This window comes from Kribbella sp. NPDC003557 (genome assembly GCF_040610805.1).
GTDB lineage: Bacteria > Actinomycetota > Actinomycetes > Propionibacteriales > Kribbellaceae > Kribbella.
Map to the genome: position 1 here is coordinate 357230 of NZ_JBEXMY010000002.1, position 57671 is coordinate 414900.

Annotated in this window: 41 protein-coding genes, 1 pseudogene and 1 riboswitch (2 of these 43 running past the window's edge); of the genes and pseudogenes, 12 read left to right on the plus strand and 30 right to left on the minus strand. The window is 70.3% G+C overall.

What is annotated here, in order from left to right:
- Positions 1-1248, plus strand: partial view of a cation acetate symporter gene (locus ABZW60_RS07655; protein ID WP_355475849.1) — the 3' portion only. The gene continues 384 nt to the left of window position 1, outside the view; the window shows 1248 of its 1632 coding nt (coding positions 385-1632); its start codon lies beyond the left edge, outside the window; it ends in the stop codon at positions 1246-1248.
- Positions 1249-1368: 120 nt separating this feature from the next.
- Here the strand turns inward: ABZW60_RS07655 and ABZW60_RS07660 are convergent, their stop codons facing one another.
- The 3 genes from ABZW60_RS07660 to ABZW60_RS07670 are packed head-to-tail and all read right to left on the minus strand — an operon-like array spanning position 1369 to position 3823.
- Positions 1369-2865: a CYTH and CHAD domain-containing protein gene (locus ABZW60_RS07660; protein WP_355474939.1), complete on the minus strand. Its 1497-nt coding sequence runs from the start codon at positions 2863-2865 to the stop codon at positions 1369-1371.
- 20 nt (positions 2866-2885) lie between these two features.
- A complete protein-coding gene (locus ABZW60_RS07665; protein WP_355474940.1) occupies positions 2886-3026 on the minus strand; it encodes a hypothetical protein in 141 nt (46 codons plus the stop codon).
- Entirely contained in the window at positions 3023-3823 is an 801-nt protein-coding gene (locus ABZW60_RS07670; protein ID WP_355474941.1) for a methyltransferase, read from the minus strand. Before ABZW60_RS07670 ends, ABZW60_RS07665 begins: the two co-directional genes overlap by 4 nt.
- A 28-nt stretch (positions 3824-3851) precedes the next feature.
- Between ABZW60_RS07670 and ABZW60_RS07675 the strand changes: the two genes are divergently transcribed.
- Positions 3852-5384, plus strand: a complete 1533-nt coding sequence (locus tag ABZW60_RS07675) for a PLP-dependent aminotransferase family protein (protein WP_355474942.1) — start codon at positions 3852-3854, stop codon at positions 5382-5384.
- On the opposite strand, the gene ABZW60_RS07680 is transcribed toward ABZW60_RS07675, so the two are convergent.
- The 6 genes from ABZW60_RS07680 to ABZW60_RS07705 all read right to left on the minus strand — a co-directional run bounded on the left by ABZW60_RS07680 (position 5362) and on the right by ABZW60_RS07705 (position 11252).
- A complete protein-coding gene (locus tag ABZW60_RS07680; protein WP_355474943.1) occupies positions 5362-6324 on the minus strand; it encodes an iron chelate uptake ABC transporter family permease subunit in 963 nt (320 codons plus the stop codon). The two genes, ABZW60_RS07675 and ABZW60_RS07680, sit on opposite strands and share 23 nt — an antisense overlap.
- Positions 6321-7283, minus strand: coding sequence for an iron ABC transporter permease (locus tag ABZW60_RS07685; protein ID WP_355474944.1), 963 nt, complete (start codon positions 7281-7283; stop codon positions 6321-6323). The genes ABZW60_RS07680 and ABZW60_RS07685 overlap by 4 nt, the downstream gene beginning before the upstream one ends.
- The gene (locus tag ABZW60_RS07690) at positions 7280-8296 is read right to left on the minus strand and encodes an ABC transporter substrate-binding protein (RefSeq protein ID WP_355474945.1); all 1017 of its coding nucleotides are present in this window, start codon (positions 8294-8296) and stop codon (positions 7280-7282) included. Before ABZW60_RS07690 ends, ABZW60_RS07685 begins: the two co-directional genes overlap by 4 nt.
- Before the next feature lie 26 nt (positions 8297-8322).
- A riboswitch (cobalamin riboswitch) is annotated at positions 8323-8507 on the minus strand.
- Between the two features lie 30 nt (positions 8508-8537).
- Positions 8538-9509 carry a hypothetical protein gene (locus ABZW60_RS07695; protein ID WP_355474946.1) on the minus strand — a complete coding sequence of 324 codons (972 nt, stop codon included), beginning with the start codon at positions 9507-9509 and terminating at the stop codon, positions 8538-8540.
- Between the two features lie 13 nt (positions 9510-9522).
- Positions 9523-10809, minus strand: a complete 1287-nt coding sequence (locus ABZW60_RS07700; protein WP_355474947.1) for an MFS transporter — start codon at positions 10807-10809, stop codon at positions 9523-9525.
- A 74-nt stretch (positions 10810-10883) separates the two neighbouring features.
- Positions 10884-11252, minus strand: coding sequence for a sterol carrier family protein (locus ABZW60_RS07705; RefSeq protein WP_355474948.1), 369 nt, complete (start codon positions 11250-11252; stop codon positions 10884-10886).
- An 89-nt stretch (positions 11253-11341) separates the two neighbouring features.
- Between ABZW60_RS07705 and ABZW60_RS07710 the strand changes: the two genes are divergently transcribed.
- Entirely contained in the window at positions 11342-11971 is a 630-nt protein-coding gene (locus tag ABZW60_RS07710) for a hypothetical protein (RefSeq protein WP_355474949.1), read from the plus strand.
- Positions 11972-12132: 161 nt separating this feature from the next.
- Here ABZW60_RS07710 and ABZW60_RS07715 read toward each other — a convergent pair whose 3' ends face one another.
- The 7 genes from ABZW60_RS07715 to ABZW60_RS07745 form a co-directional block, all read right to left on the minus strand.
- Positions 12133-13671 (minus strand): alpha/beta hydrolase, encoded by a 1539-nt coding sequence (locus ABZW60_RS07715; RefSeq protein WP_355474950.1) that lies wholly within the window; start codon positions 13669-13671, stop codon positions 12133-12135.
- Positions 13668-14840: a regulatory iron-sulfur-containing complex subunit RicT gene (gene ricT / locus ABZW60_RS07720; RefSeq protein WP_355475851.1), complete on the minus strand. Its 1173-nt coding sequence runs from the start codon at positions 14838-14840 to the stop codon at positions 13668-13670. Before ricT ends, ABZW60_RS07715 begins: the two co-directional genes overlap by 4 nt.
- Positions 14841-16026: 1186 nt before the next feature.
- Positions 16027-17334, minus strand: coding sequence for a DUF4190 domain-containing protein (locus ABZW60_RS07725; protein ID WP_355474951.1), 1308 nt, complete (start codon positions 17332-17334; stop codon positions 16027-16029).
- Between the two features lie 244 nt (positions 17335-17578).
- Positions 17579-18244, minus strand: coding sequence for a DUF4190 domain-containing protein (locus tag ABZW60_RS07730; RefSeq protein WP_355474952.1), 666 nt, complete (start codon positions 18242-18244; stop codon positions 17579-17581).
- 122 nt (positions 18245-18366) lie between these two features.
- Entirely contained in the window at positions 18367-19575 is a 1209-nt protein-coding gene (locus tag ABZW60_RS07735; protein WP_355474953.1) for a DNA polymerase III subunit delta', read from the minus strand.
- Positions 19572-21557 carry a dTMP kinase gene (tmk, locus tag ABZW60_RS07740; protein ID WP_355474954.1) on the minus strand — a complete coding sequence of 662 codons (1986 nt, stop codon included), beginning with the start codon at positions 21555-21557 and terminating at the stop codon, positions 19572-19574. Before tmk ends, ABZW60_RS07735 begins: the two co-directional genes overlap by 4 nt.
- Before the next feature lie 43 nt (positions 21558-21600).
- Positions 21601-22701, minus strand: coding sequence for a pyridoxal phosphate-dependent aminotransferase (locus ABZW60_RS07745; protein ID WP_355474955.1), 1101 nt, complete (start codon positions 22699-22701; stop codon positions 21601-21603).
- Between the two features lie 63 nt (positions 22702-22764).
- On the opposite strand from ABZW60_RS07745, the gene ABZW60_RS07750 reads away from it, so the two are divergent.
- A complete protein-coding gene (locus tag ABZW60_RS07750; RefSeq protein ID WP_355474956.1) occupies positions 22765-24177 on the plus strand; it encodes a PLP-dependent aminotransferase family protein in 1413 nt (470 codons plus the stop codon).
- Between the two features lie 97 nt (positions 24178-24274).
- On the opposite strand, the gene ABZW60_RS07755 is transcribed toward ABZW60_RS07750, so the two are convergent.
- The 4 genes from ABZW60_RS07755 to ABZW60_RS07770 all read right to left on the minus strand — a co-directional run bounded on the left by ABZW60_RS07755 (position 24275) and on the right by ABZW60_RS07770 (position 32133).
- On the minus strand, positions 24275-27091 hold the full coding sequence (locus ABZW60_RS07755) for a glycoside hydrolase family 2 TIM barrel-domain containing protein (protein ID WP_355474957.1): 2817 nt from the start codon (positions 27089-27091) through the stop codon (positions 24275-24277).
- An 84-nt stretch (positions 27092-27175) separates the two neighbouring features.
- Complete coding sequence (locus ABZW60_RS07760; protein ID WP_355474958.1) at positions 27176-27604, minus strand: Fur family transcriptional regulator; 429 nt, start codon at positions 27602-27604, stop codon at positions 27176-27178.
- Between the two features lie 13 nt (positions 27605-27617).
- A complete protein-coding gene (gene topA / locus ABZW60_RS07765; RefSeq protein ID WP_355474959.1) occupies positions 27618-30398 on the minus strand; it encodes a type I DNA topoisomerase in 2781 nt (926 codons plus the stop codon).
- Positions 30399-30687: 289 nt separating this feature from the next.
- Positions 30688-32133: a hypothetical protein gene (locus ABZW60_RS07770; protein WP_355474960.1), complete on the minus strand. Its 1446-nt coding sequence runs from the start codon at positions 32131-32133 to the stop codon at positions 30688-30690.
- Positions 32134-32310: 177 nt separating this feature from the next.
- On the opposite strand from ABZW60_RS07770, the gene ABZW60_RS07775 reads away from it, so the two are divergent.
- Positions 32311-35925 carry an NPCBM/NEW2 domain-containing protein gene (locus ABZW60_RS07775; RefSeq protein WP_355474961.1) on the plus strand — a complete coding sequence of 1205 codons (3615 nt, stop codon included), beginning with the start codon at positions 32311-32313 and terminating at the stop codon, positions 35923-35925.
- Positions 35926-36010: 85 nt separating this feature from the next.
- Positions 36011-37453: a class I SAM-dependent methyltransferase gene (locus tag ABZW60_RS07780; protein WP_355474962.1), complete on the plus strand. Its 1443-nt coding sequence runs from the start codon at positions 36011-36013 to the stop codon at positions 37451-37453.
- On the opposite strand, the gene ABZW60_RS07785 is transcribed toward ABZW60_RS07780, so the two are convergent.
- Both ABZW60_RS07785 and ABZW60_RS07790 read right to left on the minus strand, forming a co-directional pair.
- Positions 37447-39036, minus strand: a complete 1590-nt coding sequence (locus ABZW60_RS07785; protein WP_355474963.1) for a GGDEF domain-containing protein — start codon at positions 39034-39036, stop codon at positions 37447-37449. The genes ABZW60_RS07780 and ABZW60_RS07785 overlap by 7 nt on opposite strands.
- Positions 39037-39055: 19 nt before the next feature.
- On the minus strand, positions 39056-40657 hold the full coding sequence (locus ABZW60_RS07790) for a GGDEF domain-containing protein (protein WP_355474964.1): 1602 nt from the start codon (positions 40655-40657) through the stop codon (positions 39056-39058).
- Positions 40658-41251: 594 nt separating this feature from the next.
- Here ABZW60_RS07790 and ABZW60_RS07795 point away from each other — a divergent pair.
- The 5 genes from ABZW60_RS07795 to ABZW60_RS07815 all read left to right on the plus strand — a co-directional run bounded on the left by ABZW60_RS07795 (position 41252) and on the right by ABZW60_RS07815 (position 47284).
- Positions 41252-42055 (plus strand): TIGR03619 family F420-dependent LLM class oxidoreductase, encoded by an 804-nt coding sequence (locus ABZW60_RS07795; RefSeq protein WP_355474965.1) that lies wholly within the window; start codon positions 41252-41254, stop codon positions 42053-42055.
- A 78-nt stretch (positions 42056-42133) separates the two neighbouring features.
- Complete coding sequence (locus ABZW60_RS07800) at positions 42134-43453, plus strand: CHAT domain-containing protein (protein WP_355474966.1); 1320 nt, start codon at positions 42134-42136, stop codon at positions 43451-43453.
- Positions 43454-43476: 23 nt separating this feature from the next.
- Entirely contained in the window at positions 43477-43869 is a 393-nt protein-coding gene (locus ABZW60_RS07805; protein ID WP_355474967.1) for a hypothetical protein, read from the plus strand.
- Positions 43866-44489, plus strand: coding sequence for a hypothetical protein (locus tag ABZW60_RS07810; RefSeq protein ID WP_355474968.1), 624 nt, complete (start codon positions 43866-43868; stop codon positions 44487-44489). The genes ABZW60_RS07805 and ABZW60_RS07810 overlap by 4 nt, the downstream gene beginning before the upstream one ends.
- Positions 44474-47284: a hypothetical protein gene (locus tag ABZW60_RS07815; RefSeq protein WP_355474969.1), complete on the plus strand. Its 2811-nt coding sequence runs from the start codon at positions 44474-44476 to the stop codon at positions 47282-47284. Before ABZW60_RS07810 ends, ABZW60_RS07815 begins: the two co-directional genes overlap by 16 nt.
- On the opposite strand, the pseudogene ABZW60_RS07820 reads toward ABZW60_RS07815, so the two are convergent.
- From ABZW60_RS07820 to ABZW60_RS07855, 8 genes and pseudogenes are all read right to left on the minus strand, one after another.
- Positions 47281-47730: pseudogene (locus ABZW60_RS07820) on the minus strand (NUDIX hydrolase); the annotation flags it as partial. The gene ABZW60_RS07815 and the pseudogene ABZW60_RS07820 overlap by 4 nt on opposite strands.
- Before the next feature lie 22 nt (positions 47731-47752).
- On the minus strand, positions 47753-49057 hold the full coding sequence (locus tag ABZW60_RS07825) for a cytochrome P450 (protein ID WP_355474970.1): 1305 nt from the start codon (positions 49055-49057) through the stop codon (positions 47753-47755).
- A 295-nt stretch (positions 49058-49352) separates the two neighbouring features.
- Positions 49353-50147 (minus strand): DUF2785 domain-containing protein, encoded by a 795-nt coding sequence (locus ABZW60_RS07830; protein WP_355474971.1) that lies wholly within the window; start codon positions 50145-50147, stop codon positions 49353-49355.
- A 187-nt stretch (positions 50148-50334) separates the two neighbouring features.
- Positions 50335-51099: a hypothetical protein gene (locus ABZW60_RS07835; RefSeq protein ID WP_355474972.1), complete on the minus strand. Its 765-nt coding sequence runs from the start codon at positions 51097-51099 to the stop codon at positions 50335-50337.
- Between the two features lies 1 nt (position 51100).
- Positions 51101-52093, minus strand: a complete 993-nt coding sequence (locus ABZW60_RS07840) for an ABC transporter ATP-binding protein (protein ID WP_355474973.1) — start codon at positions 52091-52093, stop codon at positions 51101-51103.
- A gap of 282 nt (positions 52094-52375) precedes the next feature.
- Positions 52376-53584 (minus strand): DUF4142 domain-containing protein, encoded by a 1209-nt coding sequence (locus ABZW60_RS07845; protein ID WP_355474974.1) that lies wholly within the window; start codon positions 53582-53584, stop codon positions 52376-52378.
- Positions 53585-53677: 93 nt separating this feature from the next.
- Positions 53678-55981: a sodium-translocating pyrophosphatase gene (locus tag ABZW60_RS07850; protein WP_355474975.1), complete on the minus strand. Its 2304-nt coding sequence runs from the start codon at positions 55979-55981 to the stop codon at positions 53678-53680.
- A gap of 237 nt (positions 55982-56218) precedes the next feature.
- Complete coding sequence (locus ABZW60_RS07855; protein WP_355475853.1) at positions 56219-56548, minus strand: STAS domain-containing protein; 330 nt, start codon at positions 56546-56548, stop codon at positions 56219-56221.
- Positions 56549-56743: 195 nt separating this feature from the next.
- Here ABZW60_RS07855 and ABZW60_RS07860 point away from each other — a divergent pair, with 195 nt between their 5' ends.
- Positions 56744-57671 carry the 5' end (the start) of a DEAD/DEAH box helicase gene (locus tag ABZW60_RS07860; protein WP_355474976.1) on the plus strand. The gene runs 1382 nt beyond the window's last position, so the window shows 928 of its 2310 coding nt (coding positions 1-928); the start codon lies at positions 56744-56746; the stop codon falls past the right edge of the window.

Genomic DNA, 57671 nt, shown 5'->3' on the forward strand with positions numbered 1-57671 from the left:
GCCGCGATCTCGACCCTCGGCGTCTGCTTCTTCTACCTGCTGGCGCAGATGGCCGGCGCCGGGGGTCTGGTCGCCCTGCTGCTCGGAGTCTCCGGGCGGACCGGGCAGAGCATCGTGATCGCGGTGGTCGGCATCCTGATGATCACCTACGTGCTCGTCGGCGGCATGAAGGGCACCACCTGGGTCCAGATCGTCAAGGCGGTCCTGCTCGTCATCGGCGCCGGGATCATGACGATCTGGGTGCTGGCGAAGTACACCTTCAACCTGTCGAGCCTGCTCGGCGCGGCCGTCGACAACAGCCCGGCGGCAGGCGAGAAGCTGCTCAGCCCGGGTCTGCAGTACGGCGCCACGGGCATCACCAAGCTGGACTTCGTCTCGCTCGCGCTCGCCCTCGTCCTCGGCACCGCCGGCCTGCCGCACGTCCTGATGCGGTTCTACACCGTGCCGGACTCCAAGGAGGCGCGGCGCAGCGTCAGCTGGGCGATCTGGATCATCGGCATCTTCTACCTGTTCACCCTGGTCCTCGGGTACGGCGCCGCCGCGATCGTCGGACCGGACGCGATCAAGGCCGCACCCGGCAAGGCGAACTCGGCCGCGCCGCTGCTCGCCTTCGAGCTCGGCGGCGAGGTGCTGCTCGGCGTCATCTCGGCGGTGGCGTTCGCCACCATCCTGGCCGTGGTCGCCGGTCTGACGATCACCGCCAGCACGTCGTTCGCGCACGACATCTACGGCCAGATCATCAAGAAGGGCCAGATCAGCGGCGACGGCGAGGTCCGGGTCGCGCGGTACACCGCGGTCGTGATCGGCATCGTGGCGATCATCGGCGGCATCTTCGCGAACGGCCAGAACATCGCGTTCCTGGTCGCGCTCGCCTTCGCGGTCGCGGCCAGCGCGAACCTGCCGACGATCCTGTACTCGCTGTTCTGGCGGCGCTTCAACACCCGCGGCGCCCTGTGGAGCATCTACGGCGGTCTGGCCTCGACGATCATCCTGATCGTCTTCAGCCCGGTCGTCTCCGGCAAGGTGGACGCGAAGACCGGCAAGAGCCTGTCGATGATCACCGACACCAGCATCGACTTCCACTGGTTCCCGCTGGACAACCCCGGCATCGTGTCGATCCCGCTGGCGTTCCTGCTCGGCTGGCTGGGCACCGTGACCAGCAAGGAGCAGGTCGACGTCGACCGCTTCGCCGAGATGGAGGTCCGCTCTCTGACCGGCGCCGGCGCCGAGAAGGCGGTCCAGCACTAGAGACCTGTCAGGCAGGCCCTGCTGATTCGACGCGGACCTGCCTGACAGCCCCAACCTCTCCCGAACCGCGGGCGGCCAGGTAGGCGAGCACCTGACCGCCCGCACACATGTCCGGGCGCGTCAGAGTTTGAACTTGAGGGTCGGCCAGAGCTCGTAGAAGGTTTCGCGGGAAGTGTTGCCGCGGGCCTCTTCCGTGGCGTGGAGGCGGCCGTAGGTGAAGGTGTTGCCGCCTTCGGCGTAGACCATGAGGGCCAGGTGGTGGAGGAGCTCCCGGGAGACCACCGAGTCCTGGTGTGCGCCGAGGATCTCCTGGACCTCTTCGGCCCGCGCGGCCAGGCCCCCGGCGTCGTCGCCGAGAACGGGTACGGCGGACTCCGCGGCGTACCGCAGTCGCTTGGCGGCCTTGCGGACCTCGTGCAGCTCGTGGTCCTGCTCGGCGACATCCGGCGCGGCCTTCGACCGGCGTACCGCCTTGCGCATCCGCCGGTAGTCGTGCGAGAGCACGTCCCCGATCTGCTTGCTCGCCTTGCGGTCGTCGTCGCCGATCACCGGCGGCTTCGCGACCAGCTCGTCCAGAGCGTCGAGCAGCCGGAAGTACCGCGGACTCTCCAACGCGGCCAGCGCCCCGGCGCGACCGTCCTTGTACACCTGACGCAGGTGGTCGTCGATCCGCCCCGCGACCCGCCCGATCACCAGCTCGACGGGCTGCTCGGCGACCTCGGCCGCGAAGTGCTCGCGCTGCACCTCCGCGTCCCGGGCGGTCCCGAGCTCACTGGCCAGCCACTTCAGCTCGACCCGCAGTGCGTCACCGGCCTCGCGATCGATCACCGGACGGTACGTCGCCAGCGCCGACCGCAGCCGCCGCGTCGCGACCCGGAACTTGTGGATCGAGTCCGGGACGTCCCGCCGTACCTCGGGATCCCGCTCGCGGATCGCCTGCACCTGTGCCCCGGCGTAGGCCCGGAACAGGTCCGACGTGCGCGGCTTCTTCGGCAGGGTCCAGTCGTCGTACGCCGGGACGCGATCGCCGAGCGCCCGCGCGAGCTTGCTCGGACCGCTCGCCGGCCGGGCGCCCGCGGCGGTCAGCAGCTCACCGGCCTCCTCGAGCAGGGCGCTGTCCCCGCCGACGAGCTCGACCTCCCACTCACGCCAGCTCTCCGGCTCGCTGCCCTCGACCGTCGCGGTCACGTTGTCGTCGGCGAGCTCCGCGAGGACCGCGCCGTCGGCGTCGAGCAGCCGATGGACGATGCGGTGGGTCCGCAACGTCACGACCGGGGTCAACGACCGGTCGCGGACATGCACGCGAACCGTCCGGACCACCGCGATCGGCACGGCCCGCGTGGACCGGCCGAGCGGATGCCGCACCTCGAGCCGCTCGCCGGACGACACCGGGAACTTCACATGCCAGCCGTCGTCCTCGCCGCCGGTGCGCCGGCGCAACGTCACCTTGTGCGCGGCGAGGTCGAGGTCGGCGGTGTCGTAGTAGATCGCCTCCAGGTCGAGTCCGACCGGTTGCGCGACGCTCGCCACCCCGGGCAGCTCGTGCAACGCCGGCAGAATCACAGTCGCGGCGACGTCGTACTTGGTTTCGATCTCGAGCTGCTCGGTCGGGCCCATACCTCTTGTTTACCAGGCGTTCATGAACGCGTCCGCAATTCGGCAATCAGCCGTTCGAGATCGCGGTCGGTGACGCCGCCGACCGTGGGCCGCAATTGCCTGCGCTGGTTGCGATTCAGGCCCCAGCAGACGAGTGCGATCAGAACGAGTAAAGCGATCATGTCCGGCCCACTCCTTTGAAGAACGTGTAGTGGAAGGTGCCGCCGGGTCCGGCGGACTTCTCGAGATCGCGGACGCCCGCGACCCACTCGGCCTCCGTGCACAGACCGGCGGCGAGCGCGCGGCCGCGGACGGACTCGACCATCGCGATGAAGGTCCTGCGGGTGAAGCCGTCGACCAGGTGCGGGAGCGTCTGGTCGGCGTACACGGTGCGCGGCCCGACCTGGACGTCGTCGTACCCGGCCTGTTCGAGCAGCGGCTGCAGCCGACGGCCGATGAGGGAGTCGCCACCCGCCGCGGCCTGGAGGTCGACGAGGCAGTCGATGACGGCCTGGGCGCGCGGGCTGCGCGGGTGAAAGAAGGCGGACTGGTGGTCGCCCTCGATCACGGTGATGGTGCCGCCGGGATTCAGCAGGCCGCGAAGCCGGACCAGGGCGGCGGCAGGGTCGGCGAGGTGCTCGAGGACGAAGCAGACGAAGACGTGGTCGAACTTCTCGCCGCGCAGGTCGTGCAGATCCGCGTGCCGCCACTCGACGGTCGCGCCGGGCGCGTGCTCGGCGACCCGGGCCTTGGCCTGGGCGAGCGACGCCTCGGAGATGTCGATCGAGACCAGGTCGATGCCAGGGCTGCGCGTCACGAGCTGCACGGTCTGCGCGCCAACACCGCAGCCGGCCTCGAGGACGCGGCTGCCCGGCGGATAGCTGGTGCCACCGTGCAGCAGGTCGGCGAGCGTGCCGGCCTGGTCGGTCAGCCGGCGCGTCTCCGCCGGGGTGTAGCCGTGGACGTAGTCGGTTCCCATAACTCCACGGTCGCGCCACAATGGTCCTGTGACCAGGTCCAATCCGGCAGTAAGTGGCAGGTCCAAAGGCGGAGCGGACTTCCTCCAGCTCGACCCGGGCGAAGCGCCGCCCGGCGGTCTCGCGGACTGGCTCACCGACCGTCTCCGGACCGCGATCTCCACTGGCCACCTGCCGGTCGGGACCCGCCTCCCGGCGACCCGCACCCTCGCGACCGACTTGGGCATCTCCCGCGGCGTGGTGACCGAGACCTACCAGCGCCTCACCGAGGACGGCCACGTCGCCGGCCGCGGCCGCTCCGGGACGGTCGTCGTCGCCGCGCCCAGCGTGGACCGCTCGACAGTACGTACTCGTCTACGTACACGCGCCCGCCCGCCTGCCGTGCCGCGCGCAGAGGCCTCGGCAGCCGACACCTCCTGTCCTCCTGCACCGAACCTGCGCGACGCCGGGCTCGCCATCTTCGACAACCTGCGGGAGGCGCCGTCGCGGATCGACCTGACGCCAGGTGTTCCCGACCTGGCCGCGTTCCCGCGCAGCGCCTGGCTCCGGGCGGAGCGAGCAGTGCTGGCCGACCTCGCCTCGACGGAGTTCGGGTACGGCGACCCGGCCGGGACGCCGACGTTGCGGCGGGCGGTCGCCGCGTGGCTGGCGCAGTACCGCGGGATCGCGGCGGACCCGGAGGACCTGATCGTCGTGGCCGGCGTCGCGCAGGCGATCGGCCTCGTGGCGCAACTCCTCGAACAGCACGATGTCGACGCGATCGCGGTCGAGGACCCGGGCTCGCTCGGTTCCCGGCAGCACCTGCAGAACTGGGGCATGCGGACCCCGCCGATCCCGGTCGACGACCGCGGGCTGCGGGTCGATGTACTGCGGGAGTCCGGCGCGCGGGTGGTGATGGCGACACCGGCGCACCACTTCCCGACCGGCGTCGTCCTGGACGGCGAGCGCCGGCGGGAGCTGATCCAGTGGGCGACCGACGGCGGACTGATCATCGAGGACGACTACGACGCCGAGCACCGGTACGACCGTCCGCCGGTTCCGGCGCTCCACGCGATGCTGCCCGACCACGTGATCTACACCGGCAGCGTCTCCAAGCTCCTCGCCCCGGCGCTACGGATCGGGTGGATGCTCGCGCCCCCGCGGTACAAGGACGAACTGATCGCCCGCAAGCGGATGGCGGACCTCGGCAACGCGAGCCTGCCGCAGCTCACCCTCGCGCAGCTGATGGAGTCCGGCGAGCTCGAACGCCAGCTCCGCTTCCTCCGCCGCCGGCACCGCGTCCGCCGCGACGCGATGGTCACGGCCATCCGCGACCATTTGCCTACCGCAACCATTCACGGCGCGGCCGCCGGCCTGCATCTCACCATCACCTTCGAGACCGGCGACGACACCGCCCTGGCCGCGGCCGCCCTGGAAGCCGGCGTCAAGACCCACCCGCTGTCATGGCACTGCCAACTCCCGCACGCCCCCGGGCTCGTCCTCGGGTATGCGGCCCGCACCCCCACCGAGATCACCGAAGCCGTCGCCACGATCGCGAAGGTCAGATCCGCCGCGCGCGAGTGAGCAGAAACAGCAGGTACGGCGCTCCGAGGAACGCCGTCACCAGCCCGACCGGCAGAGCGACCGGAGCGACGACCGTCCTGGCGATCAGGTCGGACGCGACCACGAGCAACGCGCCGATCGCCGCCGGCACGAGCAGTCCGGGCTGCGGGACCAGGCGGCGGGCCAGTTGTGGCGCTACCAGCGCGACGAAACCGATCGGCCCGGCGGCCGCGGTCGCCAGCGCCGCCAGCCCGACGGCGAGCGCGATCAACACCCCGCGAGCCAGCTCGACCCGTCCGCCCAGCGCCCGCGCCAGGTCGTCACCGAGCTCCAGCAACCGCAATGATCGCGTGCAGGCGACCGCCGCCGGCAACCCGACCACGACCGTCGCTGCGACCAGGACGACGTGCGTCCACGACCGGCCGGCCAGGCTCCCAGCGAGCCACATCGACGCGCTCTTCGCCGTGTAGATGTCCGCCAGCGTGAGCAGGTACGCCGTGAGCGAGCCGATGATCGCGGTCACGCCGATCCCTACCAGCACCAGCCGATGCCCGGAAACCCCGTTGCGATAAGCCAGCACGTAGACAGCGAGTGCTGACAGCAACGATCCGGTCAGCGCCCCGAGCGCGATCCAGGCGCTGCCGAGCACGGTGATCATCAGGACGGCGGCCAGCGCGGCGCCGGCGTTGATCCCGATCAGGTCCGGGCTGACCAGCGGGTTCCGCGCGAGGCGCTGGAAGATCGCGCCGGACACCGCGAACGCCGTACCGACGCCGATGCCGACCAGCACGCGGGGCAGCCGGTTGCCGACCACCACGTCGTACGTGATCAGCGTGCCGTGCCCGGACAGGGCCCGGAGGACCTCGGCGAGCGGCAACGCGTAGTCGCCTTGGGTGAGCGCGAAGGCTCCGATCGCCGCCGTGAGCAGCCACGCGAGCGTCGAGACCACCAGGCCTCTCACAGCGCGGCCAGTCGCCGGCGACGGACCAGGGCGATGAACAGCGGCGCACCGATCAGCGCGGTGACGATCCCGACCTGCAGCTCCGCCGGCCGTACGACGATCCGCCCGAGGACGTCGGCCAGCAGCAGGACGATCGGCGCGATCACCATCGACCAGGGCAGCAGGCGGCGGTAGTCCTGCCCGGCCAGGCGGCGCGCGACGTGGGGTACGGCGAGGCCGATGAATCCGATCGGCCCGGCGATCGCGGTCGCCGTACCGGCCAGGATCACGACGGCGAAGCCGGCCAGCACGCGGACCAGGTACATCCGGGTGCCCAACGCCAGCGCCAGGTCGTCGCCGAGCGCGAGCTGGTTGAGGGACCGCCCGAGGACCAGCGCCAGGACGGCGCCGACGGCAACGAACGGCACGGCCTGCGCGACGATCGAACCGCTAGCCAGGGACAGGGAGCCGACCACCCAGAAGCGGTACTCGTTCAGCGTCGAGAGGTCCATCAGCGTCGCCGCCGAGGTGACCGAACCGAGCAACGCGGAAATCGCCGCTCCGGCCAGCGCGAGCTTCACCGGGCCTACGCCGCCGATCAGGTACACGACGACGGTCGCCACCAGGGCTCCGCCCATCGCGAACCACACGTAGCCGGTCAGGCTGTGCACCCCCAGCAGCCCGATCGCACCGACCACGGCCACCGCGGCGCCCGCGTTCACGCCGAGGATGCCCGGATCGGCGAGCGGGTTCCGGGTGACGCCCTGCATCAATCCGCCGGACAACCCGAGTGCGGCCCCGACGAGCAGACCGGCCGCGGTCCGGGGCACTCGCAGATAGCGCACGACTCTGTCGGTGTCGCTGCCGCTGAAGTCCACCAGCGCTCGGTACACGTCCCCCGGCCCGATCCACTGGTTGCCGACGCACAAGGACAGTACGACGACCGCGGCGAGCAGTAGGCAGACCGCGAGCCGCCTCACTTGACCAGGTCGGGATGCAGGATGCGGGCCAGGTTCTCCGTGGTGGAGGCGCCCCGGATCCCGGCAGAGTGGTTGGCGAACAGCCACGGGACGACGTGCTTGCCACGCACCGCTTTGAGATTCGCGAACGCCGGATTGCCGAGGATCTTGGCCACGTCCGGCTGCGACGCGGCCGGAGTCAGCGAGGCGTCACAGCACCCGCTGATCAGCACATAGTCCGGGTCCCGCTTGATGAACTCCTCGACGCTGATCTTCACGTTCCGCTTGGCGGTCAGGTCGGCGAACGCGTTGACGCCGCCCGCCTGCCGGATCAGCACGGTCCCGAAGTCTGGTCCGCCCGAGACCGTGAGGCCGCCGCCCTCCAGTCCGGGCCGGACGATCGCGACCGTCGGCCGCGGCGCGTCCTGCACCGCGGTCGCGACCGCGGCGATCCGGCGCTGCTGGTCGGCGATCACCTGCTCGGCGCGGTCCTCGACGCCGAACAGCCGGCCGAGGTCGCGCAGGTCGGCGTACACGTTGTCCATCGAGACCGTCGACGGGTCGATCGCCTCGTCACCCTTGCCGTCGGCGGTCGGGCAGAGCGGGCTGAAGATCCAGGTCCGGATGCCGAGGTCGGCGAGGCTCTTGCGGCTGCCGAAGCTCGAGTCGCTGCCGGCCGCGCTGAACACGTCGTTGAACCCGGACAGCACGAAGTCCGGGTTGAGGCTGAGCAGTTGCTCGCGGCTCGGCAGGTTCTTGTAGTACTTGGCCTTCGCCTGCGCCGCGGCGTACTCGGGCAGCACCTCCGCGTCCAGGTACGCCGTCCCGACCAGGCGGTCCGAGATCCCCAGCGCATGCGCCATCTCGATCGCCGGCTGGTACGCCGCGAAGACGCGTTGCGGCGGACCGTCGACGGTGACGTCGATGCCGCAGTTCTTGGCGGTGGTGGCCCCGGAGCTCTCGGCGGCCGACGGCGCGCAGCCGGCCAGCAGGCTCAACGACAGGGCAATGGCAAGCAAACGTACGACGGCCATGGGCGGACCGCTCCTCCAGCACCTCGTGGACGGGTCAGTGCCGTGGCCGGTCTCCTGGCTGACGGGTACCGCTTCCGCAGGTCAAACCTTCCCAGCCGCATGCGGCCAGTGGTCTCCACGAGGGAACGACCGACGGACATCCCGATCACAGTGGCGAGGGCCGCGCCGGTTCCGCACCGGCTTCCCGAACACCACGGCGCGGTCACCTTAACACCCGCGACCGGGTCGCAGGTAGCACGCCTCAGCGCGTGTAGACCGGGGACATCGCGAGCGCGAACTGGGTCATCAGGTCCGGGTTGATCCTGCGGGCCGGGAGCGGGACCAGGTCGACGATCTTGTCGTCGCCGACGCGGATCGTCGTCCGGCCGGTGGCGGTGTCGACGTACGCCTCGTCGCCGAGCGGGATCGACTGCGAGGTCGGCGCCTTGCGGAGAGGCGCCATCAGCGCCTTGGCGTCCGGCTCCCGGCGGAGCGAGGTGGACAGCACGCTCGTCGGCGCGATCCAGCCGCAGACCAGGTCGCCGACGAGGGTCTCCGAGTCACGCCGGGCCACCGGGGCTGCGCTCAGCACCTTCTCCGCCGCCGACGAGCCGCGGTCGCAGTCGGAGCGCGTGATCAGCCGCTCGGGCTCAGGCAAACCGGGAGCCTGGCGGACGACCTCCTGGCCGACGGCGACGTACTTCGCGAGCGTGGCCTTCGGGCCGGAGAGCTTGTACAGCTTCCCGTCCAGCAGGAACACCAGGAATGTGCTCGTCCCGTAGCCGCCGTCGCCGACGGTCGCCGGCAGAGCGGGCTCGCGCGGGTTGGCGGCGTACGCCTTCTGGGTCGCCGTCAGCGTCGCCTTCGTGGCCGGGAGCACCGAGACGCCGACCCGCAGCACCGGTCCGTCCGGGACAGTGCTGAGGATGAACTGACAGACGTCGTACGTCGGGATGTCGAACTCGGCCGGCGGGTTCCTGGGCTGGATGTTCGCGGCCGGCACCGCGAGCGTGGTCTGCACCAGCGTCGGGTCCATCCGGGTGCACAAGGTATCCGCGACCTTGGACGTCTCGGACGGCGTCGTGGAGGGCGTCTCCGAGGGTGTCTCCGACGGTGGCGCGCTCGTCGACACCAGCGGCGGGACGCTCGGCGCGGTCTCCGACCCCGGGCCGCTGCAGCCTGCGAGCACCACGGTGGCCAGTGCGGAGACGGTCACTACCCGGCGGATGCGCATGATGGCAAGAACTCTAGCCCGCGGCCCGGAGCTCCCTTTCGCGGACCGCGTGTTCGTCGGTCCGGGAGTCGTACCGCCAGAACTCGCGCAGCCAGACCGACGTCGCGACCACGCCGGCCACGCACATCACGCCGCCGCTGACGATCGCGGTCCGGACCGTGGTGAGGTCGGCGACGAGCCCGGAGCGGGCCTGGCCGCCGAGCGGGCCGAGCGAGTAGCCGAGCATCTCGATCCCGGCCAGCCGCCCACGCATCTCGTCCGGGATCGTCTGGTTCCAGATCACCGACCGGAACAGCACCGAGACCATGTCGCACGCGCCGGCCAGGGCGAAGAACCCGATCGCGAACCAGATGTTCGGCGCCAGCCCGGCGATCCCGACCGCGGCGCCCCAGCCCATCGTGGCCAGCACCACCGCCCGCCCTTGGTGATGCACGTGTTTGGCCCAGCCGCTGGTCAGGCTGGCGCACATCGCCCCGATCGCCTCGGCGCTGTACAGCAGGCCGAGCAGGCGCGGTTCCTTCAGGACGTCCGTCGCGAACGCCGGGAACAGCACGATCGGCATCGCCAGGAACATCCCGACCATGTCGACCAGGTACGTCGCCAGCAGGTCCTTGCGGCGGAACGCGTACACGATCCCCCCGCCGATCGCGCGCAGGCTGGGCGCGGTTGAGTGCTCGGCCGCGCGGTACGAGCCGAGGCGCGCGTAGAGCAGCGTCGCGAAGACGATGCCGGCCAGCTCGACCGAGAACGCCCAGGTCACGCCCACAGACCCGACCAGGACGCCACCCAGGGCCGGACCGGCGAGCTGCCCCACCTGCGAGGTCAGTGAGCTGAGCGCGACCGCGGCCGGGATCTCCTCGTGCTTGACCACCCGCGGCAGGAGCGCCTCCCTGCTCGGCCGCTGCAGCGACGAGGCGACCGCGTTCAGCGCGCCGCAGACGTAGATCAGCCAGACCTGCGGGTTCGGGAGCAGCGTGTTCGCGACCATCAGCGCGGAGATCACGACCTGCGCGAGACCGGTGCCGACGAGCAGTTTGCGGCGCTCCACGTGATCGGCCAGCGCACCGCCGTACAGGCCGAAGACGACCAGCGGGACGATCGTCACCAGGCCCATCGCGCCGACGGCGAAGTTCGAGCCGGTGAGTTGGTACAGCTGGTACGGCAGGGCGACGTACCCGACCATGCCGCCGAGGAAGAACACCGACCCCGCCACCAGCAGGATGCGGAAATCGCGGGAACCACGCCACGGAGTCAGATCGACACGCAACCGGGCCAGCCGCGTGCGGAGACTTGCTGCCACCGGCCCATACTGACAGTTCCGACCGACCTGGACGAACCTGTTTCATCCAGCGGCGGTAGTGGTTGCCCAGGGCGTCAATGCCCGATCAGCGGGAGCAGCGCCGACAGGTCGGTACGTTCGCCGCTGGCGCGGAGTTTGCCGGTCATCCGGGCGTCGGGCCAGGCGATCCGGCCGAGCGCGACGTCGATCCACAACTCCGGGGGCATCTCGATCACCGCGCCCGGTGTCCCGCGGGTGTGTCGCGGGCCCTCGATGCACTGCACCGCGCCGTACGGCGGGACGCGCACCTCGACCGCGTGGCCCGGCGCCTTCGCGACCAGACGTTTCAGCAGTTCCTTCACGAGCAGTTTCAGGTCGGCGCGTTCCGCCGTACCGTCGAGGTAGCGCTGCAAGGCCTGCCGGAACAGGGGGTCGGACAGGGGATCGGACAGGGGGTCGGACATCTCCACGACGTGCCAGCGTACGCGGCAGTTTGCGGAGACGCCCCTCTCGTCAGGGATAATCGGGCCGGAGAGAGGGAAGCGAGGTCGGGATGCTCACGCCCAGGCACCAGGCGCTGCTGATGACGCTGGCGGGAATGACCGTCGGCGTAGCAGTGTTCGGAACGGTCGTCGCCGTGAACGGTGGAAACCCGTTCACCGCCCACGACACGCCCGTGGGGCTCGTGAGTCCGACACCCTCCAGCACGCCCAGCCGCGGCGACGGCCTCCAGGCCGACGGACTGCAGTATGTCGTGCAGAACTTCGGCACCGGCGACGACCCGGTGTCCGCCGAGGTCCCGGCCGGCTGGAAGAGCGCCCAGGGCGGCACCCGGCCGAAATTCCTCGACTCGACCGGTGTCTGGCAGCTCCGGTTCGACACCCGGGGCAGCCAGCAGTCGCCGGAGCAGCTCGTTGCGAACCGTGAGCGCAGCATCGACGAGCCCGGCCTGAAGGTGCTCAGCCGCGACGGCGGCACACTGATCTACACCTACACCGACAAGAGCCGCGGCCCCCGGATGGGTCTGTCGCGCTGGATCTCGCTCGACAACGGCAAGACCTCAGCCGTCGAGATCACCGTCGGCGGCCGCCCGCAGGACGAGGCCGGCCTGCGCGCCGTGCTCCAGCACGCGACCGAAACCATCAAGCTCCCGGTGTCCGACGGCGACGACCGGCCCAACTAGGGCGTGTCTCCCGGTCCCACGCCGTCGCGAGCAGGTGCTCGGCGGAGTGCCTCGGCGACCTGGAGCGGAGGGGTCGATGTGGTTTCATCGTTCCCTTCGCTCCAGGTCGGCGAGGTGCCCGCCGAGTGCCGCGCAGTAGGCGGGGGACCGGGAGACACGCCCTAGCACTTGATGTCGGCGGCCGGGGTGTTGCCCTGCACGAGGTAGCTCTCGACGACGTTCTTCACGCAGGCGTTGCCTGACAGGTACGCCGTATGACCGTCGCCGTCGCGGGTGACCAGAATGCCGCTCTCGAGCTGGTGCGCCAGTCCGACCGCCCACTCGTACGGCGTGGCCGGGTCACGCGTCGTCCCGAGGACCATGATCGGCTTCGCGCCGGCTGCCTTGATCTGGTGCGGTTTGTCGGTCGGCTTCACCGGCCAGTTGATGCAGGACACCGACGACCAGGCCAGGAACTCGCCGAACCGCGGCGATGCCGCCTTGAACTCCGGCACCTCCGCCTGCAACTGCGCGATCGACGTGGCATCCGGCCGGTCCGAGCAGTTGACCGCGATCTGCACCTCGTTCGAGTTGTCGGCGTACCCGGACGGCTTGCGGTCGGTGTACTCGTCAGCGAGCGCGAGCAGCCGGGCACCGTTCCCGGCCAGACCGTCGGCGACGGCGTCCTCGAGCCGCGGCCAGAAGTCCTTCAGGTACAGCGGGTAGACCATGCCGAGGATGACCAGCGCCTGCGTGACCTGGCGCTGCCCGTCGCCGGGAAGCGGGTTCGCGTCGCTGGCCTTGATCAGCTGATCGACCTTCGCCAGCACCTCGTTCTTGCTGCTGCCGAGCTTGCAGGAGCGCTGCGCGCAGTCCTCGGCGAAGGCGTCCAGCGCCTTGTCGAAGCCCTTCGCCTGCGCCATCCCCATCTGCGCGGACGTGATTGCCGGGTCGACGGCGCCGTCCAGCACCATCCGGCCGACGTTCTTCGGGAACAGCTCGGCGTACGTCGCGCCGAGGTACGTGCCGTACGACATGCCCAGGTAGTACAGCTGGGGATCGCCGACGATGCCGCGCAGTACGTCGATGTCGCGGGCCGCGTCCTTCGTGTTCACATGCGGGAGCAGCTGACCGGAGCGCTGCTGGCACCCGGCCGCGAAGGCCTTGGCCTGCTCGTCCAGGTCGGCGACCTCGGCGGCGTTGTCCGGGCTGCCGTCCGCGGCGATCATCGCGTCCAGCTGGGCGGTGTCCAGGCACCGCACCGGCGTGGACTCGCCGACACCGCGCGGGTCCCAGCCGATGATGTCGAACTTGCGCAGCAACGACGAGCCGAACAGCATCGGCACCTGCGCCGCGAACTCCTGCCCGGAGGCGCCGGGACCGCCCGGGTTGATGAACAGCGTGCCGAGCCGCCCGCCGCGATCCCGCGCCAGCACCTTCCGGGCCCGCAGCTCGATCGTCTGGCCGGTGGGCTTGGTGTAGTCCAGCGGGACCTCGATGGTCGCGCACTGCTGGTTCGAACCGCAGCGCTCCCAGTCCGGCTTCTGCTGGTAGAACTTGTCCAGCCCCGCCGGGATCGGCCCCACCGGCCCGCTGGGCGGGTTGCTGCCGACGCCAGGCGCCGTACCGTCGCCGGCGTCCTGCGCCCGGCTCGCTACACCGCATCCGCTCGCGAGCACCGCAAGAGTTGCCACCAGTACGGTCGACCTGCGGAATCTCACTGCGCGGATTCTCCCTCGTCGTCGTGATGCAGGCGGCGCCGCCGGCGTGGCTTGCGCACCCGCCGCTCGGCCCGGGTCTCGGTGCGCTGGTCGTCTTCTGGCGTATCGGGCGTTGCCGGCGTGTCGGGCGTTGCCGGCGTTGCTCGCGTTTCGGGCGTTGCTGGTGTTTCCCGGGGCTCTCGCGTTTCCGGGGTTTCCGGCGTTGTCCTGGTTTCCGCCGGTTTCCGGGTTTCCGCCGGTTTCCGGGTTTCCGCCGGTTTCCGGGTTTCCGCCGGTTTCCGGGCTTCCGGAGTTTCCGGCGTTTCCGGCGTTTCCGGTACGACGGGCGCTGCGTCCGGGGTCGTCGTACCGGACGCCTCGTACTGCTGCCGCGGCGAGCAGACGTCCGCCCGGCTGCACGCGCACCGCCGGCCCGACGCCGCGAGCCGCACCACCACGGTGTCGCTCGGCACGTTGTGCCCGACCACCACTCCATCACCCGCAGGGGTCTCCACCGCGGACCCGACCGCCGGCGCCTTCGCGTTGAACTCCTGGTAGAGCGGGTGCTCGTACTTCAAGCAGCACATCAGCCGCCCGCACGCCCCGGAGATCTTCAACGGATTCAGCGGCAGATCCTGATCCTTCGCCATCCGCACACTGACCGGCTCGAAGTCCTTCAGGAACGTCGCACAACACAGATCCCGCCCGCACGGCCCGATCCCACCCTGCAGCCGCGCCTCGTCGCGCGCACCGACCTGCCTGAGCTCGATCCGCGCCCGCAACGCGCGAGCCAGATCCCGCACCAGCTCACGGAAATCCACCCGGTGCGGCGCGGAGAAGTACACGATCACCAACTGGTCCACGTCCGGCCGCCGGTCGACGAAGTCGATCCCGACCACCTTCATCGGCAACCCGTGCTCCCGGATCGTCCGCTTGGCGATCACCCGCGCATCCGCCCGCCGCTGCCGGTTCTGCTCGTCCCGGTCCAGATCCGCGTCCGTCGCGATCCCCGCACACAACGGCAACCCGCCGACGTCCTCGGTCACGTACTGCGGAGCCCACACACACTCCGCAACCTCAGGCCCGTCGTCGGTAGGCACCAGCACCTTGTCCCCCACCCGGGGCCGAAAGTCACCCGGATCAAGGTAGTAAAGCCGCCCGTACCGCTCGAACGACACCGCCATCACCATACCCACGCCGTCAGAGTACTTCCCGCAGTAACCCCCCGCCCGCCCCACAGGCCCACCCCGCGTGCCCGACAGCCAACCCCCGCGTGCTCCGCAGGCGCTAACCTCGTCGCTCCGCTCCTCACCGCGCCCACTCTGCGCGCTCCCACCCACCCCCCGCTAGCGCGGTTCTTTCTGTTTCCGGCTCCCGCCGGGGTAGTTGCGGCTGGCGCCGCGGGTTTCCGGCTGCCGCCGGGGTTCTGCGGCTCACGCCGCGGGCTTCGGCTCCCGCCGGGGTATTGCGGCTGACGCCGCGGGCTTCCGGCTGCCGCCGGGGTTCTGCGGCTCACGCCGCGGGCTTCGGCTCCCGCCGGGGTAGTTGCGGCTGACGCCGCAGGTTCCGGCTCCCGACGGGGTAGTTGCGGCTGGCGCCGCAGGTTCCGGCTCCCGCCGGGTAGTTCCGGCTGACGCCGCGGGTTTCCGGCTGGCGCCGGGTAGTTCCGGCAGACGCCGCTGGTTCCCGGCTGGCGCCGTGAGTTTGCGGCTGACGCCGCGATTTGCTGGCGCCGCCTGCTGGTTGCGAGCTGCCGCTCGCGCTCGACTACCCGAGCCGGCGCTCGTCGCAGCCGACGGCACTGACGGGGTGCAGCCGTCCAAGCAGGCGGCGCGCCACGCAGGTGGTGGCTTCGCCGCCTGGCTGCCCCACTGCGCGCTTGCGCCAGGCACACGCAAGCACTTGGGCTGCCACCCGGAGGATCATGTCCGGCTCGCGCCTGGTGCCCCGCTACTGCCGGAGTCGTGACTGATTCGTCGGCCGGTGGCGGCGAGCTGCTGACGTCGACACGTCGGCGCTCGAACCAGCTCCCACCAGCGCGGTCCACGGGCCTGAGCGCGGGGCCCTGGCAGTCACCCTCAAGCGCCAGCTCGCAACCAGCTGCGGAAGCAGCAACCCGGCGGCGCCAGCCGCAACAAGCGGGCGGCAGCCGGCACCTCCGCGGCGCCAGCCGCAACAAGCCGGCGCCAGCCGGAAACCCGCGGCGGTAGCCGCAACTCCCGGCGCCAGCTGGAACCAGAAAGAACCGCGCTAAGCGGGGGGGTGGGTGGGAGCGCGCGGAGTGGGCGCGGTGAGGAGCGGAGCGACGAGGTAAGCGCCTGCGGAGCACGCGGGGGGCTTTCTCCACATGCGCGAGGCTGTCTACACGTACGGCTGCTAGCGGTGGCTGTCTTTGACGGTCTTCGTGAGGGGTTCGTCGTTGGGGCCGTAGGCGGCGCAGACGACTAGGCGGTCTTCGTCGTTCCAGAGTTTCTCGGTGGGGGTCCAGTAGTACGGCTCGAGTTCGGAGGTCGACGGGGGCTTGCCGACGTACTTCGTGAACAGCGGGGTGCACGCGCGGTCCGCCGCCTCTTCGATGGCGTTGTCGCCGGGCCAGGGGCCGTCGGGGAGGGTGGCGTTGCCGATGATTTCGCCGTCGTGGGCGGCGATGCAGGGCTGGCGGACAACCTCGTCCTCGGTTTTGCCCGCATCGTCGAAGCATTCACCGACGGCCAGGTCGTCGACTGTGACGATCGGGCCGTTCGAGTACGACGACACCGGGTCCGGCGCGCCGTAGTCGTCGTCGGACGACGAGCCGAACGCGATCACCAGGCCGAACAGCAGCACGTATCCGATCGTCACCAGCGATCCGATCACCAGACCGGCGATCGCCATGCCCTTGCCTTCTTGCCCGCGGCGCTTGATCTGTACCAGCGCCGCGATGCCGAGGCCGATCGCCACTGGCGCGGCCAGTCCGACCACGAGCCCGCCGAGCGCGGTGACGAGCGAGGCGGTCGCCAGCGCGTTCGTCCCGCCCGAGCCGCTGTACCCGTAGCCGCCGTAGCCATAGCCGTATCCGTACGGCCCCGGAGACTGCCCGTACGCCGACGGATACTGCCCCGGCCCGTACCCGGCCCCATAAGCCGGCCCCTGCTGCCCGTACCCAGCCGCCCCACCCGAAGCCTGCCCGTACTGCCCAGCCCCAGCCGACCCAGCCCCGTACTGCCCGTAGCCGCTCTGCCCGGCCCCGGTCTGTCCATAGCTCGTCTGCCCGGCCCCGGTTTGCCCGTAGCTGGTCTGCCCCGCTCCGGCCTGGCCGTACGACTGCCTGTCCTGCGCCTGCCCGTACGAGGCTTGCCCGTACGACGTCTGCGCGTACGACGACTGCCCGCCGCCCGTCTGGCCGTACCCAGCCGGCCCGAGCCCGGTCTGCCCGTACGCCTGCGCTTGGCCGTAAGCCGTCTGCCCGTGGGTGGTCTGCCCGTGGGTGGTCTGCTCGCCACCTACCTGGCCGTGCCCGGTCTGCCCCGCCCCGGCCTGCCCGTACGCCTGCGATTGCCCGTACGGCGACTGGCCGTAAGCGGTCTCCCTGCCACTCGTCCCGAACTCGGTCTGCCCGTACGGCGACGCGGGCTGCCCCGGCGACGCCCACGGTGACCCGCCCTCTCCACCAGCGGCACCAGCACCCCAAGCAGAACCCGACAACCCGCCAGCCCCGGCAGAACCTGCGGCACCCACAGTCCCGCCAGCGCCCTCAGCACCGAGTTCGCCCGACGCCTGGGCAGCATCCGACGCGCGGCCGGCACCGCCATCACTTGACGCCTCGTCCGCCCGCCCGTATGTGGGAAACACCCGGGTCGGGTCGTGTGGTCGGTCCTGTGGCCGTTCCGGCTCTTCGCCGTACGGTGGTTGAGTCACGCTGCTACCCCCACTGATACCGCGGCGGGCATCACCGCTGTGATCCGCGCATCGTACCCGTGAGGTGGGTCCCGGGCATCCCGACCAGGCACAGGACGTTGCCGCCAGCAACAGCACGATCTTCCAGCACCACGTAGTACATGTCCAGCTCGGACTGTTCGTACGGCTTCCCCACGAATTCCAGGTACGCGCCCGCGCACTGTTGCGTGGCGACCGTCCCGGTTTGCGTGCTGGACAGCCCGACGAGCGCGGCCTGGACCTTCGCGTACGCCTCGCCGGTATGTGGCGCGGCGCAGTCCGCGATCCGTACCAGCCGGAGCGTCTCGGCTTCCAGGTCGGCGTCGAAGCACCGGCCGACCTCCACCTGCGAGATGGACACGGTCCGGCCGATCCCGCGGCGGTGCTCGCCGATCAGGTTGAGCGCGACCGCGACGCCGATCGCGATCACCCAGCACAGCGAAACCACCAGCGCGCCGTACGCGAGCCGCTTCCCGCGCCCGCCCGCGCGCTTGATCCGGCGCAGCGCGACACCGGCCAGCACGACCGCGATCGGCACCAGACCGGGCAGGCTGGTCGCGAACGCGGCGACCGCGTACCCGTCCTGGCGGCCCTTCGGCGTCGGGACGCCCTCCAGCCAGGACTCAGCCGACGGCAACGGCCGCCGTGCAGGCTGAATCGGCGAGGACGGCTGGTTCATCGGGTTCCGTTTCGGCAAGGTGTTCGCCGAGCGGTCTGCTCAGCTCGGACACCCAGTCATCGGACCCGCTGGTCTCGGTGTTACACCGTCCGCCCAGTTATCGGACGAGCGTGATTCACGCCTCAGCGCGCAAGGCGCCGCGGGATCGTGAAGCCGTCGCTGCGGCCCTCGAACAGCGAGACCGTCATCGCCTCGAGCGCGACCAGCGGCGCCACGTTCGCCTCGATCGCCTCGCGGCTCATCGCGATCGCCTCGATCCGCCGGATGGTCTGCTCGGCCGTCGTCCGCTGACTCAACTGTTCGATGTTGCGCCGCAGCTCGGCGTTGATCAGCTCGCTGCCGGCGCCGGTCTGCACCACGAGGACGTCCCGGTAGAGGGCCATCAGGTCGACCAGTGATCGGTCGAGCACATCCCGCTCCCACCGTTTGGCACGGGCTTTCTGCTGGTCCTCGAGCTCCTTCAGCGCCGCGTTCGCCTCCCGCGGCCGGGCGCCCTTCGTCCCGACTCCGAGTGCCTGCTCGAGCGCGGCGCGTTCCTTCTCGTCGACCTTCTCGGCGCTGGCCTTCGCCTCTTCCTTGGCCGCCTCGACCAGCCGCTGCGCCGCCTTCAGGCAGGCGCCAAGGTCACGCAGCGCGAACGGCACCTCGAGCACCTTGGTCCGCCGGTCGCGCACCGCCTCGTCGCGGGCCAGCGCCCGCGCCCGGCCGATGTGTCCCTGCGCGGCCCGCGCCGCGAACCAGGCCAGATCCGCGTCCACACCCAACTTCGCGCTCAGCATCTCCGCGACCGCGGCGACCGGCGGCGTCCGCAGCACCAGCAGGCGGCAGCGCGACCGGATCGTCGGTACGACGTCCTCGACGGTCGGCGCGCACAGCACCCAGACGGTCCGCGGCGCCGGCTCCTCGATGCTCTTCAGCAGCGCGTCCGCGGCCTGCTCGGTGAGCCGGTCCGCGTCCTCGACGACCATCACCTGCCACCGGCCCTGCGTCGGGCTCATCGCCGCCCGGCGGACCAGTTCGCGGACCTCGCTGACCCGGATCGACAACAGCTCGGTGCGGATCAGTGACACGTCCGGGTGCGCGCCGCTGAGCGCGGTCCGGCACTCGTTGCACTCGCCGCAGCCCTCGTTGGCGCACTGCAACGCGGCCGCGAACGCCCGGCCCGCGTTCGACCGGCCGGAACCTGGTGGGCCGGTGATCAGCCAGGCGTGGGTCATCCCGGCGACCGCGGCGCCCGACTCGCCACGCAGTACGGCGGCGGCCCCTCCGACGGCCTTGCGCAGTACGGCGACCGCGGGCTCCTGCCCGACCAGGTCGTCCCAGACACTCATAGGCCCACCTTCGGCAGCATCGGTTGCAGTCGGGCGCGGATCTGTTGCGCGATGACCTCGCGGTCCTGTGTCGCGTCGAGCACCAGGTAGTGCTGGGGCTCGGCCGCGGCCAGCTCGAGGAACGCGTTCCGCACCCGCTCGTGGAAGTCGTCGGCCTGCGCCTCGATGCGGTCGCGCTCCGTGAACCGGCCGAGACCGCCCTTCGGCGGCATGTCCAGCAGGATGGTGAGGTTCGGCCGGAGATCGTCGGTCGCCCAACGATTCACCCGCTCGACGTCGGACAGGTCCAGGTCCCGCCCGGAGCCCTGGTAGGCCAGCGCGGAGTCGACGTACCGGTCGGTGATCACGACCGCACCGGCCTTCAGTGCGGGTTTGATCACCGAGTCGACGTGCTCCGCCTTGTCCGCGGCATACAGCAGGGCCTCGGTGCGGTGCGAGATGTCGCCGGTCGCCGGGTCGAGGACGATCTGACGCAACGTCTTCCCGATCTCGGTCGCACCGGGCTCACGGGTCAGCAGGACCTGCTGCCCCTGCTCCTCCAGCCACTTCACCAGCAGCGCGGACTGGGTCGACTTGCCCGCGCCGTCGCCGCCCTCGAGCGCGATGAACAGCCCGGTCGTCGGATAGTCACCACGGGTCTTGCCGAAACTGCGCCGGACGTCACGCCAGAACGGCACTCCGGGACGGTCGTCCATCTGCCGCCACGCGAGCAGGCCGATCACGCCGGCCAGGATCGCGGCCGCGACCATCGTCATCGAGGCGCCGTTGTACGTCGCGGAGCGGCCGCCGATCGTCCACGTGTGCCGGCCGATCGCGCCCGCGGCGAACGGCGCGATCGCCAGCGTCACCGCGAGCACCGTCCGGACCGCCGACTGCACGAACGCGAACGTCCGCCCGCGGACCGCGTCCGGCACCTCGAGCCCGAGCAGCGTGTACCCGGAGACCCACGAGCCGCCGGCGCAGAACCCGAGCAGGATCGCGATCATCGTGGCGATCTCGATCTGCTGGATCAGCGCCAGCCCGGCCAGGCAGATCCCCGACCCGACCAGCCCGGCCGCGAACAGCCGGCGCCGCGACAGCCCGGAGAAGATCCGCGGCGCGAACCCCATCCCGAGCGCCAGCCCGCCGAAGACTGCCCCGAAGAGCAGGCCGTACCCCGGGTCGCCGGCGCCGAGGTCCTCGACGTACGTCCGGCCGAGGCCGATCACGACCGCGCCCGCCGCGAACGCCCCGGAGATGCCGACCACGAGACCCCGGACCACCGGCGTGCCGGTGACGTAGGACCAGCCCTCGACCATCGTCCGCCACAGCGTCGGATGCTCGTCGTGCTCGTGCACCGCGCGCCCGATCTCGGCGACCGACACGATCGCGAACGCCGAGATCACGAACGTCGCCGCGTTCACGTAAACGGCCAGGTCGATCGAGAAGTCGCCGGCCCAGCGGGTGACCAGCGTGATCGCGGTGAAGATCACCGCGGCCGGCAGCGCGGAGCCGTACGTCGTGATCAGGCTGAGCTGGTTGGCCGCCTCGAGCCGGTGCCGGGGCACCAGGTTCGGCACGCTGGCGTCCTTGGCCGGGCCCCAGATCAGGCTGACGATCTCGATCAGCACGGTCGCGACCAGCAACCAGGTGAGCGTGCCGATGAGCGGGATCGTCACGAAGAACGCGGCCCGGACCAGGTCGCCGACGATCATCGTCCAGCGCCGGTCGAGCCGGTCGGCGATCCAGCCCGCCACCGGACCCATCACCAGCGCCGGCAGCACCCGCAGGAACAGCACGCCGCCGATCGCGAAGTTCGCCATCTGGTAGTCGTCACCCGCGAACGACTTCGCCATCGCGGTCAGTGCCAGCAGCCCGATCCAGTCGCCCAGGCTGGACAGCCCGAACCCGATCCACAGCCGCCGGAACGCCCGGATCCGCAACACCGCCCGCACATCGTGCGCCGGTGCAGGATCGGTCAACGGGTCATGAACCTCCGGCACACCGCAAGCCTAGTGGGCAGGTCGGACAGGCCCTGGCAGCGCATCAGCAGGCAGCGCGCACAGCCTCCCCCAGCGCGTCCAGCGCGGCCTTCAGCTCGGCCACCGGCAGGAACCCGAATCCGAGCCGGAAGACCCCGGGCTCGTCCCCGAACCACTCCCCGTCCGCCAGCCGTACGCCGATCTCCGCTGCCGCACGCCGGAACCGCCCGACATCCACCTGAGGCTTCAGCCGGACCACGCACAACGCCCCGGCCGACGGCCGAACCCACTCCACGACGTCCTGGTTCGCACTGATCCAGTCCTGCGTGATCAGGAGGTTCTGCTCCAGCCACGACCTTCGTTCGCCGAGGATCGCGGACTCCTGCTCGAACACCCGGAGCGCGAGCGCCTCCGTGACCGGCGACGCGGTGACCACGGTGCTGAACTTCGCCGTCGTGAGCCGCTCGACCAACCCGGCATCCGTGCTGATCACCCACCCGATCCGCAGCCCCGCCGCCCCATGACACTTGGACAGCGACGCGACCGACACCACCCGAGGCCCCAGCCCGAGCGCAGTGTCGGCCACCGCATCGTCCCCGTACGACGCGGTCCGGTAGGTCTCGTCGACGAGCAGATACGCGTCCGGACAGATCTCACTCATCGCAGCGACGACGTCTCGCAGCGTCTCCAGCGCCACGGCGACGCCGGACGGGTTCTGCGGGGTCGCCAGGCTGACCAGCTTGGTCTCCGGCGTCAGCTGCGCGCGCACCGCGTCCACAGTGACCCGATAACCGTCGTCGAAGCTCAACGGAACGACCCGCACGGCAGCACCGACCGTCTCGAAGGCGTTCCGCGTCATCGGGAACTCCGGCGCCGTCGTGACGACCTGGCCGCCGCCGTCCGCCAGCAGGTACGCGAGCAGGAACAGCCCGTGCATCCCGCCGACCGTGATCACCACGTCCTCCGGCCGTACGCCGTGCCGGTCCGCGATCGCCGTACGGAGGGGAAGGCTGCCGGCCGCGGTGCCGTAGCCGAGTTCGAGGTCCGCCAGCTCCGGCGTGAGCAGGTCCGCGAGCCGGAGGTCCGGCCCGTAGCTCTCGCCCAGCTCGTGGCGTGGCTGCTCGGCGGTCAGGGACATGATCGGGTTGCTCGGGAAGGTCGCCATACCGCCATGGTTCTGGACATCCGCTGGCCGCTGCAGAGCCAATCCGGCAGAATTGGTTCGCAGATGAGACCAATCGAGGTGGTTGACCGGTTGGGCCGCTGGTCGTCCGGCCGTGGCCCGCTCTACGTGCTGCTCGCGGCCCGCCTGCGGCAGCTGATCGACGACGGCGAGCTACCGCCGGGCGTCCTGCTCCCGCCCGATCGCGCGCTGGCCGGAGCGCTGGCCGTCGGGCGTACGACGGTGGTCGCCGCGTACGACATGCTCCGGGCCGAAGGGCGGATCGCCCGACGCCAGGGCAGCGGAACCCGCGTCGCCGGTGTCCCGTCGGACGTCCAGGCCGAGGACGCGCCGGTCGATCCGATCTTCCTGGACTCGCTGGAAGCCCGCGACGACGACGTACTGCTCGCCGTGTGTGCCGCGCCGGGCGATCCGCCGTCGCAGCTCGCGGACGCGTTCGCGGCGATCGCACCGGAGCTCGGCCGGATCACGGACGACATCGGCTACTACCCGTACGGACACCCGGCGCTGCGTACGGCGCTCGCGGACCGCTATACGGCTCGCGGCGTACCGACGGCGTACGAGCAGATCCTCGTGACCAACGGCGGCCAGCAGGCGCTCTCGTTGCTCGCACACGCCCTGGTGTCGCCCGGGGACCAGGTGCTCGTCGAGGCGCCGACGTACCCGGGCGCACTGGAGGTGTTCCGGGAGGAGGGCGCCGTCCTGCACGGGCTGCCGGTGGGACTCGAGGGTCTCGAGGCGGCGGTCCGGGAGCGGCGTCCGGCGATCGCGTACGTCATCCCGACGTACCAGAACCCGACCGGCTCGGTGATGTCCGCGCTCGCGCGTCAGCGGGTGGCCGGCGCCGGGATCCCGGTGATCGAGGACGAGGTGCCGGCCGACCTCGGGTTCCCCGGTGCGGAACTCCCCGTGCCGATGGCGGCGTACGGCGACTCGGTGATCTCGATCGGCTCGCTCAGCAAGAGCATCTGGGGCGGCCTGCGGATCGGCTGGATCCGCGCGGCACCACCGCTCATCAACCGCCTGGCCAGGCTGCGCGCGGTCCATGACCTGGGCGGCAACGTCCCCAGTCAACTGGCCGCCGTACACCTGCTCCCGCTCTTGCACGGCCCTGACCTGCCTCGCACGCTCAAGTCACGCCACGACCACCTGCACGGTCTGCTCACCGAGGCGCTACCCACCTGGGAGATCCCGACCGTGGCCGGCGGCCAGTGCCTCTGGGTCCGCCTCCCGTACGGCGACGGCGTCTCCTTCGCCCAAACGGCCCTCCGCCACGGCCTGGCAGTGCTCCCCGGCGCGGGCCTCGACGTCACCGATGCAGGCGCCCCCTACATCCGCCTCCACTTCAGAGCCCACCCCACCGACCTCACCGAAGCCGTCCACCGCCTGAAATCAGCCTGGACCGACTACCGCCCCTCAACCACCCGCATCCACCCCCGCCCATCCATCGCGATCTGAAAGGCGGACGTGAGGCACTCACCAACCCGGTCGTCGGGACGCGACCGGGTCGGTGATGAGCGTGAGACCCACCAGTTGGTGAGTGCCTCAGGTCCGCTCAGGCGGTGGTGAAGCGGAGGGTGAGGGAGGCCGGGGCCGTCTTGAGCTTGTCGCGGTCCGGGAGGGCCGGGCCGCAGGCCGCCGTGCCTACGCCGGTCTGGGCGAGGTCAAGGGTGACGTAGGTGGTGTCGCCCGGGACCAGGTCCGCGGTGTGCTTGGCGTTCTCGAGGTCGGCCGTGGTCCAGTCGCGGACCGTAAGGCCGAAGAACTGGTCGACGGCCTCGATCCGCAGGCCGTCCAGCTGCGCCCAGCGGGTGTCGATGCGGTGGCCGTTCTCCTGCGGGCGGACGTACGGCGTCTGCAGCTCGGCGACCGTGGCGGAGTACTTGCCCACCGCGGCGGCCTCGCGCGTGTCGACGTACGCCTCGTTCGGGCCGGTGCCGAACCACTCGACCTGCTGCACCTTCGGCAGCTCGAACGTGACGCCGAGCCGCGGCAGCACCTCCGGGAACAACCCTTCCGGTACGACGCTCAGCTCCAGAACGACCCCGCCGTCCACAGCGGTCCAGCGCCACGTGCTGCGCAGGCCCCACTGCAGCGCCGGCGGCGCGGTCCGGGTGACGACCTCCCAGGCCCCGTCGCGCTCGCCCTGCGACACGACCCGGTGCTGCACCCGGTGCAGCCCGTCCTCGCGCCAGGCCGCCGCGACACCAGGAATCGCGTCGTTGTCGATCGGCGCCCGCCAGACGTCGAGCCGGGCGTTCCGCACCCCGGCAACCGAGATCCCGTCGATCCCCGCCACACCATCGGCCACCGCCACACCGGCCCCGCCGGCCGTAGCCCCAGCAGCGCCGCCCTCCACGCCACCGGCTGGGCGAGCCGGCCGGAGGGCCGGCTCGTCCAGCCGGATCTGGCCCCAGGCGATGCGGTGGCCGGCTTCGGCCCACGACGTCGCCTCGGTGAGCTCAGCGGTGACCGTCACCCAGGTCTCGGCCTTCGAGGCATCCACCGACGGCAGATCCACGACAACGGTGTCCCCGGCCGCGATCACCGGAACCGCCAACGTCCCGGAGTCCACCTCCGCCCCCTCGGTCGCCACCACGTAGCGGAAGCTCAGGTGGCTGGTGTCCAGCACCTCGTAGCGGTTGGTGATCGCCACCCGGTTGCCATCGGCAACGATGCGCAGCGGCTCGATCACCTTGACGTACTCGTGCATGCCGGGCGACGGCGTCCGGTCCGGGAACAGCAGCCCGTCGCAGACGAAGTTGCCGTCGTGGATCGTCTCGCCGAAGTCCCCGCCGTACGCGTAGACCTCGCGGCCGTCGATGGTCGTCCGCAGCCCGTGGTCGATGAACTCCCAGATGAATCCGCCCTGGCAGCGCGGGTACTTCTCGAACACCTCGCGGTAGTCGAGCAGCCCGCCCGGGCCGTTGCCCATCGCGTGGCCGTACTCGCACAGGATGAACGGGATGCCCCGGTAGAGCGAGTCGTCCGCGCCGATCTCCGCGCACCCCTCGGGCGAGGTGTACATCCGCGAGTAGATGTCGACCCATTCGGCCTCGGTGTCGCGCTCGTAGTGCACCGGCCGCGACGGGTCGAGCTCCTTGACCAGGTCGTACATCGCCTTGAGGTTGTCGCCCATCCCGCACTCGTTGCCGAGCGACCAGATCACGATCGACGGGTGGTTCTTGTCCCGGTGCACGGTGCGCCGCATCCGGTCGACCAGGTCGTCCCGGAAGCGCTCGTCCATCACCGGGTTCGGCAGCTTGGGCGGCTGCGGCTCGTACCCGAACCCGTGGGTCTCGAGATCGCATTCGTCGATCACGTACAACCCGTACTCGTCGCACAGCGACAGGAAGTGCGGGTGCGGCGGGTAGTGGCTGGTCCGGACCGCGTTGATCCCGGCCCGCTTCATGATCAGTACGTCGTCCAGCATGTCCTGCTCGGTCAGCGAGCGGCCCCGGTCGGGGTGGAACTCGTGCCGGTTGACGCCGTTGAACAGCACGCGGTTGCCGTTGACCGTGAAGATCCCGTCGACGATCGCGACCGTCCGGAACCCGATCCGCAGCCGCACCTCGCCGCCCGCGGTCCGCAGCACGGCGTCGTACAGCCGCGGCACCTCGGCGCTCCACGGCTGCACGCCCTCGACCCGGGTGTGCTCGCCGGTCGGCAGCTCCAGCCCGAGCTCGGGCACGGTGACGGTGCCCGGTACGTCGGACTCGACCAGCAGCGTGCCGGCGCCGTCGACGTGGTCCCAGGCGGCCTTGACGAAGACATCGGTCGGCGCGTCCGGGCGCAGCGCGAGCAGGTTGACCTCGCGGAAGATCCCGGACAGCCACCACATGTCCTGGTCCTCGACGTAGGAGCCGGCCGACCACTGGTGGACGCGGACGGCGATCCGCGCTTCCTTGCCCGGGGCAACCAGGTCGGTGATGTCGAACTCGCTCGCCAGCCGGGAGCCGGACGACCAGCCGACCCACTCGCCGTTCACGTACACCGCGAACCGCGAGTCCACCCCCTCGAACCGCAGGACGACCTTCGCGCCCGCGAAGTCCGCCGGCACCGTCACGGTCCGGACGTAGTCGCCGGTCGGGTTCTCGGTCGGCACGTACGGCGGCTCGAGCGGGAACGGGTAGACGATGTTGGTGTACGCCGGCGCGCCGTACCCGTTCAGCTGCCAGTGGCCCGGGACCGCGAGCGTGTCCCAACCGGAGGTGTCCGGGTCCTTCAGGTCGTCCGGCGCGTCCGCCACGGTCGGGGACAGCCGGAAGCTCCAGTCGCCCGACAGCGGCAGCCTCGCCGAGTCATCATCCAGCCAGGAACGCGGGGGCAGGACGTTCTCCCCGGAAGCAAAGTCCTCGACGTAGTGAGTCACAGCAGTCGACCCTAAGCCCATCCTGTTCACAACTCCACACCGATCAACAGATATGGACAGTTGTGACCGTCGCCGGTCAGGCCGCTACCGGCAGTTCTTGCAGACCCCCACCAGCGCGACCTGCTCGGGCGCGAGATGGAACCCGAGCTCGCGGGCGACCTTCTTGCGGGCCGACTCGAGGATGTCGCCGGGCGCGTCGTACACCGTGCCGCACTCGGAGCAGCGCAGGTGCAGATGCCGCGGCGCGAGATCGCCGGCCAGGTGGTACGTCGTCCCCGCCCGGCCGAGGTGCACGTGCGTGACCAGGCCGAACTCGCCCAGCGCGTCCAGCGCCCGGTAGACGGTGGCGCGGTGGATCCCCGGCCGAAGCTGCTCGGCCCGCTCGCCGATCTGCTCCGCGCTCAGATGCTCCTCGGTCCCCGCCAGCACCTCGACCACCGCGAGCCGGGCAGGCGTGACCCGCTCGCCCCGCTCCCGCAACCGCTGCGCGCTGACCTCGACCGCGCTCGTCATGGGCGCCGCTCCCTCAGGACTTCTTGGCTGCCGTCTTCTTGGCCGCCGTCTTCTTCGCGGCGGTCTTCTTCGCGGCAGCGGTCTTCTTGGTGGTCGTCGTCTTCTTGGCTGCCGTCTTCTTGGCCGCCGTCTTCTTCGCGGCGGTCTTCTTCGCGGCAGCGGTCTTCTTGGTGGTCGTCGTCTTCTTGGCGGCGGTCTTCTTCGTCGTCGTCTTCTTCGCGGCCTTCTTGGCGGTCTTCTTCACCGGGCCGCGGGCGCGCTTCTCGGCGAGCAGCTCGGCCGCGCGCAGCAGCGAGATGGTCTCCACCGAATCGTCCTTGCGGAGCGTCGCGTTGGTCTCCCCGTCGGTGACGTACGGACCGAAGCGGCCCTCCTTCACCACCACCGGCTTCTTGGACTCCGGGTCCTCGCCCAGCTCCTTCAGCGGCGGCGCGGCAGCCCGGCGGCCGCGCTGCTTCGGCTCCGAGTAGATCTTCAGCGCCTCGTCGAGGGTGATGTCGAACATCTGCTCCTCGGACGACAGCGACCGCGAGTCCGTGCCCTTCTTCAGGTACGGCCCGTAGCGCCCGTTCTGCGCGGTGATCTCGTCACCGGACTCCGGGTCCTTGCCGACCACGCGCGGCAGCGACAGCAGCTTCATCGCGTCGTCGAGCCCGACCGACTCCAGCGTCATCGACTTCAGCAGCGAGCCGGTCCGCGGCTTCGCGCCCTTCGGCGCGTCCTCCGGCAGCACCTCGGTCACGTACGGCCCGAACCGGCCGGCCTTCGCGACCACCTTCAGGCCGGTGTCCGGTGCGTTGCCGAGCTCGTGCTCGACACCCGACGGCTGCTCCAGCAACTCCTTGGCCTTGTCGACGGTCAGCTCGTCCGGCGGCAGGTCCTCGGGCACGTTCGCGCGCCGCTCGTCCTTGTCCTCGACGTACGGCCCGTAGCGCCCGACGCGGACCACGATGCCGCTGTCGTCGCCGCCGACACCGAAGGTCGACATCTCCCGGGCGTCGATGTCGCCCAGGTCGGTGACCATCGACTTCAGGCCCTCGAGGTCGTCGTCGCCGAAGTAGAACCGGGACAGCACACCCTCGCGCTGCAGGTCACCGGCCGCGACCTCGTCGAGCACGTCCTCCATCGTCGCGGTGAACGCGTAGTCCACCAGCCGGGTGAAGTGCTCCTCGAGCAGCCGGACGACCGCGAACGCCAGCCAGGCCGGCACCAGCGCCTGGCCCTTCTTGTAGATGTACTTGCGGGCCTGGATCGTGCCGATGATCGAGGCGTACGTCGACGGCCGCCCGATCTCCCGCTCCTCCAGCTCCCGGATCAGCGTCGCTTCCGTGAACCGCGCCGGCGGCTTCGTCTCGTGCCCCGAGGCAAGGACCTCGATCGCGGGCAGGACGTCGCCCTCCTCGACGTTCGGCAGCCGGGTCTCCTGGTCGTCGGTGCCCGCGGACGGGTCGTCCGCGCCCTCGACGTACGCCTTGAGGAACCCGTGGAACGTGATCACCCGGCCGGACGACGTGAACTCGCACTGCTCGCCGGTGGACGCGGTCGCGTCGATCCTGATCGACACACTGTTCCCGGCGGCGTCCTTCATCTGGGACGCGATCGTCCGCATCCAGATCAGCTCGTACAGCCGGAACTCGGCGCCGCTCAGACCGGTCTGCGCCGGAGTCTGGAACACCTCGCCGGCCGGACGGATCGCCTCGTGCGCCTCCTGGGCGTTCTTCACCTTGGAGGTGTAGACGCGCGGCTTGTCCGGCAGGTACGACGCGCCGTACAGCTCGCGGACCTGGGCCCGGGCCGCGGTGATCGCGGTGTCCGACAGCGTGACGCTGTCGGTACGCATATAGGTGATGTTGCCGTTCTCGTACAGCCGCTGGGCGACCTGCATGGTCTGCGACGCGGACATGCCGAGCTTGCGGCCGGCCTCCTGCTGCAGCGTGGTGGTCCGGAACGGCGCGTACGGCTTGCGGGTGTACGGCTTGGACTCGATCGACCGGACCGTGAACTGCGAGTCGCGCAGCGCGGCGGCCAGCGCGGTCGCGGTCTGCTCGTTCAGGTGGACCGTGTTGGCGCCCTTGAGCTCACCGGTCGAGCTGAAGTCGCGGCCCTGTGCAACCCGCTTGCTGTCCACCGAGACCAGGCGGGAACCGAACTGCCGCGGCGTCCGGCTCTCACCGGCGTCGAGGGTCGCGTCGAGGTCCCAGTAGGACGCGCTGCGGAAGGCGATCCGCTCCCGCTCGCGGTCGACCACCATCCGGATCGCGACGGACTGCACCCGGCCCGCCGACAGCCGCGGCATGACCTTCTTCCACAGCACCGGGGAGACCTCGTAGCCGTACAGCCGGTCCAGGATCCGGCGCGCCTCCTGGGCGTCGACGAGCGCCTCGTCGATGTCCCGGGCGTTGCCGACCGCGTCCTGGATCGCCTTCGGGGTGATCTCGTGGAACACCATCCGGCGGACCGGGACCTTCGGCTTCAGCTCCTCCAGCAGGTGCCAGGCGATCGCCTCGCCCTCGCGGTCCTCATCGGTCGCGAGGAAGAGTTCGTCGGCGCCCTTCAGCAGGTCCTTGAGCTTGCGGATCTGCGCCTTCTTGTCCGCGGGCACGACGTACAGCGGGTCGAAGTGGTCCTCGACGTTCACGCCGAGCCGGGCCCACGGGAGGCCCTTGTACTTCGCGGGGATCTCGTCCGCCCCGCTCGGCAGGTCGCGGATGTGGCCGAAGCTGGACTCCACCACGTACCCGGACCCGAGGAAACCGGCGATCATCCGCGCCTTCTTCGGCGACTCGACGATCACCAGACGGGTCCCTGCCGCTGTCTTCGTCCCTGCTGCCCCTGCCACTGCGCTCCCTACTCTCGTCCTGCCGACAACGTCTCGTCTGCGACGTCTGTTCCCCCGAGCACAGACCGACCCTGCCCGAGGACAGGGTAAGGCCGACGGCAACGCGTTTTCTCAACGCACGGTAACCGCTGACGGCCCCTGCATGCCTCCGAGGGTGCCAGAAAGTGTCGAACACCCCACCGTCACCGCGCGTTGCCACACCGCCACAGTGTGCCCCGGGCGACGGCTACGAGCGTACGCCGTCTCAGCGGGCGAAGCGCACTTCCGGGAATTTCGGCGACTCGCCGCGGAGCAGCAGCGAGGGGCGGCGGCGCAGCGTCTGGTCGAAGAACGCGGCCAGGTACTCGCGCTGGGCAAGCACGCTGCGGGCCGGCTTCGCGCTGCCGACCAGGGCCTTCATGACCGAGGTGATGATCGGGTCCTCGCCGTAGATGTCGTGGAACAGCTGGGAGAAGACGAACTGGTAGTCGGTGAATGCCTTCTGCTTGGTGCTCAGCAGCGTCAGGTTGAGTTTCCCGCCGCGCTGCGCCTCCCAGAAGGTCGCCCACGAGCTGTCGTAGTGCTCCTTGCCCGGCTCGGTCCGCTGCGTCTCGCCGGAGCCGAACAGCAGGAACGGCCGGTCCAGTCCGCGCTCGGCGACCTCACCGAGCGGGCCCTCGAGCCGGTCGTCCTGCAGTGTGCCGTCCAGGTCGACGCCGGCCAGGAACCGCTCGTCCTCGAGCATCGTGTTCGCGGCCGCGTACCCGCCGAGGCCGAACCCGAAGATGCCGACCTTGCGGAGATCCAGCGCCGCGGCCAGCCCGCCCGGCAGGTCCTTGCCGTCGGCCGCGACGTTCTGACCGCCGGCGATCAGCTCCAGCTGGTCCAGTACGAACCGCGCGTCGGCGGTCCGGGTCTCGACCGCCTTCCGGATCGCGGCCGGGTCGACCGGCTCGGGCGCCGGCGTACCGGGCAGGAACCGTCCGCCGGGGAACTCGACCGGCGTTTCGTGCGTGTGGTCGATCGTCACCACGACGTACCCGCGGCTAGCCAGGTCCTCGACCTGCGCGGTGTTCACGAAGCGGCTGTACTGATAGCCGGGCGAGAACAGTACGACGGGGTGCCGCAGGCGCTGCACCGGTACGTCGACCCGAGAGTGCGTCTCGGTGTTCGCGAAGTCGAACGAGCCGCTGGGCAGGGCGAGGCCGTACTCACCCGTCCAGGCGTCGTCCACCTCGACCGCGGTCTTCGGCGGCATGTACTTCGCGTACGGCGCCGTGCCGGACATGCCCGCCGGGTACCAGACGCTGATCATCAGCTCCCGCTGCCCGCTCGGCATACTCGGATCCGGCCGCGACCGGTCGACCAGGTGGATCGCCGCCGTCCCGAGCGCCTTACGCCCGGTCGGCTGCGGCAATCGGAACCGCACGGGATGGAAATCGGGGTCGCCCTGCGGGCGGATTTGTCCGGGCCGAGTCGGATCGGGACGTCCCGGGCCGACGCGGCTCGGGTCGAGCCGGCTCGGGTCGAGACCGCGGCGGTCCCGGCCGCCGGGACCGGTGACGGCGTCCGGCTCGAACGGCGATGCCTGCGCGAAGCCCGCCAGGGCCCCGGTGACCCCCGCCGCCAAGCCGGCCGTCAGGCCGGCCCTGAGAATGCCCCGCCTGGTGAGGCTGTGGCTGCTGAGGCTGATGGGACGCGAGTTCGCCATGCGCTCATCGTCATCGCCCCGATTCACCCCGTGATCGCGACACCGTCTCAACTTGATGAAGCTGACCTGATGACAATCCCGATCAGGTGAGCTTCAATGTGCCCATCTTTGTTCATTGATGCGTGAAGTGAGGCACTCGTGAGCATCTTTGTCCGCATGAAACGTTCAGTAGTCGCCTTGGTCTTGTTAGCCGGCGCGCTCGTGCACACGGCCGGTTCGGCGCAGGCCGCCGGCACCACGCTCGGTGACGTGACCGGCTTCTCCGCCGACCAGGCGACATACACCCTCAGCGCCGGGACCGCGAAGGTCCGGGTGGTGTTCCTCAAGGACGACGTCTTCCGGCTCTGGATGGCCCCGGACGGGAACTTCACCGACCCGGCCGGCACCGGCGAGGGCTCGACGATCGTCACCAAGACCGACTACGGGACGCCGCGGACGAGCTGGCGGGACCGCGGCGCGTACTACTCGCTGACCACCGGCAAGATCGAGGTCCGGGCACAGAAGCAGCCGCTGAAGTTCTCGCTCTACCGCTCCGACGGCCAGCTGGTGTGGTCCGAGGCCGCGCCGCTGTCCTGGACCGACACCTCCACCACGCAGACCCTCGGCCGCGGGACCAACGAGCAGTTCTTCGGCGGCGGTATGCAGAACGGCCGCTTCTCACACCGCGACCAGACGATCAAGATCTCCCGCGACTTCAACTGGGAAGACGGCGGTAACCCGAACGCCTCGCCGTACTACATGAGCACGGCCGGGTACGGCGTACTCCGCAACACGTTCAGCCCGGGCAGCTACGACTTCGCCAGCCCTGTCGCCGCGACACACGACGAGAAGCGGTTCGACGCGTACTACTTCGTCGGCGACCTCAAGACCTCCCTCGATCGCTACACCGAGCTCAGCGGCCGGCCGTTCATGCCGCCGATCTACGGGCTCGAGTACGGCGACTCGGACTGCTACAACCGCGGTCACTACGCGACGGACCCTGACCCCAGCAATGACTGGAAGGTCAACCCGGACAAGGTCACAACGCTCGACGCGGTCAAGGTCGCGCAGCGGTTCAAGGACGAGGACATGCCGGGCGGCTGGATGCTCGTCAACGACGACTACGGCTGCGGCTACTCCGACAACACCGAGTCCGAGCAGGTGGACGGCACCTGGTGGGGCAAGCGGGACATCCCGGCGCTGAAGCAGGCCGGTGACGAGCTGCGGGCACGGAACATCCAGATGGGCCTGTGGACACAGTCGAACCTGGACCGGCAGCCCGCCGAGGTCGGCGACGCCGGTGTCCGGGTCCGCAAGCTCGACGTCGCCTGGGTCGGCCCCGGCTACCGGTACGCGCTGACCGCCTGCGACACCGCGCACGACGGCATCGAGCAGTACAGCAACGCCCGCGGGTTCGCCTGGATGGTCGAGGGCTGGGCCGGCGCCCAGCGTTGCGCGGTGCAGTGGACCGGCGACCACAGCGGCTCGCTCGACGCGATCAAGTGGCAGATCCCGGCGATCACCGGGTCCGGCAACTCCGGCATCGCCTACAGCGCGGGCGACGTGGACGGCATCTTCGGCGGATCGGCCACGTCGTACGTCCGGGACCTGCAGTGGAAGGTGTTCAACCCGGCGTTCATGAGCATGTCCGGCTGGTCGACCCCGGCGTACAAGCAGCCGTGGGCGTACGGCGACCCGTACACCTCGATCAACCGCAAGTACCTGAAGCTCCGCGAGCGGCTGCTGCCGTACTTCTACACCTACGCCGCCGAGGCGCACCGGACCGGCGCACCGCTGAACCGGTCGCTGGTGCTGGAGTACCCGACCGACCCGAAGACGTGGGACGACACCACGAAGTACGAGTTCCTGGCCGGCAAGGAGTTCCTGGTCGCGCCGATGTACGGCGCGGACGAGGTGAAGAACGGGATCTACCTGCCCGCGGGCCGGTGGATCGACTACTGGACCGGCCGGGTGTACCAGGGCCCGACGACCGTGAACGGGTACCACGCGCCGCTCGACACACTGCCGCTGTTCGTGAAGGCGGGCGCGGTCGTGCCGATGTGGAAATCCGGGATCAACACCGCCGCCGAGCAGCAGCCCGGCGACCCGATCAGCGTCGACATCTACCCGTCCGGCAAGTCGTCGTTCAGCCTGTACGAGGACGACCGTGTGACCCGAGCGGCCAAGTCCGCGACGCAGACGTTCGCCGTCGACGCGCCGACCCAGGGCCGCGGGGACATCACGGTCAAGATCGGCGCCAGCTTCGGTTCGTACGACAACAAGCCGACGGCCCGCCCGTACGACCTCACGCTCCACACAGGCAGCGCTCCGCAGAACGTCTTCGTCGATGGCAAGGCAGCCAAGTGGTCCTACGCGGACGGAGTGATCCGAGTCCGGACCGGCTCGATCTCCACCTCCCGGAGCGCCGTCGTACAGCTCACCGGCACCTCCGCGGTGGGCGGTCCCGACGTCACCAACACCTTCGGCACGCCTGAGCTCACCACACCGTCGCTGTGGAACGCTCCGGGTCAGGCGACCGAGGTGACCGCGACCTTCCGCAACGGCACCGCGACGACCGTGCGCAACGTACGGCTGGACGTCCAGGTGCCGTCCGGGTGGAGCGTGTCGGGCGCGAACACCTTCGCGTCGGTCGATCCGGGCCGGACCGTGACGACCAAGCTGCAGGTCACGCCCGGCGCGGACGTGAAGCCGGCGAGCTTCACGTTGACGTTGAAGGCGTCATACGTTGCTCAGAACAAGAGTTATGCGAACACCGCGACGGGCACGGCGCAGTTGCCGTACGCATCGGTGTCGCAGGCCGCGAACGTGGTCGGGGTGAGCGACGCGGCGACGTACAAGCAAGGCAACTTCGACGGGTCCGGCAACAGCTTCAACGGTGAGGCGCTGGCCGCGGCCGGGTACACGCCCGGCGCGACCGTGACCGTGCAGGGCGCCGACTTCACCTGGCCGAGCGGTGCGCCCGGTGCGCCGAACCTGGTCAAGAACCAGTCGGCGCCGATCCTCGTGTCCGGGACCGGATCGCATCTCGCCCTGCTGGGCGCGGGCGCCAGCCTGAACGCGCGCGGCACGGTCACGATCATCTACACCGACGGGTCGACGTCCGAGGGCACGTTCCAGTTGCCGAACTGGTGCTGCCAGGACCCGACCACGGGCGGCGCCAAGCTCGCGGTGTCGGTCAAGGGCCGCTACACCGCGGCCGGGCTGAGCAACACGACGACGGACTACCGGGTGTTCTACACCGCCGTACCGCTCGATCCCGGGAAGACCGTGAAGGCGATCAAGCTGCCCGGCGGCGGGCTGGGCTTCTTCGCCGCCACGATCGCCGACAAGCCGTTGCCCCCGGCACCTACCGGGGAGAAGTGGGTCAGCGACCTGGAGTTCCTCGACTCCACCAACGGGTGGGGCCCGGTCGAGCGCGACCACAGCAACGGCGAGGACGCGGCCGGCGACGGCGGGCCGATCACGCTCGACGGCGTCCAGTACACCAAGGGTCTGGGCGCCCACGCCCCGTCGTCGGTCAGCGTCCGGCTGGGCGGCAACTGCACGACCTTCACCAGCAAACTCGGCATCGACGACGAGATGGAGGACCGCGGCAAGGTCACCTTCAAGGTCCTGACCGACGGCACTGCCAGGTACACGTCCGACCAACTGACCGGCACATCCCCCACCGCCACCACCACGGTCGACGTCACCGGCGCCCAAACCCTCACCCTCCAAGTCACCGACGGCGGCGACGGCAACACCAGCGACCACGCCGACTGGGCCGAAGCCAAACTCACCTGCAACCCGTAGCTTGAACACCCTCTGGTGGCCGTGAACACGTCATTGCGTGTTCACGGCCACCATTGCTTGTCCACGGTGGTGCGAGGATGTGGGCATGCTGGAGTTGACGGGGAACGTGGTGGACGGGCTGCGGACGGCGTTTGCCGGGGCGGGGTACACGGTGGACGGGGTTGCTGCGCGGCTGGGGGCGCAGGCCAACGCGGCGTTGGCGCGGAACGAGACGGCGCCGGCGGCTCGGCGGACCGCGTCGGGGGATGCGCTCGACACGATGACCCGGTTGTTCCTGCTCCAGCGGACGGTCCCGGAAAGCCTTGTGGGCAAGGCGTTTCCGGGGGTTGATCTGGTGGCGCTGGGGGTTGTCGAGCGGAGTGGGAGCGACGTACGGGCGGTGCTCGACATTCGGCCGTTCGCGGAGGACGGGCGGGAGTGGTGGGTGGTTGCCGATCTCACGCCGGGGCTCGACGGGCGGCGAGAGGCGATGCGGTCGGATTATGTGCTGGGGATCGCTCCGGCGAGTTTGAGCCTGATCCAGCTGACCGTGCCGATCAAGGCAGAGCGGGCCCTCGACATCGGCACCGGGTGCGGCATCCAGTCGCTGCACCTGGCGGATCGCGTCAACCAGCTGACCGCGACCGACGTGAACCCGCGTGCGCTTCAGCTCGCTAAAGCGACCGCGGCCCTCAACCACGTCGACCTCGACCTCCGCGACGGGAGTCTGTACGAGCCGGTTCGCGGCGAGCGGTTCGACCTGATCGTCAGCAACCCGCCGTACGTGATCTCGCCGCCCGGCGGCGACCTGACCTACCGTGAGACCGGGTTCACCGGCGACGCCGTGGTCGAGCAACTCGTCCGCCAGGCGCCTGACCACCTGACCGACGGTGGCTGGTGCCAGCTGCTCGCCAACTGGACCTGTGTACGCGGCCAGGACTGGCAGGACCGCCTTGCCACCTGGACCGCCGACCGCTCCGCCTGGGCAGTCCAGCGCGAGCAGCTCGACCCGTCCGAGTACGTCGAACTCTGGCTCCGCGACGCCGGCCTGCACGGCACACCGCAGTACACGGCCCGGTACGACGCGTGGGTGCGCTACCTGGACGAGCACGACGTCGAAGCGATCGGCATGGGCTGGATCACCCTGCACAACGTCGAAGGATCACTCCACGCAGAGTCCTGGCCGTACGAGATCGAGCGCCCGATCGGCCCGCACGTCCTGCACCGGTTCGAGCGGCTCGAAGGGCTCCCGGCCGACCTGACCGGCCTGCACCTGCGCGTCGCGGATGACGTCGTCCAGGAGACCACCGGTCAGCCGGGCGCCGAGGACCCGGCGACGATCGTGCTCCGGAGGCAGCGCGGCATGCGCAGGGCCGAGCAGGTCGACACCGTCCTGGCCGGCTTCGTCGGCGCCTGCGACGGCGACCTGAGCACCGGCCAGATCCTCGCCGCCCTGGCCGACCTCATGGACCGCCCGGTGGTCGACGTCCTGTCCGACTACCTGCCGCAGGTCAGGAACCTCGTCATCGAGGGCTTCCTGGACTACTGACTGGCCTGACGGGCTTGCTGGGCAGCGCGCCGCCGCCGGCGTTTCTCGGCGTACATGCGCCGATCCGCCTCGGTCAGCAGCTCGGCGACCGGCGTACCGTCGGTGCTGCTCGCCTGCCCGACGCTCAGCCGCAGCATCGCGAACCACGGCTCCTCCGCGCGCGCCGCTTCCCGGTCGGCCGCACCCTTGATCCGCTCGACCATCTCCGGCGCGCCGCGCTCGTCCGGGTTGTCGAGGACGACGACGAACTCGTCCCCGCCCGCACGCGCCACCACGTCCTCCGCGCGGCACTGCTCGGTCAGCAGCATCCCGACCCGCCGCAGCACGTCGTCGCCGCTGGCGTGACCGTAGCTGTCATTGATCACCTTCAGGTTGTCCACGTCGATCGCGACGACCGCGATCGACCGGCCGGAGTCCTGCGCGACCGACATCCGCTCGTCGAGCGCCCGCCGGTTCCCCACGCCGGTCAGCGGATCCTCCCGCGCCGCCCGCCACTCGGCGTCGTGCCGGATCGACAGCTCGTGACTGGCCAGCGCGCTCCGCACGGCGTACAGCCCGCGCAGCCGCTCCGCCCACCATCCGCGACTGATCGCTCGCGCGTACTGCAGGCCGGTCGCCGCGCCGGCGTCACCGGTCGCCGCGACGATCTGTACGGCGGTGTGCCGGATCAACGCCTCCACCGGCGGGTCGGACGTCGGCGGCAGGTCGCTCGCGGCGCGGTCCGCCGCGTCCGTCGCGTCCCCGCCACGGCCGAGCACCAGGTACGCCTTGGCCAGGTAGGTGCCCGCGATCGCGGCCAGCTCCAGGTCGCCGAGCTTGGCCAGCTGGTCCCGGCAGTCCTTCAGGATCACCGCTGCCTCGCCGGCGTCGGTGGCGTCGTTGCTCGCCGCGAGCCACATCCGTCCCGCCATCGGCCAGTACCCGAGCAGGTCGGCGGCGAGGATCACGTCGACCGCCTCACCCGCCCAGCGGTGCGCCTCCCGGCGGCGTTGCCGGATCTCCTCGTCATACGACGTGTCGCCCAGCCGCTCGAGCTCGTGTGCCCAGCGCAGGTTCGACTCGGCCAGGTTCAGCCGGTTGATCGCCGGCGCCTCGGGCAGCCCGAGCGGGTCGTGGTCACCGTCGGCGGCGAGCTCGAAATGCGGGATGCACAGCTCGTACAGCCGGAGCAGGTCGTAGGCGTACCCGAGACCGGTGTGCGCCCAGCCCGCCAGGCCGAGGTCCCTGGTCCGCGACAGGGCGTTCTCGGCGGCGACCAGGTCGGCGACCGAGTCACCGCCCTCGCCGGTGCGGATCAGCGTGACGATCCGCAGCGCGATCGCGTTCGCCTCCCAGCCCGGCTCGTCGATCGCGCGGGCGACCCGGATGCAGGCGTCGACGGCGTCCAGGGCCTCGACGGAGTCGGTGGCGTGATGTGCCGCGACGGCCCGCACGTACTCCGCGGCGGCCCGCTCGTGGCTCGGCTCCGGGCCGAGCTCGGCGAGCAGCGCGGTCAGCTCGAGCCCGGCCTCGGCCGGACTGCCCGACTGCGCCCGCGTCATCGCCGTCGCGATCCGTGTCGTCACCCCCGACGTCTCCCGCACCGCACCTCCCCACTCTTCGTTACTTCTTGCGGCGCTTCTCCGTGTACAGGCGATGGTCCGCCCTGGAGATCAGCTGCTCCACACCTGTTCCCTCCGCGGTCGCTGCGTATCCGATGCTCACCCCGAACCCACGAAGCCACGGCCTGTCCGTCGTCGCCGCGATCGCCCCGACGGCGATCCGGATCCGCTCGGCCAGCTGGGCGCCGCCCTTGGCATCGGGCTGGTCGAGGACCACGAAGAACTCGTCGCCACCCGATCGAATCACGGCATCGGTGGCTCGCGCCTGTTCTACCAGGAGATTTGCCACAACCTGCAGCAATTCGTCTCCACAGGCGTGCCCGAACGTGTCGTTGACGACCTTCAGGTCGTCGACGTCGAGCGCGAGCAGCGTCACCGCCCGGCCGGAGTCGCGCGCTGCGGTCAGCCGCTCGTCCAGGGCCCGGCGATTGCCCACGCCGGTCAACGGATCCTGCCGCGCCGCGTGCCACTCGGCGTCGTGCCGGGCCGGCAGATCGTGCACGGCAAGCGCATGCCGTACGGCGTTCAGCGCGCGCTGGCGCTCCTTCCACCAGCCGCGCGCGACCGATCGGGCGTAGGCCAGCCCGGCCACCGCTCCCGGCGTACCGCTCGCCGCCTCGATCTCCGAGCGGGTCTGCAGGACCAGCACATGGGTCGATGGGTCGGCCAACGGAATCAGGTCGTCGGCCGCCCGGTCCGCGGCCGCCTTGGCCTCGTCGGGCTTCCCGTGCGCCTGCAAGGCCCGGGCGAGGTAGGCGCCGGCGATCGCGAGCCGCTCGGTCTCGCCCAGCTTGCTGATCTCGTCGCGGAGCTGGGTCAGATCCGCGACCGCTCGGCCCGGGTCCTCGGCGGTCACGGCCGCGGACAGCCAGAGCCGGGCGCTGAGTTTCCAGAACTCCTGAGACTCGTCGTCGACCAGGACCTGCTCGGCCTCACGCGCCCAGTACGCCGCGGACGCCAGGCGCTCCTCGATCTCTCTTGTATACAAGGGATCGCCGAGGCGCTCGAGTTCGTGCGCCCAGCGCAGGTAGGTCTCGGCGAGATTCAGGCGGTCGATGGCGAGCGACTCGGCCAGCTCGAACACGTCGTCGTCGAGGCGGGTGGCGAGCTCGTAATGCGGGATGCACAGCTCGAACAGCCGCAGGACGTCGTACGCGTAACCGAGGCCCGTGTGCGCCCAGGCGGTGAGGCCGGGATCGTTGGTGCGGTCCAACGCTGCCTCGGCCGCGACCAGGTCGTTGACCGTGTCACCGCCGCGGCCGCTGCGGGCCAGGTTGATGATGCGGATCGGCAGGGCGTTCGCCTCCCAGCCCGGCTCGTCGATCGCGCGGGCGATCTCGAGGCAGGCGTCGACCGCCCTCAGCGCCTCGTCGGCGTCACTCGCGTGGTGCGCGGTCACCCCGCGGACATACTCCGCGGCCGCCGCCGTGTAGCTCGGCACCCCGCCCAGCTCGGCCCGGATCGCGTCGATCTCCGCGGCCGCCGTCGCATGCCCGCCCGACTGGGCCGCCGTCATCGCAGCGGCGATCCGAACGGTCAGCGCGTCGCCCGCCGCCATCTCGCCATTGCCCATACCGCCGACGGCCCTTCCCTGATCCGTCACCCGCACCTCGGGCCGGACCGCCCATTGTGACCACCTACCCCACATCCTGTCACGACCCGATCCGGCCAACGACCACCTAGTGCCACGCCAACTGCACACGGCGTACGCACGGGAGCCCCCCGCGTGCTCGCGGGCACTGCGTCGTCGCTCCGCTCCTCCTACGCGCCCACTACCCGCGCCCCCACCCACCCCCGGCTACCGCCGAGGCATCCGTTTCCGCCTGACGCCGGGAGTACCGGCTGGCGCCGGGGAGGTTCCGGCCGACGCCGGGAGCACCGGCTGGCGCCGGGGAGGTTCCGGCTAACGCCGGGAGCACCGGCTGGCGCCGGGGAGGTTCCGGCCGACGCCGGGGAGGTTCCGGCCGACGCCCGGGAGTTCCGGCTGACGCCCGGAGTTCCGGCTGGCGCCGGGTTCTTCCGGCTAACGCCGGACGTTGCGGCTGGCGCCGCGGTGACTGCCCACCCGCCCGCGGCGAAGTCGCCCAGCGGGCTGTACGGCCGTCCTCATCCCGCGCGGCAGCTGTACCGCGGGTCGCGGCCGTGGCGGTGGGGCGGATTTGGCTTGACCCTGGGGGCAGGGTTTTACCGTTCGGCGGTGAGATTCGCGGTCAGTTACAGCACGCCGGCGTACGGGACGGATCCGGAGCGGTTGGTCGCGTTCGCGCGACGGGCCGAGGAGTGTGGGTTCGAGGGGCTGTACGTGCCGGAGCACGTGGCGCTGTATCGGGGCGCCGGCTTCGGTGGGTACGAGATGCCGCCCGACCTGCCGTACGGCGATCCGCTCGAGTTGCTGACCTTCGTCGCCGCGTCGACCGAGCGGCTGCTGCTCGGGACGGCTGTGGTGTTGTTGCCGTACCACCACCCGGTCGTGCTGGCGAAGCGGCTGGCGACGGTCGACGTGTTGTCGAAGGGGCGGATGCGGTTGCTGACGGTCGGGGTGGGCAGTCTGGCCGGCGAGGCCCGGGCGGTGGGTGTGGACTTCGCGTCGCGCGGGCGCCGTGCGGACGAGGCGATCGACGTGCTGCGGCTGTTGTGGTCGAACGATCGCGTCAGCTACTCCGGCGAGTTCTTCCGGCTGGACGACGTGAGCAGCTTCCCGCATCCGCTCGCGACGTTGCCGATCCACATCGGCGGTTCGAGTCGCGCGGCCGCCCGCCGCGCCCGCGACCGCGGCGACGGGTACTTCCCGGGCGGCGCGCTCACGCCGGCCGAACGCGCGGCCCAGTGGGACCTGGCGAGCTCGGGCCGCGACAACCTCGAGTACACCCGCTGGGCGTCCATCGACCTGACGCCCGCGGCGGTCTCGTCGTACGAGCAGCAAGGCGTCACTCGGCTGGTCGTCACGACACCCGACCTGGACGAGCTGGCCCGCTTCGCCGAGCGCTTCCGGCTGGGCTGAGCGACAGGCGCTGCGCTGGCCGGAGGACCCGTGTCACCTTAGGGTGAGCTCTCGGATGCCGAGCGTTCTGGGGGACGCGTGGAAGATCAGCTGCGCAGGCGTGACGAGGTCGCGGCGGCCGGTGCCCGGCGGGGCGGCGAGCGGATCGGCTTCGAGCGGGAGTGGGACGAGCTGCTGGCGGAGATCCGCGGACTGGACGGCTTCTCGGACTTTCTCCGGCCACCGGGGATGGACCAGCTCAGGCAGGCTGCTGCCGGCGGGCCGGTGGTCGTCGTCAACATCAGCCGGCAGCGATCGGACGCGCTGATCGTGGAGGCGGACGGCGTCCGGCCGGCGATCCCGTTACCGGCCGCGGCGTACGACGTGACCGCGGACCAGGCGGGCCGCTACCTGCAGGTCATCCACGACCTGGAGGCGGCGAGAAGGACCGCCGCCGAGCAACAACATCCGTTCGAGCACGGCGACCTGTCCGCCGGCGCCGTCCACGCCTACCAGGCCGCCGCCGCGGCGCTCCACGCCGAGCGGATCCGCACCGAACGCGTCGTACTCGAAGTCCTCGAGTGGCTCTGGACCGCGATCGCGGAGCCGGTCCTGACGGCTCTCGGGCTGACCGAGACACCAACCGGCGACACCTGGCCGCGGCTGTGGTGGTGTCCGACCGGTCTGCTCACCGCGATGCCACTGCACGCGGCGGGCCGCTACAGCGACGGTCCGACCGGCCGGACGGTGCTGGACCGCGTCGTCCCGTCGTACACACCCACAGTGCGAGCGTTGTCAGAGGCGACGAGCGCACCGCCATCCGCCGCCGGCCGAGGGATCCTGGTCGTCGCTGCACCCGACGTCCCCGGCCAGCTCCCCCTGCCGAACGTCGAGCGCGAGGTCGAGCTCCTCACCCGTCTCTTCCCCGACAGCAGCACAGTCCTGTACGGCGAAGCGGCCACGACATCCGCCGTGCTGGCGGAGCTGGGTCGCAGCCCGTGGGTCCACTTCAGCTGCCACGGGGACCAGGACGTCATGGACCCGTCGAACGGCGGACTGCTCCTGCACGACGGCATGCTGACGGTGCACCGCATCACTGCCGGCTCGTACCAGGGTGATCTCGCGTTCCTGTCAGCCTGTAAGACCGCGACCGGCGGACTGCACCTGCCTGACGAGGTCATCACGCTGGCGGCCGCCATTCACTACGCCGGCTACCGCCAGGTGATCGCGACGCTCTGGTCTGTCTACGACCCGACGGCGGCAGACGTCGTCGAGGCTGTCTACACCGAGCTGACGAGCGACGGACAGCCGAATGCCCACGGCGCAGCGCAGGCGCTGTACCGCGTGGTGCGCCGTCTGCGTGATCAGTACCCGACCAATCCGAGCGTGTGGATGCCGTTCATCCACCTGGGACCGTGACCGATCAGCGGCGAGGAGAGACCGTGACGACAGACGACGCCGTAGCCGACGGAACCGTTCCGTATCGCGAGGTGAGCGAGCCCGGATACGCCGAGCGGGCCGCCGGGACGTTCGTGATCGAGAACTTCGGCGTCGGCACGTCGCTGCTCGGCGGCCGCTGCCCGCGCTGCGACGCGTCGATCGAGGTCCCGCTGGTCGACGACGTCTTCCGCGGTGACCTCTCCGGCCGGCCTGGCGGCGTCACCCGGCCCGGCGGCACATCCAGGCCGGGCGGCCCGGGCGGCCCGGACGGCCCGGCCACGAGGAGCCGCTCGGTGCCGATCATCTGCACCTGTACGGAGGTCCATCCCGGCCGCCCGGCGGACCGGGTCGGCTGCGGCGCCTATTGGATCTTCGACGTCCCGGCCGGCTCATGACCGCGCGTCCTGCCGCGGGGCGCGCGGCGACACCGGCCGATCTCCGGCGGGCACAGCAGCTCGAGGCGATGCGCCGTACCGAACTCCCGCGGGTCCGGGCAGCGGCGGCCCAGTGGCGCAACGGCCTCGCCGGTCTGCTCGTCGCCCTGATCGGCTTCAGCCTGGTGAAGGGCCGCTCGGACATCGGCGAGCTCGCGTCCGGGGCGGCCGTCGTGGTCGGCCTGCTGCTCCTGCTCGCGCTGACTGCCGGCGCCTCCGGTGCGCTCTATCTGCTGCGGGCTGCGAACGGCCGGCCATCGGTCGTTCAGGTCAGTACGCTCCCGCCCGGCCCGATCGCAGAGCATCACGAAGCCCAGGGCGCTGCGCGCGCACTCCGCCGCGGCATCGCGCTCAGCCTGACCTGTGCAGCTCTGCTGACAGCAGCCGTCGCCACGACCTGGTACGGGCCTGCCAAGGACCGGCCGAAGGTGGAGCTCACGACAGAGTCCGGGCTGGTCTGTGGCTCGGTGGTCCGAGTCAGCGACGGCCGAGTCACGATCCAGACGACCGCGGGCGAGCGGCAGGTCGGATTGGACAGCCTCCAGGCGCTGCGGGCGGTGGACTCATGTCCCGGCAACTGATCGACACGCTGTACACACGGGTCGCCCGCTGGGAGCAGGGCGCGAGCGACGACGTCGTACTCGGCCCAGTGGTCGACGACGAGCTGGAGCAACTGGCCACGACGCCTGGCTTTCCGCAGGACCTGGAGGCTCGGTACGTGGCCGGCCTGGTGCTCTGGTGCCGGAGCGTCGCACTGGGCCCCGATGGCGAGTTCGCCTTGAGCAAGGCGGTCGACATGCTCGCACCGATCGCCTCGCAGCTGCCGTACGCGGTGCCGGAGGAACTCGAGCACTGGATCGGGATCCGCGTACGCGCCATGGCCGACGGCCTCCAGGCCGAGCAGCACGTCAACCAGTACTACGGGACCAGGGACCTCGAGCTGCTGGACCACGCGATCACCGTGCTCACCAACGCGGTGCACTCGCTCGCCGACACCAGGCCTGCGACCGCGACCTTCCTGTTCGACCTGGGGAACCTGTTCTGGATCCGGTACGAGCACACCGGCAAGCTGATCGATCTCTTCGTCACAGCCGATGCGATCTGCAAGGCGACCGAAGCCGACGAGTCGGGGTACCTGCTCGGCCGCGACGACCTGCTGCACCAGCAGGCGTCCCAGGTCTTCACCGTGTGGGAGCAGGACGGCTCGCTGGACATCCTGCAGGCAGCCGTCGATCTCCAGCGCTGCGCGTACCGCCTGGCCACGACGAAGAAGCCGGCGCAGGCCGCGTTCTTGGCCTACCTGGTCCAGACGGCCTACGAGCGCACCGGTCGTCTGGAACTTCTCGACGACTCGATCGCGACGTCCCGGTGGGTGCTGGATCAGGACCCGGTCAACGGGTTCGCCCTGGTGAATCTGGCGTACACGCTGACCCTCCGCGCCCGTGTCGACCAGAGCGCCGCGACCGCGCAGGAGGCTCTGGCGCACGCGCGGCGGGCGCTCGACGTCGTACCGGCCGTCGAGCGAGGGCGAGTGTTGCAGGTCCTCGGTACTGCGCAACGCGTCGTGCACACGCTCACGCCTGGTTCCAGCGCGCTCGCCGACGCGGTCGGCACGCTCCGGCAGGCTGTGGCGGAGACGGATCCGCAGGACCCCGACCATGTCCGGCGGCTGATGGCACTGGCCGACGCGCTCCGGGCAGCTGCAACGGACGCGGACGAGGCCGCCGAGGCGGTCGCCCTGGCGCGACGTGTCGTGGGCGCGACCGTCTCGTCAGCGCCGGAGTACCACTCTCGGCGGGCGATGCTCGTACTGGCCCTGGTCAAGCAGCACGACCTGACGAGGGATCCCGCCGTACTGGCCGACGCCGTCAGCGAGGGCCGGGCCGCGTTGCAGACCGCGTCGGAGGTGTCAGGCGAGTTTCCGTCGGTGGTGCGTGCCCTCGCCGCCGCGCTCACCTACGGCACGGTCAGCGCCGACAGCGTCGCGGTGCTCGAGGAAGCCATCGAACTCGTCCGCGACTGCCTGGCCCGGCTCCCGGAGTCGCACGGCGACGCGGCAGCGCTGACCAACGACCTGGCTCTCCTGCAGGCCGACCACGCCGACGCCCAGTTGATGCGGTACGTCCGGCGACCCGACGACTCCACCCTCGATCGCATCATCGCGGCAGCCGAAGCGGGCGCGGCGCGCTCCAGCAGGGTCGGGACGACGCTGTGCGAGGCACACCGCCTCAGGTTCGAGGCGTACGGCGACAGCGCCGACCTGGACAGCTCCGTCGCGGCCGGTCTGCGGGCCATCGACGAGCTCGCCGACGACCCCGGACAGCTCGCGCGTGCGCAGATCGCTCTGGGCTTCGCGTTGCGGCTGCGCTACGAGCAGACCAGCCACCTCGCGACGCTGGACGATGCCATCGAGCTGTTCCGGCAGGCCGGTACGAACGGGAAGGGACGACTGGAGCCCCTGTTCCTGGCCGCGCAACTCAACATGCTGGGCAACGCGCGCTGGGAGCGGAGCCAGCGCGACCAGGACGCCGAGCTGTTGCGGCACGCGATCGCCGACCTGCGCCGCTCGGTGCAGCTCGGAACTGCCGCCGGCACCGTCGATCCAGGCCACCTGAACAATCTCGCACTGGCGCTGCGGAGCCAGTACAACGCGACGCACGAGGCAGGTTTGCTGGACGAGCAGATCGAGATCCTCGAGACCGCGGTGCGGGAGTCCAAGCCGGACAACAACCGGCTGCCGATGTTCCGGTCCAGCCTCGCGATCGCGTTCACCGACCGGTACGGCCGCGACGGGGACGTCGCAGATCTGGACGCGGCGATCGCCTTCCATCAGGAAGCCATCGCCGCCCCGACGGCCGGCCCGACGTTCCGTGCGTCGAGTCGGATGAACCTCGCGAACAGTCTGCTCCAGCGCTACCGGCGTACCGGGGACGCCGGGACGCTGCGGGCGACGTTCGACGTCTATCGGGCGGTCGTCGGCGAGCCGACCTACGTGCCGGCCGGGCGATGCCTCGCGGGCCTGGCCTGGGGCGCGCTGGGCACCGAGGTCGAGGACTGGCAGGAGGCGTTCGACGGCTACGCCGCCGCGATCACGCAGCTTCCACTCGTCGCTCCCCGGTCGCTCGACCGCACGGACCAGGAGTACAGCCTGCGCGATTTCACCACACTCGGCGCCGACGCCGCAGCCGCCGCTCTCGAGCTGGCCGGAAGCACAGGCAGTACGGCCCGCGCCGTCGAACTACTCGACCAGAGCCGCGGCATCCTGCTCACCCACCAACTCGAGTCCCGCAGCGACCTGTCCCGCCTACGAACCCACAACCCCACCCTCGCCACCCGCTTCGAACAACTCCTGTCCCTGCGCAACCAGGCCACTTAGGCGACGCGCTGGCCGTGCTCGCAGAGCACGACAACGCCATCCCTGACCGCCCGGGTCGCAGCCTCGAGACGGTCCGCGAGCAGCGGCTTGCCGAGCGTACGGACCTCGCCCGGCGTGTACAGGCCGGCAGACAGGATCTCGCCGTCGACGAACCTGAAGGCCGCGACGTCGGCCTCAGTCACCAGGCCGCCGTCGAAGACGAAGATCATGCCGTCGGGTCTGCCCTCGTACGCATGGACGTGGTCGACGACCAACAGGCGCCCCACCGGCCGGTCGGTGCCGAGTTCCTCGCCTAGCTCACGTGCTGCCGCGGCCCACGGGGACTCGTCGGCTTCGACGACCCCGCCGGGAATCTCCCAGTTCGGCTTGTACGACGGTTCGACCAGCAGTACTCGTCCGTCCACCGCCCGGAACAAGACCCCGGCCGCCATCCGCTTCTTGGGCAACTCCACGAAGGAGCTGACGTACTCAGCCGGCGGCTTGTTCGGCGGTGGCGGGGTGGAGTTGGACGGGGAGGGACTCGACGCCGTAGACGATCGAGAAGTCGCGGAAGCGGAGCTGGTCCTCGGGGACGGCCAGGGCCAGGTCGGGGAAGCGGTGCGCGAGTGCGGTGAACGCGGCGCGGAGCTCCATCCGGGCGAGTTCGGCGCCGACGCAGCGGTGCATGCCGTGGCCGAAGGCGAGATGCGCGGCGGAGACCGTACGGCGGGGGTAGAAGTCCTCGGCGTCGGACCCGAAGACCACCTTGTCCCGGTCCGCGCCGGACAGCGACACCGCGACCAGGTCGCCCTTCTTCACCTGGTGCCCGAACAGCTCGTGGTCGTGCCGGGCGAACCGCGGGAACGCGACCTGCACGACCGTCAGGTACCGCAGCAGCTCCTCGACGATCCCGTCGACGGCTCCCGGCTCGTTGCGGATCCGCTCGAAGTTCTCGGGGTCGCGCAGCAGCACCAGCGTGCCGAGCGCGAGCATGCTGGCCGACGTCTCGTACCCGCCGAGGAACACGCCGTCGGCGAGTCCGCCCAGCTCGACGTCGTCGAGCGCGTCGCCCTGGGTGCGGATGATCGACCCGATCAGCCCGTCGCCGGGGTTCACCCGCTGCTTCCGGACGATCTCGAACAGGAACTCCCGCGACTCCGACGCCGACCCGAACAGCCCGATCCCCCCGCCGGACATGTCGAACCGGGCCGGACCGAGCGCCCGGAAGCGGTCGCGGTCCTGCTCCTCGACCCCGAGCAGGTCCGCGATCAGCAGGAACGGCACGTTGAACGCGAAGTCGGAGACGATGTCGGCGACCGGCCCCTTGGCCTCCATCAGGTCCAGCTGGTCGTTGACGATCTTCTCGATCGCCGGCTCCAGCCGCGCCAGCCTGCGCTTGGTGAACTCCGGCGTCAGCAGCTTCCGCAGCCGGGTGTGGTCCGGCGGGTCGGTGAACCCGAGCCCGCCGATCCCCTCCGACGGCTTGTTCGGGTCCGAGCCGACGAGCGGCCGGATGTCGTGGCTGTAGTCCTCCTCGTTGGAGAGCACGTACTTGGCCTCGGCGTGCCCGCTGACCACCCAAACGTTCAGCCCGAACAGGTGCGCCAGCTTGTGCACCGGCTCGGTCTCCCGGACCGCGGCCAGGTCCGGCACCGGGTCCACCCCGTGCCGGCGCAGCGGCATCGAGACCGAGCTGGGGAACATCCGCATCTTCGACAGGTCGAGACCACCCTTTCGGGTGGACCTGTTGAGGATCCGGCTGCCGACCCAACGCTTCAGGTATGTCGCAACCATGACTTCTTCGCGCCCTCTCTCAACTGCGCCCCCAGCGGCTCTTGCGGTAAAAGCTAACGTCGTGGGGGACCAGATCTGATGGTGTTGGCACTACTCCGGTAGTGGCGTTGGCACCACCATGGGAGGGGGCCATGGCATGCCAGCAGAGACATTGTCATGCACAAGGGCCCCGTTGCCACCGGAACCCACCTGTACTGCGCCCTGGACCGTGACATGCCGTCTCTCGGGGACTTCTCAGGGAAAACCAAGACGAAAGTCGGATGCGCGATCCGTCGCCGGTTAGTTGCCGTGTGCCTCAGAGGTAGTAGGGCGTGACGATCCGCAGCACATCTGCCAGCTTTGTCTTGACCTGGTCGCGGTGCGGGACCTGTGTGAGCTTCTTCGCATCGCCCGCCCGCAGACCGTGATCGACCAGGACGTACACCACCCGCAGCGTCCGGATCGTGTTGGTCACCTCGGGGGTGATGCCCTCGGCCGGCGGGTTCGACAGCGCCCGGATCGCCGGGTCCAGCCAGTCCGTCGCGTCGCTGTCGCCGAGGTCGGAGCGGGTCAGCGTGGCCGCGAGCGCGTACCCGAGGCGGTCGTCCTCCATGTCGCGCAGCACGTACGGCGTCGGCGTCAGCAGCCGCCCGATCCCGAGCCGGAGCATCTGCACCGGCTCGACCGCCTCGTGCCGCCCGAGCGTCCCGAGCAGGTCCGCACCGTGCGCCACGGCGTGCAGCCAGCCGAGTTTCTCGTCGTACCCGCGCAGGTCCTCCTCGCCGACGTACCAGCGCTCGAACGGCGGCACCCAGCTCGGCTCGAACATCCCGGCCGTCACGACCGAGTCCAGGATCAGCGGCGCGAACGTCCGGGCCTGGATCTCCGGGTCGCCGAACCGCGGCACCATCAGGTCGCCGAGCGCCCGCAGCTCGTCCGCGGACAGCACGCCGCGGCCGATCCAGGTCGCCAGCACCGAGTACGCGTGCCGGTCCCGGACGACGGGATCCGGCGAGCGCAGCATCCCGGCCAGCTCGGCCACCAGCTCGCTGAGCCGCCGTCCTTCGGGAACCGCGTAATCGGTGTCGCGCACCTGAGCCCAATCGGTCATGCGCGGCACGGTAGACGCTTGCCGGGCCGGCGGCCACCCCGTGACCGGAAAGGGAAACGGCCCGCGGTCCATCCGGTGTCCGGATGTACCACGGGCCGTCGCGGCCAGGACCCCTCAGCCCGGCCGGGCCCCTGCCCCGGTCAAGGGCCCCTCAACCTCCGACCGGGGTGGACTTGAAATCACGCGGTCACGCGTCGCGCTTGCTCGCCGAGAACAACGCGATCGCCATCAGCGCCGCCGCCCAGCCGGCGAAGTACAGCAGCGCCCACCACGGGCTGAGCGCGAAGTCGGTGCCTGTCGCGCCCGCACCGGCGAGCCCGGCGTCCTGGCCCTGGTTGAGGAACGAGCTGCCGTTGGCGAACGGCGCCCAGCGGGCCAGATCGTCGCCGACCTTCGGGATCAGGTTGACCAGGTTCTCGACCAGCAGCGGCCACAGGATCAGGATCGCGATCGCACCGGCGCTCTGCCGGATCAGGATGCCGACCGCCACCGCAAAGACCGCCGAGATCGCGAAGATCAGGCCCTGACCCGCCAACAGCCGCCACTCGGCCGAGGTGTCGATCGCCAGGTCCGCGTTGCTGGCGAACAGGCTCCCGATACCCCACGCGCCGAAGGACGCGATCAGCCCGACGACGCCGGACAGGAACGCGACGACCGCGGTCTTGCCGAGCAGCAGCGCGGCGCGCTGCGGGACGGCCTGGAAGCTGGTCCGGATGGTGCCGAACCGGTACTCGGTGGTGACGGCCAGGGCGGCCATCACCATCATCACCATCTGGCTGAGCTGGGCGCCCGGCTGGGTGATGAAGATCGTCGCCTGCTGTTCCTCGGCGCCCTTCAGGAAGCCGGTGGTCAGCGCGGCGAAGCCGACGGTCAGCACGGCCGCGATCACCATGCACCACCACGGTGAACGGGTGGAGAAGAGCTTGATGCGCTCGACTGCGATCACCGACATGTCAGTTGTCCTCCTTCGGACCCGCGGCCACCTCGGCGGCGTCGGGGGCGTCGAGCGAGGTCACAGCGGCGATCTCCTCGTGGGCGTGGTACTCGACCGAGTCACCGGTCATCTGCATGAACGCCTGCTCCAGCGACCCGCGCTGCAGCGTCAGCTCGTGCAGCACGATGCCGTGCGCGGCGGCCGCCTCGCCGATCTGGTCGGTGGTCAGGTCGCCTTCGACGAACAGCACCTTGCCCTGGTCCTCGACGTCCTCGATCCGGGTGGCCAGCTGCTGCTGGCTCAGGACGGCGGCGAACTGGTCGAGCTGCGGCGTCCGCACCTTCACCGTCGTCCCGCTGGCGCGGTCGACGAACTCCTGCGTGCTGCTCTGCGCGATCAGCCTGCCGCGGCCGATGACGACCAGTTCCTCGGCGGTGAGCGCCATCTCGGACAGCAGGTGGCTGGAGACCAGCACGGTCCGGCCCTCGTCGGCCAGCCGGTGCATGAAGGTCCGGATCCAGACGATGCCCTCCGGGTCGAGACCGTTCACCGGCTCGTCGAACAGCAGCACCTCCGGGTCGCCGAGCAGCGCGCCGGCGATCCCGAGCCGCTGCGACATACCCAGCGAGAAGGCACCGGCCCGCTTGTTCGCGACCGAGCTCAGGCCGACCATGTCCAGCACCTTGTCGACCGATGACTTCGGCAACTTGTTGGACGCGGCCATCCAGGTCAGGTGGGCGCGCGCCGAGCGGTTCGGGTGCACCCACTTGGCGTCCAGCAGCGCACCGACCTTGGTCAGCGGCCGGTGCAGATCTCGGTACCGCTGCCCGTCGATGGTGACCTCGCCGGACGTCGGGGTGTCGAGTCCGAGGATCATCCGCATGGTGGTGGACTTGCCGGCCCCGTTCGGGCCGAGGAAGCCGGTCACCTTGCCGGGTTTCACCTCGAACGACAGGTTGTCAACGGCAACTGTCGCGCCGTATCGCTTGGTGAGGCCTTTTGCCTCGATCATCGCCGTGCTCCTCGTCAGATGGCGTGAAATCGTCCCCGGTCGGGCGGGATGGGTCGTGATGAGATCAGTATCGAGGCCGACACCGTGCTGAGCATCGGACCCCGGGCGGATCCGGTGTGTCCACCCGTGGGTTGATTCTGCCGTCGCGTCCCGGACGGCTGCTATCGGTTAATCCCCTGACCACAACCCCGACGATCCCCCATCCCGCGGGGGAGCACATCAGCCGAAAGTCGACGGCGGGCGTACTTCGGTCGACCGTTGCTGGAAGTGACTACCAAAAGATCAGTCGACCGGGACGCCGTAGAGCACGAGGTTCTGGCTGTAGCGGTGGGCCACACGGTCGTACGAGCCGGTGCAGGTCACCAGCGCCAGCCGGGGCTTCGCGGCCCCTTGGAACAGGTCGGCGGGCAGGGCCTCCTGCTTGTACGTGCGGCGCGCCACGATGCGGTACCAGTGCTCGTCGCCGTCGCCACTCGTCACTCCGACGCTGGCGCCGACGGGTACCTCGGACAGCGCCGCGAACACACCTCGCCCGCGGGTGGTGTCCACATGGCCCGCGAGCAGCACGGTTCCGCCGTCAGCGCCGGGCGCCGCACCGGCGGCCCACCAGCCGACGTCGGCGCTTGACTTGGGCACCTGCAGCTGGCCGTCGGCTCCGGTTCCGACCGGGCGCACGGACGCCTCCAGGACACCGGGCAGCTTCAACCGGACAGGCGGTACGGCGGCCTCCCGTTCGGCGGCCGTCTTACCCGCCGCCGGGACCTTGCCGGTGTTGGCGGGCTGGCCGCCGAAGAGCATGACCAGGCCGGCCCCCAGTGCGATGACCCCGGCCAGACGTCGCCGTACCGAGATCGACTTGCCGATGAACAGCAGTACCGCTCCGATGCCGAGCAGGATCACCGCTGCCCGTGCCCGGGCCTTCTCTGCGTCCGCGTGCTGGCCACCGTCGCCGGTCGGCACCACAGGGGTACCGGTGCTGGTGGTCTTGCAGGTGCCTGCCACCAGACGCTGATGCATCTGGAGCACCGGCTTGGCGCCGTCTGCCAGTGACTCGACAGCCGGCGACGCGCTGATCGGCAGCTCACCGTTGACGAGCGCCAGGTATAGCTGATGCTCCTGCCGCTGCAGGGCCAGCCAGGCAGCGTCGTACCCAGCTGTACCGGCTTTGGCCGCGACAGCGTTGAGTTGCTGGCGCTGCGTCGCGGAGGGCTCTGTCGGGAGCAGGATGTTCAGGCGCGTGGCAACGTCGAGCTCCTGCGCCGAGAGCTTGCTGTGGTCGCGCTCGAGCTGCGCGGCGACCCGTCGTACGCAGGCGGTCCTGCCCTTGGTCGTCGCGGCGTGCGCGGACTCGATGATCGTGAGGTTGAGCTGGTGCGCGGCGTTGAGGTACGCGACATCGGGTTGCGGCGTGGCAGCGTTCGCCGGCTGCAGCGCGCCGAGTACGCCCACCGCAACCAGGAGCAGCAGTGCGGGCACCCGGGCAATCCTCACAGGACGACAGTAAGAGAGCCGACCGCCCGGGGTCCAGACATACGAAACGGCCCGCCGGACAGGCCGGCGGGCCGCTTCGGAAGGTACCGCGAATCAGGCGGCGGCGTTCACCTCGGCCGGCGTGTCGGCGATGACCGACTCACGGCGCTTGGAGACGATCACGGCGGCAGCGAGGATCACCACGGCCACGACCGCGATGACGATCCGCAGCGCGGTGTTGGTGTCGTCGCCGATCGCCGACATCCCGACGACCGCCGGAGCGATCAGCACCGAGACCAGGTTCATCACCTTGATCAGCGGGTTGATGGCCGGACCGGCGGTGTCCTTGAACGGGTCACCGACGGTGTCACCGATGACGGTGGCCTCGTGCGCGGGCGAACCCTTGCCGCCGTGGTTGCCGTCCTCGACCAGCTTCTTGGCGTTGTCCCAGGCACCACCGGAGTTGGCCAGGAAGACCGCCATCAGGGTGCCGGCGCCGATCGCACCGGCCAGGTAGCCGGCCAGCGCCGCGGCGCCGAGGCCGAAGCCGACGGCGATCGGCGCGGTCAGCGCGAGCAGACCCGGGGTGGCCAGCTCCCGCAGCGAGTCGCGGGTGCAGATGTCCACGACCTTGCCGTACTCCGGCTTGCCCGTGCCCTCCATGATCCCGGGGATGTCGCGGAACTGGCGACGGACCTCGTAGACGACCGCACCGGCGGCGCGGCCGACCGCGTTGACGGCCAGCCCCGAGAACATGAACACGACCGCGGCACCGAGGATCAGGCCGACCAGCGTGCCCGGGTTGAACACCAGGGCCTCCGCCTCGAACTTGGCGTAGTTGTCGGCCAGCGAGGAGCGGATCGCGTCGGTGTAGGACCCGAACAGCGCGGTCGCGGCCAGCACGGCGGTCGCGATCGCGATGCCCTTGGTGATGGCCTTCGTGGTGTTGCCGACCGCGTCCAGCTCGGTCAGGATCTGAGCCGCCTCGCCGTCCACGTCACCGGACATCTCGGCGATGCCCTGCGCGTTGTCGGAGACCGGTCCGAAGGTGTCCATCGCGACGATGACGCCGACGGTGGTGAGCAGACCGCAACCGGCCAGCGCGATCGCGAACAGCGCGACCACACCGGACCCGCCGACCAGGAACGCGCCGTACACGGCCGCCGCGATCACCACGGCGGTGTAGACGGCGGACTCGAAGCCGACCGAGATACCGGACAGGATCACGGTCGCGGCGCCGGTCAGCGACGACTTGCCGACGTCCTTGACCGGCTTGTCCTCGGTGCCGGTGAAGTAACCGGTCAGCGCCAGGATGACGGCCGCCAGCACGATGCCGATGATCACCGAGACGGTCGCGATCAGCCGCGGGTCGCCGTCGGTCGCGGCGATCGACTCGGTCGCGCCGGTGAGGTCCTTGAAGCTGCTCGGCAGGTAGACGAACGCCGCCACCGCACAGAGCACACCGGAGACCACCGCGGAGATGTAGAACGCGCGGTTGATCGTGCGCAGACCGTTCTCGCCGGTCCGCGGGCGGGTCAGGAAGACACCGAGGACCGCGGTGAGCGCGCCGATGGCCGGCACGATCAGCGGGAAGATCAGGCCCTGCTCGCCGAACGCGGCCTTGCCGAGGATCAGCGAGGCCACCAGCATCACGGCGTACGACTCGAACAGGTCGGCCGCCATACCGGCGCAGTCACCGACGTTGTCGCCGACGTTGTCGGCGATCGTCGCGGCGTTCCGGGGGTCGTCCTCGGGGATGTTCTGCTCGACCTTGCCGACCAGGTCGGCGCCGACGTCGGCGGCCTTGGTGAAGATACCGCCGCCGACCCGCATGAACATCGCGAGCATCGCGGCGCCGAAGCCGAAGCCCTCGAGCACCGTCGGGGCGTCACCCTTGAACAGCAGCACGACCAGCGCGGCGCCGAACAGGCCGAAGCCCACGGTCGCCATGCCGACGGTGCCGCCGGTGCGGAACGCGACCCGCATCGCCGGGTCGCGGCCTTCGTCCCGCGCGGCCGCGGCGACCCGGACGTTGGCGCGCGTCGCGAGCCACATGCCCAGGTAGCCGATCGCGGCGGAGAAGCCCGCGCCGACCAGGAAGAACACCGAGCGGAAGATCTTCAGCGTGGTCTCGTTGCCGCCGTCGGTGTGGGCCGGCAGCAGGAACAGCAACAGGAACGCGACCACGGCGAAGATCGACAATGTCCGGAACTGCCGGTTCAGGTACGCCGAGGCGCCTTCCTGAACCGCCGCGGCGATCGTCTTCATGTTCTCGGTGCCATCGTTCGCGGCAAGCACCTGGCCCCGGAAGACCATCGCGATGACGACCGCGAGAATCGCGATCACCCCGACAACGATCACCAGTGTGGTGTTGCTCGACGAAAGATCCACCGCTTGTGCAGCAAGCAGCGCGGACATCCGTCCTCCTTGTAGGCAACCCATCCAGGCTTGACGGCCCCCGTCTGCCGCAACCGAAGGGTTGGGGAAATACGACACAGCGCCAGTGGACTGGCGCGGTGGGTTACTCTAACGGGTTCCCGACCAGACCTGACGACAGGGTGGTCTACGCCATACCGGGTCGGCCCGGCAAGACCCCTGCCGCAACCTGGGCGGAACAATCACCGAAAGTAGTGGGGCGGCCACCGATTCGCGTCGTCAGATCGCCGAGGCGACGTCCGGATGGATGTCGAAGACCTTGGTCAGGCCGGTGATCCGGAAGATCTTCAGCAGCCGTTCCTGGGTGCAGACCAGGGACAGGGATCCGTCGTGGGTGCGCACCCGTTTCAGGCCGCCGACGAGCACGCCGAGGCCGGTGGAGTCCAGGAACTCCACGCGTTCCAGGTCGATGACGATGTCGTAGACGCCTTCTTCGACGAGCGTGGCGATCTTCTCCCTGAGCTTCGGTGCGGTGTAGACGTCGATCTCCCCCGCAACCTCGATGACGGTTCGCCCGCCCTCGGCGCGCGCGGTCAGCGACAGATCCACTTCGGCCTCCGATCCCGTGAACTGCTGCATTCAACCATGTACGGACCGTGAGTAAGACCCGTTGCCGAAAACTCTTTCATCTCGTCCCACCGAAGTCGATTCCCCTCCGGAAAAAGCCGCGTGCATCCGCGCGTGCATTCTCAGCGGGCTCTCAGCGAGGCGGCCTTTGTCCATGCGGGGCACTAGGCTCACGATATGCGTGCAGGTGGTGAGGCGGCTGCTGTCCTGAAGCGCCTGGCCGCCGGTCGTGACGACCGGTTGACGCATGTCGAGTCGGTGCCGCCGCGAGTAGGACAAACGTGTGATTGGCCGCGCTGGGTGCCGTCCGAGGTCCTCGACCAGTTGCGCGACGCCGGCATCACGGCCCCTTGGACTCATCAGGTCGCGACCGCCGAAGCGGCGTATGCGGGCAGACACGTCGTCGTCGCGACCGGGACGGCATCCGGCAAGTCGTTGGGGTACCTGCTGCCGGCCTTTGCCACGTTGAGCGTCGCGCAAGCCGCTTCACCACACCGCCGTACTGCTTCGGTGCTGTACCTGTCCCCGACCAAGGCGCTCGCACACGACCAACTGCGCGCGGTCTCGGCGTACACCGTGCCCGGTCTGCGCGCGACGACGCTGGACGGCGACTCCGAGCGCACCGAGCGGGACTGGGCGCGGGACCACGCGACGTACGTGCTCAGCAACCCGGACATGCTGCACCGGTCGGTCCTGCCGAACCATCAACGCTGGGCGCGATTCCTGGGCTGCCTGCAATACGTCGTGGTCGACGAGTGCCACCACTACCGCGGCGTCTTCGGTGCGCATGTCGCCGGCGTACTGCGGCGGCTGCGGCGGGTCTGTGCGCAGTACGGGGCCAATCCGATCTTTGTCTGCGCCTCGGCGACTGTGGCCGAGCCGGCGTTGTCGGGCGAGCGTCTGACCGGGCTGGAGATGGTGGAGGTGGTCAATGACGGCTCTCCGCGCGGCGGCATCGCCTTCGGCCTCTGGGAGCCGCCGCTGACCGCCCTGCGCGGCGAGAACGGCGCCCCGGTCCGTCGGTCCGCAACAGCCGAGGTGGCCGACCTGCTGACCGATCTTGTCGTCACAGGTGTCCGCACGGTCGCCTTCGTCCGCTCGCGGC

Coding starts and splice junctions, on each gene's coding strand:
- ABZW60_RS07660 (WP_355474939.1), bottom strand. CDS start 2,865: ATGGGCCCGACCGAGCAGCTCGAGATCGAAACCAAGTACGACGTCGCC.
- ABZW60_RS07665 (WP_355474940.1), bottom strand. CDS start 3,026: ATGATCGCTTTACTCGTTCTGATCGCACTCGTCTGCTGGGGCCTGAAT.
- ABZW60_RS07670 (WP_355474941.1), bottom strand. CDS start 3,823: ATGGGAACCGACTACGTCCACGGCTACACCCCGGCGGAGACGCGCCGG.
- ABZW60_RS07690 (WP_355474945.1), bottom strand. CDS start 8,296: ATGGCCGTCGTACGTTTGCTTGCCATTGCCCTGTCGTTGAGCCTGCTG.
- ABZW60_RS07695 (WP_355474946.1), bottom strand. CDS start 9,509: ATGCGCATCCGCCGGGTAGTGACCGTCTCCGCACTGGCCACCGTGGTG.
- ABZW60_RS07705 (WP_355474948.1), bottom strand. CDS start 11,252: ATGTCCGACCCCCTGTCCGATCCCCTGTCCGACCCCCTGTTCCGGCAG.
- ABZW60_RS07710 (WP_355474949.1), top strand. CDS start 11,342: ATGCTCACGCCCAGGCACCAGGCGCTGCTGATGACGCTGGCGGGAATG.
- ricT (WP_355475851.1), bottom strand. CDS start 14,840: ATGGTGATGGCGGTGTCGTTCGAGCGGTACGGGCGGCTTTACTACCTT.
- ABZW60_RS07730 (WP_355474952.1), bottom strand. CDS start 18,244: ATGAACCAGCCGTCCTCGCCGATTCAGCCTGCACGGCGGCCGTTGCCG.
- ABZW60_RS07735 (WP_355474953.1), bottom strand. CDS start 19,575: ATGAGTGTCTGGGACGACCTGGTCGGGCAGGAGCCCGCGGTCGCCGTA.
- ABZW60_RS07745 (WP_355474955.1), bottom strand. CDS start 22,701: ATGGCGACCTTCCCGAGCAACCCGATCATGTCCCTGACCGCCGAGCAG.
- ABZW60_RS07750 (WP_355474956.1), top strand. CDS start 22,765: ATGAGACCAATCGAGGTGGTTGACCGGTTGGGCCGCTGGTCGTCCGGC.
- ABZW60_RS07760 (WP_355474958.1), bottom strand. CDS start 27,604: ATGACGAGCGCGGTCGAGGTCAGCGCGCAGCGGTTGCGGGAGCGGGGC.
- ABZW60_RS07770 (WP_355474960.1), bottom strand. CDS start 32,133: ATGGCGAACTCGCGTCCCATCAGCCTCAGCAGCCACAGCCTCACCAGG.
- ABZW60_RS07780 (WP_355474962.1), top strand. CDS start 36,011: ATGCTGGAGTTGACGGGGAACGTGGTGGACGGGCTGCGGACGGCGTTT.
- ABZW60_RS07810 (WP_355474968.1), top strand. CDS start 43,866: ATGACCGCGCGTCCTGCCGCGGGGCGCGCGGCGACACCGGCCGATCTC.
- ABZW60_RS07815 (WP_355474969.1), top strand. CDS start 44,474: ATGTCCCGGCAACTGATCGACACGCTGTACACACGGGTCGCCCGCTGG.
- ABZW60_RS07825 (WP_355474970.1), bottom strand. CDS start 49,057: ATGGTTGCGACATACCTGAAGCGTTGGGTCGGCAGCCGGATCCTCAAC.
- ABZW60_RS07830 (WP_355474971.1), bottom strand. CDS start 50,147: ATGACCGATTGGGCTCAGGTGCGCGACACCGATTACGCGGTTCCCGAA.
- ABZW60_RS07835 (WP_355474972.1), bottom strand. CDS start 51,099: ATGTCGGTGATCGCAGTCGAGCGCATCAAGCTCTTCTCCACCCGTTCA.
- ABZW60_RS07840 (WP_355474973.1), bottom strand. CDS start 52,093: ATGATCGAGGCAAAAGGCCTCACCAAGCGATACGGCGCGACAGTTGCC.
- ABZW60_RS07850 (WP_355474975.1), bottom strand. CDS start 55,981: ATGTCCGCGCTGCTTGCTGCACAAGCGGTGGATCTTTCGTCGAGCAAC.